This window comes from Kineococcus terrestris, from assembly GCF_041020755.1.
Classification (GTDB): domain Bacteria; phylum Actinomycetota; class Actinomycetes; order Actinomycetales; family Kineococcaceae; genus Kineococcus; species Kineococcus terrestris.
The window spans coordinates 1-57,289 of sequence record NZ_JBEUEI010000023.1 but is presented as its reverse complement, the minus strand read 5'-3'; the positions used below and the strand labels follow the sequence as shown (position 1 = coordinate 57,289).

The 57,289-nt window shown below is 76.5% G+C and carries 52 protein-coding genes and 1 tRNA gene (1 of these 53 cut by a window edge); 42 read left to right on the top strand and 11 right to left on the bottom strand.

The annotated features are described in order from the left end of the window. The 3 genes from hrpB to AB8M62_RS14230 all read left to right on the top strand — a co-directional run. Nucleotides 1-2,462 carry the 3' portion of an ATP-dependent helicase HrpB gene (hrpB, locus tag AB8M62_RS14240; protein ID WP_373694953.1) on the top strand. It extends 100 nt beyond the left edge of the window, so the window shows 2,462 of its 2,562 coding nt (coding positions 101-2,562); the start codon falls outside the window, past its left edge; the stop codon is at nucleotides 2,460-2,462. Next, entirely contained in the window at nucleotides 2,459-3,529 is a 1,071-nt protein-coding gene (locus tag AB8M62_RS14235; protein ID WP_369053740.1) for an NAD(P)-binding domain-containing protein, read from the top strand. Before hrpB ends, AB8M62_RS14235 begins: the two co-directional genes overlap by 4 nt. Before the next feature lie 72 nt (nucleotides 3,530-3,601). Continuing rightward, nucleotides 3,602-4,414, top strand: a complete 813-nt coding sequence (locus AB8M62_RS14230) for a methyltransferase domain-containing protein (RefSeq protein ID WP_369069980.1) — start codon at nucleotides 3,602-3,604, stop codon at nucleotides 4,412-4,414. Between the two features lie 30 nt (nucleotides 4,415-4,444). Here the strand turns inward: AB8M62_RS14230 and AB8M62_RS14225 are convergent, their stop codons facing one another. Next, nucleotides 4,445-4,894: a SprT-like domain-containing protein gene (locus tag AB8M62_RS14225; protein ID WP_369053743.1), complete on the bottom strand. Its 450-nt coding sequence runs from the start codon at nucleotides 4,892-4,894 to the stop codon at nucleotides 4,445-4,447. 123 nt (nucleotides 4,895-5,017) lie between these two features. Between AB8M62_RS14225 and AB8M62_RS14220 the strand changes: the two genes are divergently transcribed. Then, a complete protein-coding gene (locus AB8M62_RS14220) occupies nucleotides 5,018-6,466 on the top strand; it encodes a phytoene desaturase family protein (RefSeq protein ID WP_369069979.1) in 1,449 nt (482 codons plus the stop codon). A gap of 18 nt (nucleotides 6,467-6,484) precedes the next feature. Here the strand turns inward: AB8M62_RS14220 and AB8M62_RS14215 are convergent. Continuing rightward, a tRNA-Arg gene (locus tag AB8M62_RS14215) sits at nucleotides 6,485-6,556 on the bottom strand. A gap of 135 nt (nucleotides 6,557-6,691) precedes the next feature. Here AB8M62_RS14215 and argS point away from each other — a divergent pair. The 24 genes from argS to AB8M62_RS14095 all read left to right on the top strand — a co-directional run bounded on the left by argS (nucleotide 6,692) and on the right by AB8M62_RS14095 (nucleotide 31,153). After that, the gene (gene argS / locus AB8M62_RS14210; protein ID WP_369069977.1) at nucleotides 6,692-8,356 is read left to right on the top strand and encodes an arginine--tRNA ligase; all 1,665 of its coding nucleotides are present in this window, start codon (nucleotides 6,692-6,694) and stop codon (nucleotides 8,354-8,356) included. Further along, a complete protein-coding gene (gene lysA / locus AB8M62_RS14205) occupies nucleotides 8,356-9,789 on the top strand; it encodes a diaminopimelate decarboxylase (protein ID WP_369069976.1) in 1,434 nt (477 codons plus the stop codon). Before argS ends, lysA begins: the two co-directional genes overlap by 1 nt. Nucleotides 9,790-9,887: 98 nt before the next feature. After that, complete coding sequence (locus tag AB8M62_RS14200; protein ID WP_369053749.1) at nucleotides 9,888-11,207, top strand: homoserine dehydrogenase; 1,320 nt, start codon at nucleotides 9,888-9,890, stop codon at nucleotides 11,205-11,207. Beyond that, on the top strand, nucleotides 11,207-12,298 hold the full coding sequence (gene thrC / locus AB8M62_RS14195) for a threonine synthase (RefSeq protein WP_369053750.1): 1,092 nt from the start codon (nucleotides 11,207-11,209) through the stop codon (nucleotides 12,296-12,298). The genes AB8M62_RS14200 and thrC overlap by 1 nt, the downstream gene beginning before the upstream one ends. 17 nt (nucleotides 12,299-12,315) lie before the next feature. Further along, a complete protein-coding gene (gene thrB, locus AB8M62_RS14190; protein ID WP_369069975.1) occupies nucleotides 12,316-13,377 on the top strand; it encodes a homoserine kinase in 1,062 nt (353 codons plus the stop codon). Nucleotides 13,378-13,645: 268 nt separating this feature from the next. Further along, nucleotides 13,646-15,853 carry a transcription termination factor Rho gene (gene rho, locus AB8M62_RS14185; protein ID WP_369069974.1) on the top strand — a complete coding sequence of 736 codons (2,208 nt, stop codon included), beginning with the start codon at nucleotides 13,646-13,648 and terminating at the stop codon, nucleotides 15,851-15,853. Between the two features lie 150 nt (nucleotides 15,854-16,003). After that, on the top strand, nucleotides 16,004-16,219 hold the full coding sequence (gene rpmE, locus AB8M62_RS14180; protein WP_369053756.1) for a 50S ribosomal protein L31: 216 nt from the start codon (nucleotides 16,004-16,006) through the stop codon (nucleotides 16,217-16,219). A 117-nt stretch (nucleotides 16,220-16,336) separates the two neighbouring features. Continuing rightward, entirely contained in the window at nucleotides 16,337-17,422 is a 1,086-nt protein-coding gene (prfA, locus tag AB8M62_RS14175; RefSeq protein ID WP_369069973.1) for a peptide chain release factor 1, read from the top strand. A 66-nt stretch (nucleotides 17,423-17,488) separates the two neighbouring features. After that, nucleotides 17,489-17,995 (top strand): ArsR/SmtB family transcription factor, encoded by a 507-nt coding sequence (locus tag AB8M62_RS14170; RefSeq protein WP_369069972.1) that lies wholly within the window; start codon nucleotides 17,489-17,491, stop codon nucleotides 17,993-17,995. Beyond that, nucleotides 17,992-19,575 (top strand): serine hydrolase domain-containing protein, encoded by a 1,584-nt coding sequence (locus AB8M62_RS14165; protein ID WP_369069971.1) that lies wholly within the window; start codon nucleotides 17,992-17,994, stop codon nucleotides 19,573-19,575. The genes AB8M62_RS14170 and AB8M62_RS14165 overlap by 4 nt, the downstream gene beginning before the upstream one ends. 118 nt (nucleotides 19,576-19,693) lie before the next feature. Next, a complete protein-coding gene (prmC, locus tag AB8M62_RS14160) occupies nucleotides 19,694-20,593 on the top strand; it encodes a peptide chain release factor N(5)-glutamine methyltransferase (RefSeq protein WP_369069984.1) in 900 nt (299 codons plus the stop codon). Beyond that, a complete protein-coding gene (locus AB8M62_RS14155) occupies nucleotides 20,590-21,342 on the top strand; it encodes an L-threonylcarbamoyladenylate synthase (protein ID WP_369069970.1) in 753 nt (250 codons plus the stop codon). Before prmC ends, AB8M62_RS14155 begins: the two co-directional genes overlap by 4 nt. Nucleotides 21,343-21,351: 9 nt before the next feature. Further along, nucleotides 21,352-22,533: an MraY family glycosyltransferase gene (locus tag AB8M62_RS14150; RefSeq protein WP_369069969.1), complete on the top strand. Its 1,182-nt coding sequence runs from the start codon at nucleotides 21,352-21,354 to the stop codon at nucleotides 22,531-22,533. A gap of 157 nt (nucleotides 22,534-22,690) precedes the next feature. Then, nucleotides 22,691-23,113: a hypothetical protein gene (locus tag AB8M62_RS14145; RefSeq protein WP_369053765.1), complete on the top strand. Its 423-nt coding sequence runs from the start codon at nucleotides 22,691-22,693 to the stop codon at nucleotides 23,111-23,113. Between the two features lie 57 nt (nucleotides 23,114-23,170). Continuing rightward, complete coding sequence (locus AB8M62_RS14140) at nucleotides 23,171-23,425, top strand: AtpZ/AtpI family protein (protein WP_369053767.1); 255 nt, start codon at nucleotides 23,171-23,173, stop codon at nucleotides 23,423-23,425. A gap of 90 nt (nucleotides 23,426-23,515) precedes the next feature. Then, the gene (gene atpB, locus AB8M62_RS14135; protein WP_369053769.1) at nucleotides 23,516-24,301 is read left to right on the top strand and encodes a F0F1 ATP synthase subunit A; all 786 of its coding nucleotides are present in this window, start codon (nucleotides 23,516-23,518) and stop codon (nucleotides 24,299-24,301) included. A 64-nt stretch (nucleotides 24,302-24,365) separates the two neighbouring features. Continuing rightward, a complete protein-coding gene (locus AB8M62_RS14130; protein WP_369053771.1) occupies nucleotides 24,366-24,569 on the top strand; it encodes an ATP synthase subunit C-like protein in 204 nt (67 codons plus the stop codon). 59 nt (nucleotides 24,570-24,628) lie between these two features. Beyond that, on the top strand, nucleotides 24,629-25,186 hold the full coding sequence (locus AB8M62_RS14125) for a F0F1 ATP synthase subunit B (RefSeq protein ID WP_369053834.1): 558 nt from the start codon (nucleotides 24,629-24,631) through the stop codon (nucleotides 25,184-25,186). Continuing rightward, a complete protein-coding gene (locus tag AB8M62_RS14120) occupies nucleotides 25,183-26,007 on the top strand; it encodes a F0F1 ATP synthase subunit delta (protein ID WP_369069968.1) in 825 nt (274 codons plus the stop codon). Before AB8M62_RS14125 ends, AB8M62_RS14120 begins: the two co-directional genes overlap by 4 nt. 236 nt (nucleotides 26,008-26,243) lie before the next feature. Continuing rightward, nucleotides 26,244-27,896, top strand: coding sequence for a F0F1 ATP synthase subunit alpha (gene atpA / locus AB8M62_RS14115; protein WP_369053774.1), 1,653 nt, complete (start codon nucleotides 26,244-26,246; stop codon nucleotides 27,894-27,896). 46 nt (nucleotides 27,897-27,942) lie between these two features. After that, nucleotides 27,943-28,875 carry a F0F1 ATP synthase subunit gamma gene (locus AB8M62_RS14110; protein WP_369069967.1) on the top strand — a complete coding sequence of 311 codons (933 nt, stop codon included), beginning with the start codon at nucleotides 27,943-27,945 and terminating at the stop codon, nucleotides 28,873-28,875. 51 nt (nucleotides 28,876-28,926) lie between these two features. Beyond that, a complete protein-coding gene (gene atpD, locus AB8M62_RS14105; protein ID WP_369053776.1) occupies nucleotides 28,927-30,390 on the top strand; it encodes a F0F1 ATP synthase subunit beta in 1,464 nt (487 codons plus the stop codon). After that, complete coding sequence (locus AB8M62_RS14100; RefSeq protein WP_373694949.1) at nucleotides 30,390-30,662, top strand: F0F1 ATP synthase subunit epsilon; 273 nt, start codon at nucleotides 30,390-30,392, stop codon at nucleotides 30,660-30,662. Before atpD ends, AB8M62_RS14100 begins: the two co-directional genes overlap by 1 nt. A 38-nt stretch (nucleotides 30,663-30,700) precedes the next feature. After that, nucleotides 30,701-31,153 (top strand): DUF2550 domain-containing protein, encoded by a 453-nt coding sequence (locus AB8M62_RS14095; protein ID WP_369053777.1) that lies wholly within the window; start codon nucleotides 30,701-30,703, stop codon nucleotides 31,151-31,153. 39 nt (nucleotides 31,154-31,192) lie between these two features. Here the strand turns inward: AB8M62_RS14095 and AB8M62_RS14090 are convergent, their stop codons facing one another. Beyond that, nucleotides 31,193-31,561: a hypothetical protein gene (locus AB8M62_RS14090; RefSeq protein ID WP_369053779.1), complete on the bottom strand. Its 369-nt coding sequence runs from the start codon at nucleotides 31,559-31,561 to the stop codon at nucleotides 31,193-31,195. 439 nt (nucleotides 31,562-32,000) lie between these two features. Between AB8M62_RS14090 and AB8M62_RS14085 the strand changes: the two genes are divergently transcribed. Then, nucleotides 32,001-32,354 carry an STAS domain-containing protein gene (locus AB8M62_RS14085; RefSeq protein ID WP_369053836.1) on the top strand — a complete coding sequence of 118 codons (354 nt, stop codon included), beginning with the start codon at nucleotides 32,001-32,003 and terminating at the stop codon, nucleotides 32,352-32,354. Here the strand turns inward: AB8M62_RS14085 and nucS are convergent. Beyond that, complete coding sequence (gene nucS / locus AB8M62_RS14080) at nucleotides 32,306-32,986, bottom strand: endonuclease NucS (protein WP_369053780.1); 681 nt, start codon at nucleotides 32,984-32,986, stop codon at nucleotides 32,306-32,308. The two genes, AB8M62_RS14085 and nucS, sit on opposite strands and share 49 nt — an antisense overlap. Nucleotides 32,987-33,218: 232 nt before the next feature. Between nucS and AB8M62_RS14075 the strand changes: the two genes are divergently transcribed. From AB8M62_RS14075 to AB8M62_RS14065, 3 genes are read left to right on the top strand one after another with little or no spacing between them, the layout of a single operon-like run. Continuing rightward, on the top strand, nucleotides 33,219-33,503 hold the full coding sequence (locus AB8M62_RS14075) for an Rv1322 family protein (RefSeq protein ID WP_369053782.1): 285 nt from the start codon (nucleotides 33,219-33,221) through the stop codon (nucleotides 33,501-33,503). 42 nt (nucleotides 33,504-33,545) lie between these two features. Then, a complete protein-coding gene (locus AB8M62_RS14070) occupies nucleotides 33,546-34,655 on the top strand; it encodes a threonine aldolase family protein (RefSeq protein WP_369069966.1) in 1,110 nt (369 codons plus the stop codon). Beyond that, nucleotides 34,648-35,382 carry an alpha/beta hydrolase gene (locus tag AB8M62_RS14065; RefSeq protein WP_369053785.1) on the top strand — a complete coding sequence of 245 codons (735 nt, stop codon included), beginning with the start codon at nucleotides 34,648-34,650 and terminating at the stop codon, nucleotides 35,380-35,382. Before AB8M62_RS14070 ends, AB8M62_RS14065 begins: the two co-directional genes overlap by 8 nt. Nucleotides 35,383-35,415: 33 nt before the next feature. On the opposite strand, the gene AB8M62_RS14060 is transcribed toward AB8M62_RS14065, so the two are convergent. Beyond that, a complete protein-coding gene (locus AB8M62_RS14060) occupies nucleotides 35,416-36,576 on the bottom strand; it encodes a coiled-coil domain-containing protein (protein ID WP_369053786.1) in 1,161 nt (386 codons plus the stop codon). A gap of 153 nt (nucleotides 36,577-36,729) precedes the next feature. Between AB8M62_RS14060 and AB8M62_RS14055 the strand changes: the two genes are divergently transcribed. From AB8M62_RS14055 to AB8M62_RS14035, 5 genes are all read left to right on the top strand, one after another. Next, nucleotides 36,730-37,071, top strand: a complete 342-nt coding sequence (locus AB8M62_RS14055; protein ID WP_369053787.1) for a thiamine-binding protein — start codon at nucleotides 36,730-36,732, stop codon at nucleotides 37,069-37,071. 106 nt (nucleotides 37,072-37,177) lie between these two features. Next, nucleotides 37,178-37,900: a hypothetical protein gene (locus AB8M62_RS14050; protein ID WP_369069965.1), complete on the top strand. Its 723-nt coding sequence runs from the start codon at nucleotides 37,178-37,180 to the stop codon at nucleotides 37,898-37,900. Beyond that, nucleotides 37,897-38,919, top strand: coding sequence for a DUF8094 domain-containing protein (locus tag AB8M62_RS14045; protein WP_369069964.1), 1,023 nt, complete (start codon nucleotides 37,897-37,899; stop codon nucleotides 38,917-38,919). Before AB8M62_RS14050 ends, AB8M62_RS14045 begins: the two co-directional genes overlap by 4 nt. 103 nt (nucleotides 38,920-39,022) lie before the next feature. Next, nucleotides 39,023-39,985 (top strand): co-chaperone YbbN, encoded by a 963-nt coding sequence (locus AB8M62_RS14040; protein WP_369069963.1) that lies wholly within the window; start codon nucleotides 39,023-39,025, stop codon nucleotides 39,983-39,985. Between the two features lie 24 nt (nucleotides 39,986-40,009). Further along, nucleotides 40,010-41,527 carry a serine hydrolase domain-containing protein gene (locus AB8M62_RS14035; protein WP_369069962.1) on the top strand — a complete coding sequence of 506 codons (1,518 nt, stop codon included), beginning with the start codon at nucleotides 40,010-40,012 and terminating at the stop codon, nucleotides 41,525-41,527. A 17-nt stretch (nucleotides 41,528-41,544) separates the two neighbouring features. Here AB8M62_RS14035 and AB8M62_RS14030 read toward each other — a convergent pair whose 3' ends face one another. Further along, nucleotides 41,545-42,555, bottom strand: coding sequence for a LacI family DNA-binding transcriptional regulator (locus tag AB8M62_RS14030; RefSeq protein ID WP_369053794.1), 1,011 nt, complete (start codon nucleotides 42,553-42,555; stop codon nucleotides 41,545-41,547). A gap of 146 nt (nucleotides 42,556-42,701) precedes the next feature. Between AB8M62_RS14030 and AB8M62_RS14025 the strand changes: the two genes are divergently transcribed. From AB8M62_RS14025 to AB8M62_RS14010, 4 genes are read left to right on the top strand one after another with little or no spacing between them, the layout of a single operon-like run. After that, nucleotides 42,702-43,745: an ABC transporter ATP-binding protein gene (locus tag AB8M62_RS14025; RefSeq protein ID WP_369053795.1), complete on the top strand. Its 1,044-nt coding sequence runs from the start codon at nucleotides 42,702-42,704 to the stop codon at nucleotides 43,743-43,745. Continuing rightward, complete coding sequence (locus AB8M62_RS14020) at nucleotides 43,742-44,392, top strand: ABC transporter permease (protein WP_369053797.1); 651 nt, start codon at nucleotides 43,742-43,744, stop codon at nucleotides 44,390-44,392. Before AB8M62_RS14025 ends, AB8M62_RS14020 begins: the two co-directional genes overlap by 4 nt. 1 nt (nucleotide 44,393) lies before the next feature. After that, nucleotides 44,394-45,137 carry an ABC transporter permease gene (locus AB8M62_RS14015; protein WP_369053798.1) on the top strand — a complete coding sequence of 248 codons (744 nt, stop codon included), beginning with the start codon at nucleotides 44,394-44,396 and terminating at the stop codon, nucleotides 45,135-45,137. Nucleotides 45,138-45,181: 44 nt separating this feature from the next. After that, nucleotides 45,182-46,117, top strand: a complete 936-nt coding sequence (locus tag AB8M62_RS14010) for an ABC transporter substrate-binding protein (protein WP_369053799.1) — start codon at nucleotides 45,182-45,184, stop codon at nucleotides 46,115-46,117. 91 nt (nucleotides 46,118-46,208) lie between these two features. Here the strand turns inward: AB8M62_RS14010 and glgB are convergent, their stop codons facing one another. From glgB to AB8M62_RS13990, 4 genes are read right to left on the bottom strand one after another with little or no spacing between them, the layout of a single operon-like run. Further along, a complete protein-coding gene (glgB, locus tag AB8M62_RS14005) occupies nucleotides 46,209-48,398 on the bottom strand; it encodes a 1,4-alpha-glucan branching protein GlgB (protein ID WP_369053800.1) in 2,190 nt (729 codons plus the stop codon). A gap of 56 nt (nucleotides 48,399-48,454) precedes the next feature. Beyond that, nucleotides 48,455-49,900, bottom strand: coding sequence for a maltokinase N-terminal cap-like domain-containing protein (locus AB8M62_RS14000; protein ID WP_369069961.1), 1,446 nt, complete (start codon nucleotides 49,898-49,900; stop codon nucleotides 48,455-48,457). After that, nucleotides 49,897-51,651 (bottom strand): maltose alpha-D-glucosyltransferase, encoded by a 1,755-nt coding sequence (gene treS, locus AB8M62_RS13995; RefSeq protein ID WP_369069960.1) that lies wholly within the window; start codon nucleotides 51,649-51,651, stop codon nucleotides 49,897-49,899. The genes AB8M62_RS14000 and treS overlap by 4 nt, the downstream gene beginning before the upstream one ends. Before the next feature lie 3 nt (nucleotides 51,652-51,654). Then, the gene (locus AB8M62_RS13990) at nucleotides 51,655-53,685 is read right to left on the bottom strand and encodes an alpha-1,4-glucan--maltose-1-phosphate maltosyltransferase (RefSeq protein ID WP_369069959.1); all 2,031 of its coding nucleotides are present in this window, start codon (nucleotides 53,683-53,685) and stop codon (nucleotides 51,655-51,657) included. A 188-nt stretch (nucleotides 53,686-53,873) separates the two neighbouring features. Here AB8M62_RS13990 and glgP point away from each other — a divergent pair, with 188 nt between their 5' ends. Then, nucleotides 53,874-56,438 carry an alpha-glucan family phosphorylase gene (gene glgP / locus AB8M62_RS13985; protein ID WP_369053804.1) on the top strand — a complete coding sequence of 855 codons (2,565 nt, stop codon included), beginning with the start codon at nucleotides 53,874-53,876 and terminating at the stop codon, nucleotides 56,436-56,438. A 110-nt stretch (nucleotides 56,439-56,548) separates the two neighbouring features. On the opposite strand, the gene AB8M62_RS13980 is transcribed toward glgP, so the two are convergent. Then, complete coding sequence (locus AB8M62_RS13980; RefSeq protein ID WP_369053805.1) at nucleotides 56,549-57,151, bottom strand: nucleotidyltransferase family protein; 603 nt, start codon at nucleotides 57,149-57,151, stop codon at nucleotides 56,549-56,551. Nucleotides 57,152-57,289: the final 138 nt, after the last annotated feature.

The following is a 57,289-nucleotide window of genomic DNA, read 5'->3' as shown; positions in this document are numbered from 1 at the left end:
CCGGCACCGGCAAGACGACCCTCGTGCCGCTGGCGCTGGCCGGTGCGCTGCCGGGCGGCCGCGTGGTCGTCGCCGAGCCGCGCCGGGTGGCCGCCCGCGCCGCCGCCGCCCGCTCGGCGGCCCTGCTGGGCGAGGAGGTCGGCGGCCGCGTCGGCTTCGCCGTGCGCGGCGAGCGGCGCACGAGCGCGGCCACCCGCGTCGAGGTCGTCACCACGGGCCTGCTGCTGCGGCGCCTGCTGCGCGACCCCGAGCTGCCCGGCGTCGCCGCCCTCGTCCTCGACGAGGTCCACGAGCGGCACCTGGACACCGACCTGGCCCTGGCGCTGGCGCTGGAGTCGCGGGCCGTGCTGCGCCCGGACCTGCGGCTGCTGTGCGCGTCGGCGACGGTGGAGGCCGCTCGCGTGGCGGCCCTGCTCGGCGGGACCGGCGGGCCGGCCCCCGTCGTCACCGCGACGGCCGCCGTCCACCCCCTCGACGTGCGCTGGTGCCCGCCGCCGCGTCCGGTGCGCCCGCCCGAGGGCCTGCGGGTGGACCCGGCCCTGCTCGACCACGTCGCCGCGCTGACCGCGACCGCCCTGGCGGAGCTGGCCGGCGACGTCCTCGTCTTCGCCCCCGGCGCGGGGGAGGTGGCCGCGCTGGCCGCCCGGCTGCACCGGCTGCCGGCGGCCCGCGACGTCGACGTCGTCGCCCTGCACGGCCGGCTGGGCGCCCGCGAGCAGGACGCCGCGCTGCGCCCGGGAGCCCACCGGCGCGTCGTGCTGGCCACCGCCGTGGCCGAGTCGAGCCTGACCGTGCCGGGGGTCCGGGTCGTCGTCGACGCCGGCCTGGCCCGGGTGCCCCGCACCGACCACGCCCGCGGCCTGGCGGGGCTGGACACCGTGCGGGTCTCGCGCGCGGCCGCCGACCAGCGCGCCGGCCGCGCCGCCCGCGAGGCGCCCGGCACCGTGCTGCGGGCGTGGTCGCGCGCCGACCACGCCCTGCTGCCGGCCCACCCCGACCCCGAGATCGCCACCGCCGACCTGAGCGCCTTCGCGCTGACCAGCGCCGCCTGGGGCGCGGGGGAGGACCTGCCGCTGCTGGACCCGCCGCCGCCCGGCCCGCTGGCCGCCGCGCACCGGACGCTGCGCGTGCTGGGCGCCCTCGACGACGACGGGCGCGTCACACCGCTGGGACGGGTGCTGGCCGGGACCGGTCTGCACCCGCGGCTGGCCCGCGCCCTGCACGAGGGGGCGCCGCGGGTGGGGCGGCGCCGCTGCGCGGAGGTCGTGGCGCTGTTGTCCGAGGACGGTCTCGCGCGCGGCACCGACGACCTCGTCGCCGCCTGGCGGCGGCTGCGCGCGCAGCCCGGCACGCCCGAGGCGCGCCGCTGGGAGGCCGAGGTGCGGCGCCTGCTGCGCGAGCTGCCCGACGGGGCGGGCGGGGACGGGGCGGGCGGACCGCCCGACGACCTGGCGGCCGGCGAGGTCGTCGCCCTGGCCCACCCCGAGCGGATCGCCCGCCGCCGCGGCGCGGGCCTGCTCACGGTCGGCGGCGGCGGGCTGGAGACCGCGCCCGGCTCGGCGTGGGAGGGCGCCGGGTGGCTGGCCGTGGCCGAGGCCGACGCCGGGATCGGCACCGGCCGGGCCGCGGGCCGGGTCCGCCTGGCGGCGCCGCTGGACGAGGCGACCGCGCTGCGGGTGGCCGCGCGCGAGCGCGCGCGGGACGAGGTGGTCGCCTGGCGCGAGGAGCGGGTCGTCGCCGAGCGGGTGGACCGGCTCGGCGCCGTGGTGCTGTCCCGCTCGCCGCTGCCGCGGCCCGACCCGGCGGCGGTGAGCGCGGTGCTGCTGGACGTGCTGCGCCGCGACGGGCTGGAGCGGCTGGGCTGGTCGCCGGTGGCCCGGTCGCTGCGGGCGCGGCTGGCCGCCTGCCGGGCCGCGCTGGGCGAGCCGTGGCCGGACGTGGGCACCGCGGCGCTGCTGGAGCGGGCCGGCGAGTGGCTGCTGCCCGCGCTGGCCGGGGCGCGCACCGCGCGGGACCTGGCCGCCGTCGACGCGGGCGCCGCGCTGCGCGCCCTGCTGCCGTGGCCGGCGGCCGCGCGCCTGGACGAGCTGGCCCCCGAGGCCGTCGCCGTGCCCAGCGGCCGGCGCGCGCGGCTGACGTGGCCGGAGGACCCGCCCCGGGACGGGGAGGACCCCGCGCCCCCGGTCCTGGCGGTCAAGCTGCAGGAGGTCTTCGGCTGGACGACCTCCCCGCGCGTGCTGGACGGGCGGGTGGCCGTCGTCCTGCACCTGCTGTCGCCGGCCGGGCGCCCGCTGGCGGTCACCAGCGACCTGGCCTCCTTCTGGGCCGGGCCGTACGCGCAGGTGCGCGCCGAGAACCGCGGCCGCTACCCGAAGCACCCGTGGCCGCAGGACCCGCTGACCGCGACGGCGACCTCCCGCACGACGCGGGCCGCCGCCCGGACCTACGATCACGGATCGTGACCACCCGGCCCGCGCTGCGGACGCTCGACGTCGTGGTGGTCGGCGCCGGGCAGGGCGGGCTGTCGGCGGCCTGGTTCCTGGAGCGCGCGGGCCTGCGGCCAGGCCGGGACTTCACCGTCCTGGACGGCGGCGAGGCCCCCGGCGGCGCGTGGCGGCACCGCTGGCCGTCCCTGCGGATGGAGCGCGTGCACGGCGTGCACGACCTGCCGGGCCTGCCGATGGGGCACGTCGACCCGCGCGAGCGCGCCGCCGACGTCGTGCCGGACTACTTCGCCGCCTACGAGGAGCTGCTGGGTCACCCCGTCGAGCGGCCCGTGCACGTCCTGGAGGTCCGCCGCGGCGGCCCGCGCCTGCTGGTCGTCACGGACGCCGGGACGGTCGCGGCGCGCGCCGTCGTCAGCGCCACCGGCACCTGGAGCCGGCCGTTCTGCCCGTGGTACCCGGGGCGCGACGTCTTCGCCGGCCGGCAGCTGCACACCGCGCAGTACCGCGGCCCGGAGGAGTTCCGCGGGCAGCGCGTGGTGGTCGTCGGCGGCGGCGCCTCCGCGGTGGAGCACCTGCTGGAGCTGGACGGCGTGGCGGAGACCACCTGGGTCACCCGCGGCGAGCTGCGGGTGCGCGAGGACTTCGCCGACGAGGCCGTGCGCCGCGAGGCCGTGGCCGTGGTCGCCGACCGCGTGGCGGCGGGTCGCCCGCCGGGCAGCGTCGTCTCGGCCACCGGCCTCGTGCTGACCCCGCAGGTGGCGGCGCTGCGCGAGCGGGGGCTGCTGCACCGGCGCCCGCCGCCGCGCCGCCTGGTCGCCGACGGCCTGGAGTGGGACGACGGCACCCGCCTGCCGGTGGACGCCGTGCTGTGGGCGACGGGCTTCCGGCCCGCGCTGGACCACCTGCGCCCGCTGCGGCTGCGCGAGCGCGGCGGCGGGGTGCGGGTGGCGGGCACCCGCGCGGTGGCCGAGCCGCGGCTGCACCTGGTCGGCTACGGGCCCTCCGCCAGCACGGTCGGCGCCTCCCGCGCGGCGCGCGAGGCCGTGCGGGAGCTGGTGCGCGACGTCCTCGCCGGGCGCTGAGCCTCGTCTCGCCTGTCGAGACCGACGTACCAGATGCTGGACGCGACGCGGGCCGCCCGCCAGGGTCCGGCCATGACCACGACGCCCGGGTACGTCCACGGCCACGCGGCCGCGGTGCGCCGCTCGCACGCGCACCGCACGGCGGAGAACTCCGCCGCCCACCTGCTGCCCCACCTGGTGCCCGGGCTCGACCTGCTCGACGTCGGCTGCGGCGTCGGCACCCTGACCGCCGACCTCGCCGCCCGCGTCGCCCCCGGCCGGACCGTCGGCGTCGACGCGGCCGCCGGTGTGCTGGCCGACGCCGCCGCGGCCGCCCGCGAGCGCGGGGTCGCCGTCGAGCTGGCCGTCGCCGAGGCCGGCGCGCTGCCCTTCGCCGACGGCGTCTTCGACGTCGTGCACGCCCACCAGGTGCTGCAGCACCTGGCCGACCCCGTCGCGGCCCTGCGCGAGATGGCCCGGGTGTGCCGGCCCGGCGGCCTGCTGGCCGTGCGCGAGGCCGACTACGCCTCCGTGCACGCCCACCCCGACCCGCCCGGGCTGCGCACGTGGGGCGAGGCGTACGCCCGCGCGGCCCGCGCCGCCGGCGGCGACCCCGACGCCGGCGCCCACCTGCTCGCCCTGGCCCGCGCGGCCGGGCTCGCCGAGCGCGGCGAGCTCGTGCCCAGCGCCTCGGTGTGGCTGTTCGCCACGCCCGCCGACCGGGCCTGGTGGGGCGGCACGTGGGCCGAGCGCACGGAGGGCGAGCCGCTGGCCGGGCGCCTGCGGGCCGCCGGTGCGGGCGAGGACGACCTGCGGGCGGCGGGCGCCGCCTGGCGGGAGTGGGCCGCGCACCCCGACGGCTGGATGACGATGACCCACGGCGAGCTGCTCGTGCGCCTGCGCTGAGGAGGGCCGCTCACCGGGAGCCCGCGCGCCTCAGGAGCCGGTGCGCTCCCACGCGAAGGCGTGCCGCGGGTCCCAGGTGCGCGAGCAGCGCGTGCACGAGGACGCCCGCGCCGGGCGCCGGTGCCGGGTGACGGTGTGCCCGGCGGGGCACGTGCCCGTCCACGCGCCCGGCAGCCGCGGCGCCGAGGGCGGCAGGGTGCGCCGGTCGTCGCCGCCGATGCGGCGCACCCGCGCGCGCCAGACGGCGTCGTGCCCGTGCTCGGGGCCCACCAGCGCGTGCGCGACCTCGTGCAGGACGGTCAGCCGCACCTCCTCCTCGCCGTGCAGCGCGGTCAGCGGCCGGCTCAGCCCGATCTCGCGCCGGTGCGCTCGGCAGACGCCCGCGCGCGTGCGCGCCCGGTCCAGCACGACCGTCCAGTCCCGCAGCCCGTGCTCGTCCAGCACCCGCCGCGCCATCGCCACCGCCGCGACCACGTCCACCCGCGTCCGCTCCCGTCCCCCGCGCCGCGGGCCCGTCCCGCCGGCGCCGGGCAGTCCACCACGCGGCCCCGACGCGCCCGCGCCCGGCGCGCCGCCCCGCGCCGGCCGTGGCAGCCTCGCGGGGTGCCCGACGCCGTGGTGGTGGGGGCGGGGCCCAACGGGCTGGCCGCCGCGCTCGTGCTGGCCCGCGCCGGGCTGGAGGTGGAGGTGCGCGAGCGCTCCGGGACCGTCGGCGGTGCCGCGAGCACCCGGGAGCTGACGCTGCCCGGGCACTGGCACGACGTGGGCTCCGCCGTGCACCCGATGGCGCTGGCCTCGCCGTTCTTCCGCGCCGTGGACCTGCCCTCGCTGGGGGTGGAGCTGCTGCAGCCCGACGTCGCCTACGCCCACCCCCTGGACGGCGGCCGCGCCGCGCTGGCGCTGCGGGACCTGGACGCCACCGCCGAGGGCCTGGGCGCCGACGGCCCGGCGTGGCGGGGCCTGCTCGGCCCGCTGGTGCGCCGCTGGCGCGAGGTCGTCGACCTGGCCCTGGGGGACCTGCGCCACCCCGCGCCCCGGCCCGCCGCCGCGCTGCGGCTGGCGCTGGCGGTCGCCGAGCAGGGCGGCCCGGCGTGGGGGGCCCGCTTCGGCGGCGACCTGGCCCCGGCGCTGCTGACCGGGGTGGCCGCGCACGCCGTGGCCCCGCCGCGCGCGCCCGGCCCGGCGGGCGCGGGGCTGCTGCTGGCGACGCTGGCGCACGCCGTGGGCTGGCCGGTGCCGCGCGGCGGCTCGCAGAGCGTCAGCGACGCGCTGGCCGGCGAGGTGCGCCGGCTGGGCGGGCGCGTCGTGCTGGACGCGCCGGTGACGTCCCTGGCCGAGCTGCCGCCCGCGCGCGCGGTCCTGCTGGACGTCCTGCCGGGCGCGCTGGCCCGGATGGCACCGCAGCTGCCGTCCGGGTACGCGGCGCGGCTGCGCCGCTGGCGGCACCGCTCGGCGGCCTCGCCCGTGCACTTCGTCCTGGACGGCCCGGTCCCCTGGGCGGCCCCGGGCGTGGACCGCGCCGGGACGGTGCACGTGGGCGGCCCGCGCGGGGAGGTGGTCGCCGCCGAGCGCGACGTCGCGGCCGGCCGGCACGCCCGGCGCCCCTACGTGCTGCTGTCGCAGCCGTCGCTGCTCGACGGCGGGCGGGCCCCGGCGGGCCGCTCGACGCTGTGGACGTACGCGCACGTGCCGTTCGGCTCGACGCTGGACGTGGGGGAGGCGGTGCAGCGGCAGGTGGAGCGCTTCGCGCCGGGCTTCTCCGACCGGGTGCTGCACCGCACGGCCGTGCCCGCCGCCGAGCTGGAGCGGGGCAACCCGAACCTGCCCGGCGGGGACGTCACGGGCGGGGCGGTCACGCCGTGGCAGCTGCTCGCGCGGCCGGTGCCGCGCTGGGACCCGTACCGGACGCCGCTGGAGGGGGTGTACCTGTGCTCGGCGGCGACCCCGCCGGCCTCGGGAGTGCACGGCATGTGCGGCGTGCACGCGGCGCGGCGCGCGCTGCGGCAGCGGTTCGGGATCGTGGTGGGCCCCGACGGGCTGACGCCCGGCTGAGGCCGGTGGAGAGGTGGGTGCCCCCGGCAGGACTCGAACCTGCGCACACGGCTCCGGAGGCCGATGCTCTATCCGCTGAGCTACGGGGGCGCAGCGAGCGAGGTGGACACTACCAGCGCCGCGCCCGCGGACCGACCACGGACCCCTCGACCGGCCCCTCGACCGGCCCGGTCTGGCCCGCGGACGGCGGCGGGGAGGGTCCGGGCCCGCCGGTAGGCTCGGGGCGTGACCCCCGCCGAGCTCTCCTCCGCCCTGAGGGACGCCCTGACCGCGGCCGTCGCCGCCGGCGAGCTGTCCCTGGACCCCGCCGACGTCCCGGCGGACGTGCGGGTGGAGCGCCCCAAGAACCGCGACCACGGCGACTGGGCGACCAGCGTCGCCCTGCAGCTGGCCAAGCGCGCCGGCCGCCCGCCGCGCGAGGTCGCCGACGTCCTGCACGCGCGCCTGCTCCAGGTGCCCGGTGTGCGGGCCGTGGACGTCGCCGGTCCCGGGTTCCTCAACGTGACGCTCGAGGCCGCCGCCGCGGGCGAGCTGGCCCGCGCCGTCGTCGAGGCCGGCGAGCGCTTCGGCACCGCGGCCGCCCCGACCGGCGAGCGCGTGAACCTGGAGTTCGTCTCGGCCAACCCCACGGGCCCGATCCACCTGGGCGGCACCCGCTGGGCCGCGGTCGGCGACTCCCTGGCGCGCGTCCTCACCGCCACCGGCGCGCAGGTGACGCGCGAGTACTACTTCAACGACCACGGCGCGCAGATCGACCGGTTCGCCCGCTCGCTGCTTGCCCGGGCGCACGGCGAGCCCGCCCCCGAGGACGGCTACGGCGGCGACTACGTCGGCGAGATCGCCGACGCCGTCCTGGCCCGCGTGCCGGACCTGCTGCAGCGCCCGCGCGACGAGCAGCAGGAGGTGTTCCGCCGCGAGGGCGTGGACCTCATGTTCACCGAGATCAAGCAGAGCCTGGCCGAGTTCGGCGTGCGGTTCGACGTCTACTTCCACGAGGACTCCCTGCACGCCTCCGGCGCCGTGCAGCGCGCCGTGGACAAGCTGCGCGAGCTGGGCCGGGTCTACGACGCCGACGGCGCGGTGTGGTTGCGCACCAGCGACTTCGGCGACGACAAGGACCGCGTCGTCATCAAGAGCGACGGGAACCCGGCGTACATCTCCGGCGACCTGGCCTACTACCTCGACAAGCGCGAGCGGGGTTTCGACCGGGCGGTCATCATGCTCGGCGCGGACCACCACGGCTACATCGGCCGGATGATGGCGATGTGCGCCGCGTTCGGCGACGAGCCGGGGGTGAACCTGGAGATCCTCATCGGGCAGATGGTGAACCTCGTCAAGGACGGCGCCCCGGTCCGGATGAGCAAGCGCGCCGGGACGGTCGTCACCATGGAGGACCTCGTCGGCGCCGTCGGCGTGGACGCGGCCCGCTACTCGCTGGTGCGCTCCTCGGCGGACACCGCCATCGACGTCGACCTCGACCTGCTCGTCAAGCGCAGCAACGACAACCCCGTCTTCTACGTGCAGTACGCGCACGCGCGCACCTCGAACGTGGCGGTCAACGCCGCCGCCGCCGGGGTGCGCCGCGAGGACGCCTTCGACCCCTCGCTGCTCGTGGAGGAGACCGAGTCGCTGCTGCTGGCCGCGCTCGCGGAGTTCCCCGCGGTCGTGGCGCGGGCGGGCGAGCTGCGCGAACCGCACCGCGTCGCGCGCTACCTGGAGGAGCTGGCGGGGCGCTACCACAAGTTCTACGACGCGTGCCGGATCACCCCGCGCGCCGAGGAGGAGGTCCAGGACGTGCACCGCACCCGCCTGTGGCTGAACGACGCGACGCGGCAGGTCCTGGCCAACGGCCTCGGTCTGCTCGGCGTCTCGGCCCCGGAGCGCATGTAGTGGCCCCCTCGCACGAGGCCGGGACGCTGCACGCCCCCGGCAGCGGCCAGACCGCGATCGTCCCCTCCTGGCTGCGCGCGCCCGACGACGTCAACGAGCTGCTGCCCGCGCTGTGGGCGCGCACGGTCGAGCGCGGCGCGGACGGCGCGCTGCGGGTGGGCGGGGCCAGCGTCACCGACCTGGCCGCCACGCACGGCACGCCGCTGTTCGTCCTGGACGAGGTGGACTTCCGCGCCCGCGCCACGGCCTTCCGCGACGCGTTCGCCGACGCGTTCGCCGGCCTGTGCGGCGGCGCGGACGTGTACTACGCGGCGAAGTCGTTCATGGCCACCGGCGTGGGCCGCTGGCTGGCCGAGGACGGGCTGTCCCTGGACGCCGCGAGCGCCGGCGAGATGGAGCTGGGGCTGCGGGGCGGGGTGCCCGGTCCGCGGATCGCCTTCCACGGCAACAACAAGTCGCGCGCGGAGCTGCGCGGCGCCCTGGAGCGCGGGGTCGGGCGGGTCGTCGTCGACAACCTCACCGAGGTCGAGGTGCTGGCCGGCGTGGCCCGCGAGCTCGGCGTCGTGGCGCCGGTGATGATCCGCGTGACGGTCGGCGTGGAGGCGCACACGCACTCCTACATCGCCACCGCCCACGAGGACCAGAAGTTCGGGCTGTCGCTGGCCGGCGGCGGCGCGGAGGCCGCCGTGGCCGCCGTGCTGGCGCGCCCGGAGCTGCGGCTGCTGGGCCTGCACAGCCACATCGGCTCGCAGATCTTCGACATGTCCGGTTTCGAGGTCTCCGCGCGGCGCCTGCTGGGGCTGCACGCGCGCGTCGAGCGCGAGCACGGCGTCGCGATGCCGGAGGTGGACCTCGGCGGCGGGTACGGGATGGCGTACACCTCCGAGCACGAGCCGCTGGCGCCCGCGGAGATCGCGGGCCGGCTGGCGCAGATCGTGGAGCGCGAGTGCCGCGCCGAGGGCGTGGCGGTGCCGCGGGTGTCGGTCGAGCCGGGCCGCTCGATCTCGGGGCCGAGCACCTTCACCCTCTACGAGGTCGGCAACGTCAAGGACGTCGAGCTCGGCGGCGGTGCCAGCCGCCGCTACGTGGCCGTCGACGGCGGCATGAGCGACAACATCCGCACCGCCCTGTACGACGCGGACTACTCCGCGACGCTGGCCTCGCGCCGCTCGGACGCCCCGGCCGTCCTGAGCCGGGTCGTCGGCAAGCACTGCGAGAGCGGCGACGTCGTCGTCAAGGACGAGTTCCTGCCCGGGGACACCGGCCGCGGGGACCTCGTCGCCGTGCCCGGCACGGGCGCCTACTGCCGCAGCATGGCGAGCAACTACAACCAGCTGCCGCGCCCGGGCGTGGTCGCGGTGCGCGACGGCGCCGCGCGGGTCCTGGTGCGCCGCGAGACGCCGGAGGACCTCCTGGCGCTCGACGCGGGCTGAGCGGCCCGAGGGCTGGTCGGACCCCGCGGGGGGTCCGTGGGAGGGTTGTCGGCGGTCCGGGCGGGGTGCCCGGCGAACGGAGCGGGGGGACGTCTGCGGTGGAGCCGGTGAAGGTCGCGTTGCTCGGGTGCGGGGTCGTCGGCACCGAGGTGGCGCGTCTGCTGACGAGCCAGGCCGACGAGCTGGCCGCCCGCGTGGGCGCCCCCCTGGAGCTGGTGGGCATCGCCGTGCGCCGCCTGGGCCGCGCGCGCGACCTGGACGTGCCGGCGGAGCTGTTCACCACCGACGCCGAGGAGCTGGTGACCCGCGCCGACGTCGTCGTGGAGGTCATCGGCGGCATCGAGCCCGCGCGCGGCCTGCTGCTGCGCGCGATGGAGCACGGCGCCGGCGTCGTCACCGCGAACAAGGCGCTGCTGGCCGCCGACGGCCCGGCCCTGTACGAGGCGGCCGCCGCGAACGGCGTGGACCTGTACTTCGAGGCGTCGGTGGCCGGGGCCATCCCGCTGCTGCGCCCGCTGCGCGAGTCGCTGGCCGGGGACCGGGTGACCCGCGTCCTGGGCATCGTCAACGGCACGACGAACTACGTGCTGGACCAGATGGACACCACGGGCATGGGCTTCGGCGAGGCCGTGGAGCAGGCGCAGGCGCTCGGCTACGCCGAGGCCGACCCGACCGCCGACGTCGAGGGCTTCGACGCGGCCGCCAAGGCCGCCATCCTCGCCTCGCTGGCCTTCCACACCCGCGTGGACCTGGACCGCGTGCACCGCGAGGGCATCACCGAGGTCAGCGCCGCCGACGTGCGCGCGGCCCAGCAGCAGGGCTGCGTGGTCAAGCTGCTGGCGATCTGCGAGCGCGCCCGCACCGCCGACGGCGCCGAGGCCGTCTCGGTGCGCGTGCACCCGGCGATGCTGCCGCGCGAGCACCAGCTGGCGGGCGTGCGCGGCGCCTTCAACGCCGTGTACGTGGAGGCCGAGGCGGCCGGGCAGCTGATGTTCTACGGCCCGGGCGCGGGCGGGCAGCCGACCGCGAGCGCCGTGCTGGGCGACGCCGTCGCCGTGGCCCGCCACCGCGTGCTGGGCGGGCGCGGGCCGGGGGAGTCGGCGTACGCGGACCTGCCGGTGCAGCCGATGGGCGAGACGGTCACCCGCTACCACGTGCGCCTGGACGTGGCCGACCGCCCGGGCGTGCTCGCCCAGGTGGCGGGGGTCTTCGCCACGCACGGCGTGTCGATCGAGGCGGTGCGCCAGCGCCAGGACGACGCCGGGCGCGCCGTCCTGGTCGTCGTCACGCACGCGGCGCCCGACGCCGCGCTGGCCGCGACCGTCGACGAGCTGGAGCAGCTGGACATCGTGGAGTCCGTGGCCGGTGTGCTGCGGGTCGAGGGCGCCGACGGCGCCGGCAGGGGAGGGGACGCCTGATGGCGCACGTGTGGCGCGGCCTGGTCGAGGAGTACCGGGACCGCCTGCCGGTCACCGCGGACACGCCGGTGGTGACGCTGCACGAGGGCGGTACCCCGCTCGTGCCCGCGCGCAAGCTGTCGGAGCTGACCGGCTGCGACGTGCGGCTGAAGGTCGAGGGCTGCAACCCCACGGGCTCCTTCAAGGACCGCGGGATGACGATGGCGATGTCCAAGGCCAAGGAGGCCGGCGCGGAGGTCGTCATCTGCGCCTCCACGGGCAACACGTCGGCCTCGGCGGCCGCGTACGCGACGGCGGCCGGCATCCGCTGCGCCGTCCTCGTGCCCGACGGCAAGATCGCGATGGGCAAGCTGTCGCAAGCCGTGGCGCACGGGGCGACGCTGCTGCAGGTCGACGGCAACTTCGACGACTGCCTGACCCAGGCGCGCAAGCTGGCCGAGGCGTACCCGGTCGAGCTGGTCAACTCGGTGAACCCGTACCGCATCGAGGGCCAGAAGACGGGCGCGTTCGAGGTCGTCGACGTCCTGGGCGACGCCCCGGACATCCACGCGCTGCCCGTCGGCAACGCCGGCAACATCACCGCGTACTGGAAGGGCTACGTCGAGTACGCCGCGGACGGGGTGGCCTCGCGCCGTCCCCGCATGTGGGGCTTCCAGGCCGCCGGCGCCGCGCCCATCGTGGCCGGGCACCCCGTCGACCAGCCGGAGACCATCGCCACCGCCATCCGGATCGGCAACCCCGCCTCCTGGACGGGCGCCACGACGGCCCGCGACGACTCCGGCGGGCGCATCGACGCCGTCGACGACGAGCAGATCCTCGAGGCGCACCGCTGGCTGAGCGCCGAGGAGGGCGTCTTCGTCGAGCCGGCCTCGGCTGCGGGCGCGGCGGGGGTCCTCGCCGCCCACCGCGCGGGCGAGCTGGAGCGCGGCCTGCGGATCGTCATCACGGTCACCGGGCACGGGCTGAAGGACCCGCAGTGGGCGCTGGAGCTGGCCGGGGAGCGCGAGGGCGGCCTGCGCCGGCCCGTGCAGCCCGTGCGCGTGCAGCCGGACGCGGTGACCATCGCCCGCGCCCTGTCGCTGGACGTCTGAGCGGGCCCGGGGCAGCCGTGGAGCTGACGGGGGTGCCGGTCCCGCCGCGCGGCCGCGTCGCGCCCGCGGAGCCGCTGCGGCGGCTGCCGCAGGGGGCGGCCGCGCGGGTGTCGGTGCCGGCCACGAGCGCCAACCTCGGGCCGGGCTTCGACGCCTTCGGCCTGGCGCTGGAGGTGCGCGACACCGTCGAGGCGCGCGCGCTCGCCCCGGGCGAGGGCCTCGTGGTGCGGGTGGAGGGCGAGGGCGCCGGGCGGGTGCCCACCGACGGCCGGCACCTGGTGGTGCGGGTGCTGCGCGACGAGCTGGCCGCCCACGGCGTCGAGGCCCCCGACCTGCACCTGCTGTGCCGCAACGCGGTCCCGCACGGGCGCGGGCTGGGCTCCTCCGCCTCGGCGATCGTGGCGGGCCTGGCCGCCGCGCACGGCCTGCTGGCCGCCGCGGGGGAGGCGCGGGGCGGCGCGGCGGAGGACGCCGCGGTGCGCGAGCGCCTGCTGAGCGAGGCCACCCGGCTGGAGGGGCACCCCGACAACGCCGCGCCCGCCGTGGTGGGCGGGTTCACCATCGCCTGGACGCGCGGGGACGACCCGGCGCACCCGCAGGCCGTGCGCACCGTGCGCCTGGACGTGCACGAGGACGTGCGCGCGCTGGTGTGCGTGCCCGACGAGGAGCTGGCCACCTCGCGCGCCCGCGCTCTGCTGCCGGCGACGGTCCCGCACGCGGACGCCGCCCTGACGGCCGGGCGCGCGGGACTGCTCGTGCACGCCCTGACCCGCGACCCGTCGCTGCTGCTGGACGCCACCGAGGAGCGGCTGCACCAGGCGCAGCGGGCGCCGGCGATGCCGGCCACCGCCGACCTGCTGGCCCGGCTGCGCGGGGCCGGACTGCCCGCGGTGGTCTCCGGCGCCGGGCCGAGCGCCCTCGTGCTCGCGCCCGCGGACCGCGCGGCCGAGGTCAGCGCCCTGGCCGGTGCGTCCGGCGGCTGGCGCGTGCGCGAGTGCGCCGTCGCGGCCGGTGGCGTGACGTGGGAGGTCCTGCGGGACGTGGGCGACCTGCGGGACCCGGGCACCGCGGTGCGCTGAGCGCACCCGCGCGCACCCGTCCGGGTGGCCGGGGGTGTCGGGAACGATCCGCCGGGGCCCGGGTGTTACAGTCGTCAGCAGCACCTCCGGCGAGACCGCGACGCGTCGTCGACGTCCCTCGCAGGCACCTCTCGCCTCACGGTGCGCCTCCACGACTTCCTCGCGCTTCCCCGCGCGTCCGTGGAGATCTGACAGCTGCCCCACGGGCAGGCATCGCGACCGTGCCTCATCTCTCCTGGCCGTCGCTGGACGAGGGGGAAGGACCTTCGTGACAGACACCACCGACATCGCTGCCACCGCCGCGACCGACGGCACCGCCGGCGCGGACGCCGGCGCGCCGCGCCGCACCGGCAGCCTGTCCGCCCTGCGCCTGCCCCAGCTGCAGGCCCTCGCCGCCGAGCTGGGCATCTCCGGCACCGGCCGCATGCGCAAGGTGGACCTGCTCGCCGCCATCCGCGAGCACCAGTCCGGCGTCCCGCGGGCCGCGGCCCGGGCCGACGTCCCCGCCGACGCCCCCGCCACCGAGGTTCCCGCCGCGCGCGACGGCGCCGGCGAGGCGCCCGCCGAGCAGCCCCGCAGCCGCTCCCGCCGCGCCTCCGCGCCGGCCGGTGCGCCGTCCGCCCGCCAGGACGCCCTGGCCGCCGACGCCGGGCAGGACGAGCGCGCCGCCCAGCTGCCCGCCCGCCCGGCCGACGGTGCGGACGTGCCCACCCGGGCGACGACCGACACCGCCACGGGCGCGCTGACCCCGGGCACCGCCCCGGTGGAGTCGCCCGCCGGCAGCGAGAACGGCCCCAGCCGCACCGGCGAGCTGTCCACCCCGTCCGTGCCGAGCCTGGACGACTTCGCGGCCCGCTCGCGCCCGGAGCAGCGCGAGCGCCTCGAGGCCCGCGCCGAGGGCGAGCGCTCCGAGCGCCTCTCGCGCCGCGAGCGCGCCCGCCGCGACCGCGTGCGCGAGCCCGACCAGCAGGTCGAGCTGCCGAGCATGCCGGTGCGCGAGCGCCCCGAGCAGGCCGAGCGCCCGGAGCAGGCCGACCGGGCCGACCGGGCCGACCGCGCCGAGGACGTCCGCGCGGACGACCGGGGCGAGCGCGGCGAGCGCCGTCCCGAGGACCGCGCCGACCGCGGTGACCGCGCCGCGCGCGCCGACCGGGCTGACCGCACCGACCGTCCCGAGCGCGCCGACCGGGCCGCCACCGCGGGCCCGGCCGACGACGACGACGAGCGCGGCGGCCGCCGCGGCCGGGGCCGCAACCGCTACCGCGACCGCAAGGGCCGTCGCGGCGGGCGCGGCGAGGCCCCCGAGGTCGACACCGACATCAGCGAGGACGACGTCCTCCTGCCGGTGGCCGGCATCCTCGACGTGCTGGACAACTACGCGTTCATCCGCACCTCCGGCTACCTGGCCGGCGCGAACGACGTGTACGTCTCGCTGGGCCAGGTGAAGAAGAACAACCTGCGCCCCGGCGACGCCGTCACCGGCGCGGTGCGCCAGCCCCGCGAGGGCGAGCAGCAGAACCAGCGCCAGAAGTTCAACGCCCTGGTGCGGGTGGACACCGTCAACGGCGCCCCGCCGGAGCAGGCGCGCCAGCGCCCGGAGTTCACCAAGCTGACGCCGCTGTACCCGCAGGAGCGGCTGCGCCTGGAGACCGAGCCCAACGTCCTGACCACGCGGATCATCGACCTGATGTCCCCGCTGGGCAAGGGCCAGCGCGGTCTGATCGTCGCCCCGCCGAAGGCCGGCAAGACGATGGTCATGCAGGCCATCGCCAACGCGATCACGACGAACAACCCCGAGTGCCACCTCATGGTCGTCCTCGTCGACGAGCGGCCCGAAGAGGTCACCGACATGCAGCGGACGATCAAGGGCGAGGTCATCGCCTCGACCTTCGACCGTCCCGCCTCCGACCACACCGCGGTCGCCGAGCTCGCCATCGAGCGCGCCAAGCGGCTGGTGGAGCTGGGCAACGACGTCGTCGTGCTGCTGGACTCGCTGACCCGCCTGTCGCGCGCCTACAACATCTCGGCGCCGGCCAGCGGCCGGATCCTGTCCGGTGGTGTGGACGCCTCGGCGCTGTACCCGCCGAAGCGCTTCTTCGGCGCGGCCCGCAACGTGGAGAACGGCGGGTCCCTGACGATCCTCGCCTCGGCCCTGGTCGAGACCGGCTCCAAGGCCGACGAGGTGATCTTCGAGGAGTTCAAGGGCACCGGGAACATGGAGGTGCGGCTGTCGCGCCAGCTGGCCGACAAGCGCATCTTCCCGGCCGTCGACGTCCCGGCCTCGGGCACGCGGCGCGAGGAGATCCTCATGTCCCGCGAGGAGCTGCAGACCGTCTGGAAGCTGCGCCGGGTCGTCACGGCGCTCGACGCGCAGGCCTCGATCGAGCTGCTGCTGGACCGCCTGAAGAAGACCCGCAGCAACCTGGAGTTCCTGCACCAGGTGCAGAGCTCCACCCCCCTGGCCCAGAAGGACTGAGGGAACACCCGCGGGGGGCGCGCGGTTGCAGACCGTGGCGCCTCCCGCGGGACACCCCGCGGGCGACCCTGTGGGAGACTGCGCCGACCGCAGGCACCGGCTCACGCCCGACGGGCGACCCGGTGCCGACCACGCGACGAGGAGATGACCATGAAGGCCGGTATCCACCCGGAGTACGTCGAGACCCAGGTGACCTGCACCTGCGGGGCGACGTTCACCACCCGCAGCACGTCCACCTCGGGCGAGCTCCGCGCCGACGTCTGCAGCGCCTGCCACCCGTTCTACACGGGCAAGCAGAAGATCCTGGACACCGGCGGCCGCGTCGCCCGCTTCCAGCAGCGCTACGGCAAGAAGACCGCCAAGTAGCCGGCCCGCAGCGCCGGTCCCACCGCCTCCCCGGAGGCCGGAGGGGCCGGCGCTGTCGCACGTCCACCCCCTTCCCACCCCCGCCGTGATCACGGACGGTGGACGGCTCACCCATCCATGATCACGGTTGAGGAGCCCGTCGTGTTCGAGTCCGTCCAGCCGCTGCTCGCCGAGCACGAGGAGCTGGAGCGCCGCCTGGCCGACCCGGCGGTGCACGCGGACCCGGGGCTGGCGCGCTCGCTGGGGCGGCGCTACGCCGAGCTCGGCGCGGTCGTCGACGCCCACACCACCTGGCGCGCCGCCGTGGACGACGCGGGCGCCGCGCGCGAACTGGCCGCCGAGGACGCCTCCTTCGCCGCCGAGCTGCCGGCCCTGGAGGCCGCGGCCGAGGACGCCGCCGAGCGGCTGCGCCGGCTGCTGCTGCCCCGCGACCCCGACGACGGCCGCGACGTCATCCTGGAGATCAAGGCGGGGGAGGGCGGGGAGGAGTCCGCCCTCTTCGCCGGGGACCTGCTGCGCATGTACCTGCGCTACGCCGAGCGCCGGGGCTGGGCGACGGAGGTCCTGGACGCCACGGAGTCGGACCTGGGCGGGTACAAGGACGTCTCGGTGGCGGTCAAGGCCCGCGCGGCGGCGGCCGACGGGGTGTGGCACTGGCTGAAGTACGAGGGCGGGGTGCACCGCGTGCAGCGCGTGCCGGTCACCGAGTCCGCGGGCCGGATCCACACCTCCGCGGTGGGCGTCCTCGTCGTGCCGGAGGCCGAGGAGGTGGAGGTGAGCATCGACCCGGGCGACCTGCGGATCGACGTCTTCCGCTCCTCCGGTCCCGGCGGGCAGAGCGTCAACACGACCGACTCGGCGGTGCGGATCACCCACCTGCCCACGGGGATCGTCGTCAGCTGCCAGAACGAGAAGTCGCAGCTGCAGAACCGCGAGCAGGCGATGCGCATCCTGCGCGCCCGGCTGCACGCGGCGGCCCAGGAGGCCGCCGACGCGGAGGCGTCGCAGGCGCGCCGCTCGCAGGTGCGCACGGTGGACCGCTCCGAGCGCATCCGCACGTACAACTTCGGCGAGAACCGCATCGCCGACCACCGCACGGGCTTCAAGGCGTACAACCTCGACGCCGTCCTGGACGGCGACCTGGACCCGGTCGTCCGCTCGGCCGTCGAGGCGGACGAGGCGGCCCAGCTCGCCGCGGGCTGACGCGACCACCCGGCCCGGTCGTACGGAAATCTTGAACTCTCTACGCTTCGGCGTAGAGTCGTCGTCGTGGACGACGAGCGCTGGGAGCTGCTGGAGAAGCGGGTGGCCGCGCTGGAGGCGCGCGCGGCCGACGCGACCCGCCCCGGGGACCGGGGTGAGTTCTGGGCCCTGGAGGGCCTGCGCGAGCGGGCGCAGGGCCGCTCGCAGGTCGTGTTCACCGGCTCCGTGGTCCTGCCCACCGGCGAGGAGGCCGCCTGGCAGGAGGGTGCCGACACCACCGCGCTGCTCGACGGCCTCGCCCAGGCCCTGGACACCGACGCCGAGGCGGCCGTCGCGCCGCTGAGCGCCCTGGCCCACCCCGTCCGGTTGCGCCTGGTGCTGGCCGTCCTGTCCGGCCGGCGCACCGTCGCCGAGCTGGGGGAGGGGCTGGGCACGACCGGGCAGCTGTACCACCACCTGCGCCAGCTCACCGCCGCCGGCTGGCTGACCGCCAGCGGCCGCGGCAGCTGGACGGTCCCGGCCCAGCGGGTCGTCCCGCTCCTGACCCTGCTCGCCGCGGCGGGCTCCCGGTGAGCGCCCTGCGCGCCCGCCCGGCGCGCACCCGCGCCCGGGCCACCGCCCCGCCCGTCGTCGAGCTGCCGCGCCCGACCCGCCGCCAGCGGCTCACGGGCCTGCTCGCGGCCCTCGCGCTGACCGCGCTGGCCCTCGCCCTCCTGCCCCGGCCGCCCGCCCTCAGCGCCGACGCGACCGGCGACCCCGCGCTCGCCGAGCGCCTGCGCACGGCCACCGCCGACCTCGACGTGCAGGGCGTGGCCGCGGCCACCGGCACCCGGGCGGACGGCGGGACGGCCGCCGCCGTCGGCCGCGCCGACGCCCGCCCCGGCCGCGAGCGGGCGATGACGGCGGGCACCCCGCAGGAGATCGGCTCGGTCACCAAGTCCCTCACGGGCCTGCTGCTCGCCGACGCCGTCGCGCGCGGGGAGGTGGAGCCCACGACGACGCTCGGCGAGGTCCACCCCCGCGCCGGGCTGCCGGCCGACGTGGCCGGCCTGACGCTGGCCGAGCTGGTCACGCACTCCTCCGGCCTGCCGTCCCTGGGCGACGGCCGCACCCTGCGCGCCCTGCTCGCGAACCTGGCCGCGGGCAACCCCTACGCCGGCCAGAGCGCCGCCGACCTCCTCGACGAGGCCTCCTCGACGCGCCGCGACGGCGGCCGCGGCGACTACGCCTACTCCAACCTGGGGTTCGGCCTGCTGGGCCACGCGCTGGCCGAGCGCGCCGGCACGCCCTACCCGCAGCTGCTCGACGAGCGCGTCCTGCGGCCCCTGGGCATGGCGGACACCGCCGTCACGCCCGACCCGCTGCCCGCCGGGCGCGCCCACGAGGTCGCGGCCAACGGCCGCGCGGTCGAGCCGTGGACGTCGGTGGGCAGCGGCCCGGCCGGTGCGGGCGCGTGGTCGACGGCCGCCGACCTGGGCCGCCTGGCCGCGGCGGTCGCGGCCGGCACCGCCCCCGGCCAGGACGCCGTCGACCCGCGCGCGCCCACCGACCAGGAGCGGACGCGCACCGGCTGGGGGTTCTTCACCGCCGAGGTGGACACCGGCGACGGGACGCGCCGCACCCTGCTGCTGAACAACGGCGCCACCGCCGGCGGGGCGTCCTCCCTCGTCGTCGACCCGGCGACGGGGGAGTGGGTGACGGTGACGACCCCGTCGGCCGCGCCGACGCAGACGATCGCCCTCCGCCTGCTGGGCGTGGAGGTCCCGCCCGCGGGCCCGCGCGAGCGCTGGCTGTCCCTGCCCGTCCTGCTGACGCTGTTCCTGCTGGTCCTCGGCGTGGGCGCCGTGCTGCCGGCCGCCCTGGCCCGCCGCGCCCGGACCGCCGCGCAGGTGCCCGACCGGCTGCGCGTGCTCGACGCCGTCGTCACCGCCGCGACGTTCCTCGTGGTGGTCCGCCTCACCGGCGCCTGGCAGACGGTCCCGCCGGCGCTGTGGGTCGTGGCCGTCGCCCTCGCCGGTCTCGGCGCCGGGCTCCAGGTCTCCCGCTGGCGCGCGCTGGGGTGGCCGCGCGAGCACCGGGCGCGGCGCTGGGCCGGCGCCGGGCTGGGGTTCGCGGTCGTGGCCGGGCTGGCGGGAGCGGCCGTCCTCCTCTGAGCGGCCGCCGGGCCGCCGGTGGGGGAGCCGCTGGTGAGAGGGTCGCCCGGTGCCCGCCCCCACCGGACCCACCGACCCCACCGACCCGGCCCCGACCGGAGGTCCCCTCGCGCCCGTCCTGGCCGCCGCGGCCCGCCGGCTGGCCGACGCGGGCATCCCGAGCCCGCGCGCCGACGCGGAGGCGCTGCTCGCCCACGCCCTCGGCGTGGACCGCTCGCGCCTGGCCGTCCTCGTGGCCCTCGGGTCGCCGGTGGCGGTGCCCGGGGCCCTCGAGCGGCTGGTGGCCGAGCGCGCCGACCGCGTCCCCCTGCAGCACCTGACGGGCCGGGCCCCGTTCCGGCAGCTGGAGCTGTCCGTCGGCCCGGGCGTGTTCGTCCCGCGGCCGGAGACGGAGGTCGTGGCCGGGCTGGCCGTCGAGGAGGCCGCCGCGCGCGCGGCCGCCGGCGGCGCGCCCGTCGTCGTCGACCTGTGCACCGGCTCGGGCGCGATCGCGCTGGCCGTGGCCACCGAGGTGCCGGCGGCGCGCGTGCACGCCGTCGAGCTGGACCCGGTGGCGCACGCCTGGGCGCGCCGCAACGTCGAGGAGACCGCCGCGCGCACGGGCGCGGCGGTGGACCTGCGGCTCGGCGACGCGGCCACGGCCTTCGCCGACCTCGACGGCGGCGTCGACGTCGTGGTGTCCAACCCCCCGTACGTGCCGCCCGGCGCGGTGCCCCAGGAGCGCGAGGTCGCCGAGCACGACCCGGAGCTGGCCCTGTACGGCGGGGGGGAGGACGGGCTGGCGGTGCCGCGCGCCGTCGTCGCCGCCGCCGCGCGCCTGCTGCGGCCCGGCGGCCTGCTGGTCTTCGAGCACGCCGAGGTGCAGGAGGCGTCCGCGCGCCGGCTGGTCGCCGGGTCCGCGTGGGAGGCCGCGGCCGGGCACCGCGACCTCACCGGGCGCCCGCGCGCGACGTCGGCGCGGCGCGCCGCGGGGCCCGCCGGGCGACCAGCGCCGGCGGTGGGACACTCGCTGCCGTGAGACCCCCCTACGTGTGCGCCGAACCGGCCTCGCGCGAACGCGGCCTGGCGGCCGCGCACAGCGCGGTGCAGCGCGGTGAGGTCGTGGTCCTGCCGACCGACACCGTCTACGGCATCGGCGCCGACGCCTTCTCCCCGTCGGCGGTGCAGAAGCTCCTGGACGCCAAGGGCCGCGGGCGCTCCATGCCGCCGCCCGTGCTCGTGCCGGAGGTCCGCACGATCGACGGGCTGGCCACGGGCGTGCCGTTCGCGGTGCGCGAGCTGGTGGACGCCTTCTGGCCCGGCGCCCTGACGGTAGTGTGCCGGGCGCAGCCGTCCCTGACGTGGGACCTCGGCGACACCGGGGGCACGGTGGCGCTGCGGATGCCGCTGCACCCGGTGGCCCTGGAGCTGCTGCGGCGCACCGGCCCGATGGCCGTCTCCAGCGCCAACCTGTCCGGGCAGCCGGCCGCCACCACCGTCGAGGAGGCCGTGGAGCAGCTGGGCAGCAGCGTGCGCGTCTACCTCGACGGCGGCCCGAGCCCGAAGGGCTCGCCGTCCACCATCGTCGACGCCTCCGACGGCACGCTGCGCGTGCTGCGCCTGGGCGCGCTGTCGGAGGAGGAGCTGCGCCGCGCCGTGCCGAAGGGCTGGGCGGACGACCCCGCCGAGCCGGAGGGCGGGGCGGAGCCGGGGGAGCCGGAGGACGTGGCCCAGCCGGCGGACGAGCCCGCGGAACCGGTGGACGGCGCCGCCGAGCGCAGCGGCTGAGGCGCCGGCGTGAGGGCCTACCTGCTCGTCATCGTCGTCGCGGCCGCCGTGACGTACCTGACGACGCCGCTGGTGCGGCTGCTGGCGCAGCGCGTGGGGGCCGTCACCCCGATCCGCGACCGCGACGTGCACGCGGTGCCCGTGCCCCGGATGGGCGGGGTCGCGATGCTCCTGGGGGTCGGGGCCGCCCTGCTGGTGGCCTCGCAGATCCCCTTCCTGGGCCGGGTGTTCGAGACCCGGCCGGGACCGCTGTGGGTGCTGGTGGGCGCGCTCGTCGTGTGCGCGGTCGGCGTGGCCGACGACGTCGTGCAGCTGGACGCGGTCACCAAGCTCGCCGGGCAGGTGCTGGCCGCGGGCGTGATGGGCTGGCAGGGCGTCAGCCTGCTGCAGCTGCCCATCGGCGGGGTGACGCTGCTGAGCAGCCAGGCGCTCATGGCCATCACGGTGCTCGTGGTGCTCGTGTCGGTGAACGCCGTGAACTTCGTCGACGGCCTCGACGGGCTGGCGGCCGGCATCGTGGGCATCGGGGCCACCGCGTTCTTCGTCTACTCCTACGCCCTGCAGCGCGGCGCCTCTGACGACTACGCCTCGCTGGCCACGCTGGTCGCGGCCGTCACCGTGGGCTGCTGCGTGGGCTTCCTGCCGCACAACGCCCACCCGGCGCGCGTCTTCATGGGTGACTCCGGCTCGATGCTGCTGGGCCTGCTGCTGGCCAGCTCGACGATCGCCGCGACGAGCACGGTGGACCCCGAGGTCGTCTCCAGCGAGCAGATCGCCCCGGCGTTCTTCCCGCTGCTGCTGCCCATCGCGGTCCTGCTGGTGCCGTTCTGCGACATGCTCCTGGCCGTCGTGCGCCGCACCCGCGAGGGCCGGGCGTTCTGGCACCCGGACAAGAAGCACCTGCACCACCGGCTGCTGCAGATGGGCCACTCGCACGGGGTGGCCGTGCTCGTCATGTACTCCTGGGCGGCGTTCCTCAGCTTCGGCGCCGCCTCCTACGCCTTCCTGCCGCTGTCGCAGGCCCTGGCCGTCGCGCTGGGCGCGGGGCTGGCGGTGCTGGCGTTCACGTTCGGCCCGCTGTACTGGCGCCGCCGGCGCGCGCCGCGCCCGCCCGCCGGGGGCGCCCCGCGCGGCGGCCCGGGGGACGGGTCGCCGCGTCCCGCCGCCCCCTCGAGCGCCGCTCGCCCGTGAGCCGCCCGCGCGCCGCCGGGGCGTCTGCGACGGTGCGTAGGAGGTGGGAGAGCTCGTGATAGCTTTCACGAAGTCTCCCCGGCGCCCCCGCGGCCCGAGGAGCAGCGCCGACGAGCCGGACCCCCCGACGACCCGCCGACGACGGAGAGCAGCCACCGTGAGCAGCAGGACCGACGACGTGTTCAGCGTCGTCCCCCGGCGCTCGCTGCCCGTCGTGGCGGGAGCCGCGCTCCTGGTCACCGGCGCCGCCGCGCTCAGCGCCGGTGCGGCCGCCGCGGTGAGCGCCCTGGTCGGCGGCGCCCTGGCCACGGCCTTCCTGGCCTCCACCTACCTGCTGCTGCGCGTCCTCAAGCACGTCGACGTGACGATGCACCTCGCGGTCGCGCTGTCCGTCTACCTGCTGAAGGTCAGCGTGCTGGCCGGCGGCGTCCTGGCGCTGAGCTCGCGCAGCGACCTGCTCGGCGGCTGGGTCGCCGGCACCGCCGCGGTCTGCGCGGTGGCGTGGGTCGTGGCCGAGGTGCGGGCGTTCACCCGCCTGCGGCTGCCGGTCTTCACCCTCCACGGCGGTGACGCCCGGTGAACCCGGCGGACCCGGCGCGGTCGGCGGCCGCGCGCCCCTGTTACCGTTCCGCGCACCATGCCTGCGCAGGACGACCCCACCCCTCCCGCACCGCGGCCGTCGTCGCCGGAGCCGGTCGAGCAGGACGCGCGCCGCGACAGCGACACGGCGTGGAACTCGGTCTCCTACCTGATGACCGGCATCTTCGGCGGGGCGCTGGCCGGGTGGGCGCTCGACCGCTGGCTGGGCACCGCGTTCCTGACGCCGGTGCTGCTGCTGGCCGGAGCGGCGTCCACCGTCTACTACGTCTGGTTCCGGTACGGTTCGCGCTGAGCCTGAGGAGCCCGGGGTGCTGACGACGTCGCCCGCCCCGCAGCACCACCACACCCGTTCCCACACCGGCGTTCGTACGGAGGAGAGGCAGTGACCCTGCAGGCGTTGGCCGCGACAGGCGGTTTCGAGGCGCCCGGCGTCAAGGACTTCTGGCAGCCGCTGGTCGGCGACGGCAACTGGGCGCTGACCCGGTCCTCCTTCGTCTTCGCCATCCTCGCGGTCCTGCTGGGCGTCGTCCTGGTCGCTGCCACGCGCAAGCTCTCCGTGGTGCCCAGCAAGGGCCAGTTCATCACCGAGAGCTTCTACGGCTTCGTCCGCAACGGCGTCGCGCGCGACATCATCGGGTCGAAGGAGTTCCTGCGCTTCGTCCCGCTGCTGTTCACGATGTTCGTGCTGATCCTGGCCAACAACCTGGTCGGCGTCATCCCGCCGGTGATGTTCCCGACGAACAGCCGCATCGCCTTCCCCCTCGCGCTGACGATCGTCGTGTACCTGACGTACCACATCGTCGCGGTGCAGCGGAAGGGCGGCATCGGCTACCTCAAGAGCCTCATGCCGCCGGGCGTGCCCGGCTACATCGCGCCGCTGGTGTACGTCCTGGAGCTGCTGACGTACTTCGTCACGCGGCCCTTCACCCTGGCCCTGCGACTGTTCGCGAACATGTTCGCGGGCCACATGCTCATCCTCGTCCTCGTCCTGGGCGGGGAGTACCTGCTGCTGCACACGAGCGGGTTCCTCCCGGTGACCGGCGTCGTCGCCTTCGTCTTCAGCATCGTCATGCTCTTCTTCGAGCTGCTGATCCAGGTGCTGCAGGCGTACGTCTTCACGCTGCTCACCGCCACCTACATCGCCGGCGCCATCGCCGACGAGCACTGACCCACCGCCCGACCCCGACCCGCGGCGCACCTGCGCCGCGGACCGAGAAGAGAGAAAGAGGACCATGGAAGGCAGCCTGAACGCCATCGGTTACGGCCTCGCGGCCATCGGCCCCGCGATCGCCGTCGGCCTCATCTTCGCCGCGTACATCAACGGCGTGGCCCGTCAGCCCGAGTCGCGCGGCATGCTGCAGCCGATCGCCATCCTGGGCTTCGCGCTCGCGGAGGCCCTCGCGCTGCTGGGCTTCGTGCTCGCGTTCATCCTCTGACGTCCGCCTGACCACCCACCCGTGAGCCTCATCGAGGAGCTGCCGTGCCAGCCTTGATCATGGAAGCGGCCACCGAGGAAGGCGGCTTCTGGGAGAACGCGTACCCGATCATCCCGCACCCCGCGGAGCTGATCGTCGGTCTGGTCTTCCTCGCCATCCTGTACTTCCTGGTGTCGAAGCTCGTCGTGCCGCGCCTCGAGACGGCCTTCGAGGAGCGTCGCGCGGCCATCGAGGGCGGCGTGGAGAAGGCCGAGCGCGCTCAGGCCGAGGCCAACGCCGCGCTGGAGGAGTACAAGGCCCAGCTCGCCGACGCGCGCGGCGAGGCCAACCGCATCCGCGAGGACGCGCGCCGCCAGGGCGCGCAGATCGTGGCGGAGATGCGCGAGCAGGCGCAGGCCGAGGCCGAGCGCATCACCACCTCGGCCCGCGCGACCATCGAGGCGGAGCGCCAGCAGGCGGCCGCGTCGCTGCGCGCGGAGGTCGGCCGCCTGGCGACCGACCTGGCCTCGCGCATCGTCGGCGAGTCCCTGCAGGAGCCGGCCCGCCAGTCCGGCGTGGTCGACCGCTTCCTCGCCGAGGTCGAGCGCGGCGAGACCACGGGGGCGACGCGTCGATGAGCCTCGACTCCGGTTCGGCGAGGGCGAGCCTCGCCGCCGCCCGCGAGGTCCTCGAGCGCCAGCTGGCGCTCGAGGGGGCCGACCCCGGCCGGGCCGGGGACGACCTCTTCGCGCTGACCTCCCTGCTCGACGAGTCCATCGGGCTGCGCCGGTCCCTGTCGGACCCGGCGCGCCCGGCGGAGGGCAAGGCCGACTTCGTGCGGCGCACCTTCACCGGCCGCGTCTCGGCGCCGGCCGTGGAGGCGCTGGCCGCGCTGGCGGCCGGCCGCTGGACGTCCGCCCGGGACCTGGCCGACGCCACCGAGCGCCTCGCGGTGCTCGCCGTCGTCGCCCAGGCCGAGCGGGCCGGGCGCGGCGAGGCCCTCGAGGACGAGCTGTTCCGCTTCTCGCGGATCATCGCCGGCAACCCGGCGCTGCGCGACGCCCTGGCCGACCGCACCGCTCCCGCGGCCAACCGCGCCTCCCTGGCGGCGCGGCTGCTCGTGGGCAGGGCCTCCCCGGAGGCCGTGCAGCTGGCCCGCCGCGTCGCCGCGTCCTCGCGCGGCGTGCGGGCCGAGCGGCTGCTGGAGGAGTACGTCGAGGTGGTGGCCGAGAGCCGCCGCCAGCTCGTCGCGCACGTCGTGACGGCCCAGCCGCTGAGCGACGTCCAGCGCGAGCGCCTCGCCGCCGCGCTGGGCCGCCAGTACGGCCGTCCCGTGCGCCTGAACGTGGACGTGGACGCCTCCCTGGTGGGCGGGCTGCGCGTGAGCGTCGGCGACGACGTGATCGACGGCGCCGTCTCCACCCGCCTGGAGGAGGCCCGCCGCCGCCTGGCGGGCTGAGCGCACGACCTGCGCACGCAGCAGCGCGGCGGGCGGGGGAGAATGAGCGGGAGACCACCGGCGAGGCCGGCACCGGGCACCGCCGCCGACCCCGCCCGCCGGACGCGCAGCAGGACGGCAGCACCTCCGCGAGGCTCCGCAGCGCAGCAGGACCGAGCACGACCGGCAGGACCCGCACGACCCGCACCACCCCGCACGACCCAGCAGCAGGACCGAGAAGGAGAGCAGGGCACCCCATGGCCGAGCTGACCATCCGCCCGGAGGAGATCCGGGACGCTCTCGACGCCTTCGTGGCGTCGTACGACCCCGGGACCGCCGCGCGCGAGGAGGTCGGTCGCGTCGTCGACGCCGGTGACGGCATCGCCCACGTCGAGGGCCTGCCCTCGGTCATGGCGAACGAGCTGCTGCGCTTCCAGGACGGCACCCTCGGCCTGGCGCAGAACCTCGACGTGCGCGACATCGGTGTCATCGTGCTGGGCGAGTACGCCGGCATCGAGGAGGGCCAGGAGGTCCACCGCACCGGCGAGGTCCTGTCCGTGCCCGTCGGCGACGCCTTCCTGGGCCGCGTCGTGGACCCGCTGGGCCAGCCCATCGACGGCCTGGGCGCCGTCGAGGCCGAGACCCGCCGCGCCCTGGAGCTGCAGGCCCCCTCGGTCGTGCAGCGCCAGGAGGTCCGCGAGCCCCTGCAGACCGGCATCAAGGCCATCGACGCCATGACGCCGATCGGCCGCGGCCAGCGCCAGCTGATCATCGGTGACCGCCAGACCGGCAAGACGGCCATCGCGATCGACACGATCCTGAACCAGAAGGCCAACTGGGAGTCCGGCGACCCCAAGAAGCAGGTCCGCTGCATCTACGTCGCGATCGGCCAGAAGGGCTCCACGATCGCCTCGGTGCGCCGCTCGCTGGAGGAGGCGGGCGCGATGGAGTACACGACCATCGTCGCCGCCCCGGCCTCCGACCCGGCCGGCTTCAAGTACCTGGCCCCCTACACCGGCTCGGCCATCGGCCAGCACTGGATGTACGACGGCAAGCACGTCCTCATCGTCTTCGACGACCTGTCCAAGCAGGCCGAGGCCTATCGCGCGGTGTCGCTGCTGCTGCGCCGCCCGCCGGGCCGCGAGGCGTACCCCGGTGACGTCTTCTACCTGCACTCCCGCCTGCTGGAGCGCTGCGCGAAGCTGTCCGACGAGCTCGGCGCCGGGTCGATGACGGGTCTGCCCTTCATCGAGACCAAGGGCAACGACGTCTCGGCGTACATCCCGACCAACGTCATCTCGATCACGGACGGGCAGATCTTCCTGCAGTCCGACCTCTTCAACGCCAACCAGCGCCCCGCCATCGACGTCGGCATCTCGGTGTCCCGCGTCGGCGGCGCCGCGCAGACCAAGGCGATGAAGGGCGTGTCCGGCACGCTGAAGCTCGACCTGGCCCAGTACCGCTCGATGGAGGCGTTCGCGATGTTCGCCTCCGACCTGGACCAGGCCTCGCGCAACCAGCTCGCCCGCGGCAGCCGCCTCGTCGAGCTGCTCAAGCAGCCGCAGTACTCCCCGTTCCCGGTCGAGGAGCAGGTCGTGTCCATCTGGGCCGGCACCAACGGCCACCTGGACTCCATCGCGGTCAGCGACATCGGCCGCTTCGAGCGCGAGTTCCTGGACCACCTGCGCCGCGAGCACGGCGACGTCCTGGCGGGCATCCGCGAGTCGGGCAAGTTCGAGGACGGCGCCAAGGAGTCCCTGGCCCGGGCGATCTCCGACTTCAAGCAGCAGTTCTCCTCCAGCGAGGAGGCCGCCCCCGTGGAGTCCGACGAGCCGGCCGCCGACGCCGACGACGTGTCCCAGGAGCAGATCACCACCCGCCGGGGCGCCACGGCCGCCCGCCGCGGCTGAGCACGCTGCACCGGGACCGGGCGGACGCGAGGAAGAGGAGAACGACGTGGCAGGCGAGCTGAGGGCCTACCGGCAGCAGATCCGCTCGGTCCAGGCGACCAAGAAGATCACCCGGGCGATGGAGCTCATCGCCGCCTCGCGCATCGTCAAGGCGCAGGCGGCGGTGCGGGCCTCCACCCCGTACGCGCGGGCGCTGACGCGGGCGGTGTCGGCGGCGGCGTCCAACTCGAACGACCTCGAGCACCCGCTCATCACGGAGAAGGAGCAGGTGCGCCGCGCCGCGGTGCTCCTGTGCTCCTCCGACCGCGGTCTGGCGGGCGCCTACTCGGCGAACGTGCTGCGCGAGGGCGAGCGCCTGACCTCGCTGCTGCGCGAGGAGGGCAAGGAGGTCGCGCCCTACCTCGTCGGCCGCAAGGCCAGCGGCTACTACCGCTTCCGCCGCCGCACGGTGACCGAGGAGTGGATCGGCTTCTCCGAGAGCCCGCAGTTCTCCGACGCCAAGGCCATCGGCGACCGCCTCGTCGAGGACTTCGGCAAGGAGCACGAGGAGGGCGGCGTCGACGAGATCCACGTCGTCTACACGCACTTCGTCAGCATGGTCACCCAGGAGGTCCGGGTGGTCCGCCTGCTGCCGCTGGAGGTCGTCGAGGGCGTCGAGACGTCCTCCGCGGCCGGCGACGGCAGCGGTGGCGGCGAGCTGGAGCCGCTGTACGACTTCGAGCCGGGCCCCGACGAGGTGCTCGACGCGCTGCTGCCCAAGTACGTGAACAGCCGCATCTACAACTGCCTCCTGCAGGCGTCGGCCTCGGAGCTCGCGGCCCGCCAGCGGGCCATGAAGTCCGCCACCGACAACGCGGACGAGCTGGTCAAGAAGCTGACCCGGCTCGCCAACAACGCGCGCCAGGCGGAGATCACCCAGGAGATCACCGAGATCGTCGGCGGCGCGGACGCGCTGGCGGCCTCGGGCGCCGACCGCTGAGCCCGCCCGCCCCGACACGCCCCAGATGCTGAAGGAACCGAGGAGCCGTTCATGACCGCCACCGTCACCGACGCGCCGGGCACCACCGACCGTGGCGCCACCGGCCGCATCGCCCGCGTCATCGGGCCCGTCGTCGACGTCGAGTTCTCCGTCGACACGATGCCCGACATCAACAACGCCCTGACCATCGACGTCACCCTCGGCGGCGAGACCTCGACCGTGACGCTCGAGGTCGCCTCGCACCTGGGCGACAACATGGTCCGGGCCATCTCGCTGAAGCCGACCGACGGCATGGTGCGCGGCGCCCCCGTGGTCGACACCGGCGCCCCCATCTCGGTGCCCGTCGGCAACGTGACCCTGGGCCACGTGTTCAACGCCATCGGCGACTGCCTCAACCTGGAGGAGGGCGAGCGCCTCGAGGTCACCGAGCGCTGGCCCATCCACCGCAAGGCGCCCAACTTCGACCAGCTCGAGTCGCGGACCACGATGTTCGAGACCGGCATCAAGGTCATCGACCTGCTGACCCCCTACGTGCAGGGCGGCAAGATCGGCCTGTTCGGCGGTGCGGGCGTCGGCAAGACGGTCCTCATCCAGGAGATGATCCAGCGCGTCGCCCAGAACCACGGCGGTGTGTCGGTCTTCGCCGGCGTCGGGGAGCGCACCCGCGAGGGCAACGACCTCATCGGCGAGATGGCCGAGGCCGGCGTCTTCGACAAGACGGCCCTCGTCTTCGGCCAGATGGACGAGCCGCCGGGCACCCGCCTGCGCGTGGCCCTGTCCGCGCTGACGATGGCGGAGTACTTCCGCGACGTGCAGGAGCAGGACGTCCTGCTCTTCATCGACAACATCTTCCGCTTCACCCAGGCCGGCTCCGAGGTCTCCACGCTGCTGGGCCGCATGCCCTCCGCGGTGGGCTACCAGCCGACGCTGGCCGACGAGATGGGCGTGCTGCAGGAGCGCATCACCTCCACCCGCGGCCACTCGATCACCTCGATGCAGGCGATCTACGTGCCGGCCGACGACTACACCGACCCGGCCCCGGCGACGACGTTCGCGCACCTGGACGCCACGACGGAGCTGTCCCGCGAGATCGCTTCGCGCGGTCTGTACCCGGCCGTGGACCCGCTGGCCTCGACCAGCCGGATCCTGGACCCGCTGTACATCGCGCAGGACCACTACGACACCGCGGTGCGCGTCAAGCAGATCCTCCAGCGCAACAAGGAGCTGCAGGACATCATCGCCATCCTCGGCGTCGACGAGCTCAGCGAGGAGGACAAGCTGACGGTGAGCCGCGCGCGGCGCATCCAGCAGTTCCTCTCGCAGAACACGTACATGGCGGAGAAGTTCACCAGCGTGCCCGGCTCGACCGTGCCGCTGCGCGACACCATCGAGGGCTTCAAGGCGATCGCCGACGGCGAGATGGACCACATCGCCGAGCAGGCCTTCTTCAACGTCGGCGGCCTCGAGGACGTCGAGCGCAACTGGTCGCGCATCCAGAAGGAGACCGGAGCCTGATGCCCCTGCAGGTCGAGCTCGTCGCCGCCGACCGCTCGGTGTGGTCGGGGGAGGCCTCGCTGGTGCGCGCCCGCACCACCGAAGGCGACATCGGGATCATGGCCGGTCACGAGCCGCTGCTGGCGGTGCTGGGCGCCGGTGAGGTCCACATCTCCGGCGCCGGCTCGGACGGCCTGACGGCCACCGTGGACGGCGGGTTCTTCTCCGTCGACCACGACCGGGTCACCATCGTCGCCGAGTCGGTCGACGTCGGCTCCGGACCGGGTCGCTGAGCCCCGGTCGCTGACGGACGAGCTGCCGGAGGAGCCGCGTGCGGGAACTGCTGATCTCCCTGGAGATCGCCGGCGCCTGCGCGCTGCTCCTGCTGCTCACGCTCGTCCTCGTCGTGCTGCGCCGCCGCCGCCTGGAGCGGCGGCTCGGCACGTTCGACTGCTCGGTGCGCCGCCCGGCCGCCGGGCACGGCCGCTGGGCCCTCGGGGTGGCCGCCTACCGCTCCGACCGCCTCGACTGGTACCGCACCTTCTCGCTGTCCCCGCGCCCCTCGTGCTCCTACGCACGGGGGGCGCTCGACGTGGTGGGCCGGCGCGACCCCGACGAGCAGGAGGCGGTGGCGGTGCAGCCGGGCGCGATCGTCGTCGAGTGCCGCCTGCGCGAGGGGCTCCTGGCCACCGACCTGGAGCTGGCGATGGGCGAGGACGCCTACACCGGCTTCGCCTCGTGGCTGGAGTCCGCCCCGCCGGGGCAGAACGTCAACGTGGCCTGAGCCCCCGCGGACGGGGCCCCGGGGACGGGTGCGGGTGCGTCAGCCGCGCGGCGCGGGCGGGCGGCCTTCACCGGCCAGCACCGCGCGGGCGATGCTCGCCTCCGAGGGGAAGACCATGACGCGCGGGCCCTCCGTCGTGGGGGCCAGGGTGGCGCGGATGCCGGCGTCCAGGAGGGTGCGGCGCTGCACCTCGGCCTCGATGAACGTCTCGGGCGCGGAGACGGCCTCCAGCAGCCCGTACTCGTCGCTGCCGCCCCGCTCGGGCCGGCGCTCGACGAGGGAGTGCCCGCGCGAGAACGTCCAGCGCAGCAGCACGACGAGGACCCCCACGGCGAGGAAGGCGATGGTGGGCCCGACCGCGTAGGAGTAGGAGCCGAAGGCCGAGGACCACGAGGCGAAGGCCGACACGGCTCCAGTGTCCACCCGTGCGCCGCGCCCGCCAGCCCCTCCGCCGGCACTCTCGCCGACCTCCCGCCCACGCTGCGGGCGGCCCGGCGGCCGCGGCGTCTCGGCCAGGTCACCGTTGGGCAACGCTGGCGGTGATGTCACCCGTCCAGCCGTCATCGGTGGCACTGTGTGATCACGGTGGATACCGAACGTCACGGTGTTCGCGGACCACGACGAGCGGCGCGCGACGCCGCGTGGTGCTCGTCGGCGACCGCGTGCAACCGGACGGCGCTCCGCCGCGTCTGAGCCGGAGACCACGACCGGCGTCCTCGGGGGAGGAAGAATGGCGATCCAGGTCGCTGAGCGATCGGTGGGGCGCGTCGCGCTCGAGGCCGCCGACGAGATCGCGGCCCGCCGCGCCGCCCGGGCCGGTGCCCGGGGGGCCGTGCGCGGCGCCGCGGTGGTCGAGGCCGTGCCCGGTCAGGTCGTCCACGTGTCGGGGCACCTCGACGTCGCCTCGGTGCCCGACGTGCGCGTGCGGCTGCACGCCGCGCTCGACGCCGGCACCGGGGACCTGCTGGCCCACCTGGACGAGGCCGTCGTGGCCGACGCCACCGGGCTGGGCGTCCTGGTGGGCGCCCACCGCCGGGCCCAGCGCGTGGGCCGCCGCCTCGTGCTGGCCGGGGTGCCGCTGACCACGTGGCGCCTGCTGCGGGTGACCAAGCTGCACCGCGTGCTCGTGCTCGCCGACGACGAGCGGGCCGCTCAGAACAGGCGGGCGCTGCCGTCGTCGATGCCGCGCAAGGCGTCGTAGTCCAGCGTCACGCAGCGGATGCCCCGGTCCACGGCCAGGGTGCGCGCCTGCGGCTTGATCTCCTGGGCGGCGAAGACGCCGACCACCGGACTCAGCAGCGGGTCGCGGTTGAGCAGCTCCAGGTAGCGGGTCAGCTGCTCGACCCCGTCGATCTCGCCGCGCCGCTTGATCTCCACGGCCACCGTCGCGCCGCCCGCGTCGCGGGCCAGGATGTCGACCGGTCCGATGGCGGTCATGTACTCGCGCCGCACCAGCTGGTAGCCCTCGCCGAGGGTGCCGATGTGCTCGGCCAGCAGCTCCTGCAGGTGGGCCTCGACGCCGTCCTTGACCAGGCCCGGGTCCACGCCCAGCTCGTGCACGCTGTCGTGCAGCACCTCGTGCACGTGCACGACCAGCCGGTCGTCGGTCTTCTGGTGCTGCACCGTCCAGGTCTGCTGGACGTCCCCCTCCCCGGGGGCCACCGTCAGCTTCGCGGGCGGGCTCATCCAGTTCAGCGGCTTGTAGGAGCCGCCGTCGGAGTGCACCAGGACGCTGCCGTCGGCCTTGACCAGCAGCAGGCGCGTGGCCAGCGGCAGGTGGGCCGACAGGCGGCCGGCGTAGTCGACGGAGCAGCGGGCGATGACCAGGCGCACGGGCGCCGAGCTTACGTGCCCGTGGCCTCCGGCCCGCCCCGGAGGGAGCCGCCGCGCCGCCCCGGGGACCGTCCCGAGGACGTCCCGGGCACCTCGTCCCGCCGGTGTGTAACGCCCGGGGCGGGTGCAGCGATCAGAGGGTCGAACCGGGCGCGCCACGGTGGTGTGGAGGGGACACCGCCGCGGCGGCGCCCGGTCGGTGCGTCCGGGGCCGCGCTGGGACGATGGCGCCGTGCCCCGCGCCAACCGCCGACGCTCCGACCCGCCGCCCCGCGCGCCGCTCGGCCGCGGCGTCGACCGCACGGTGGCCGGGCCCGACGGCGAGTGGGTCGTGCGCGAGCTGCGCGGCAGCGGCTCGGGCAAGACCTACCGCTGCCCCGGCTGCGCGCAGGAGCTGCCCGCCTCGACCCCCCACGTCCTGGTGTGGCCGGCGCGCGGCACCTTCAGCCCGGCCGGCGGCCTCGACGAGCGCCGGCACTGGCACCGCGCCTGCTTCCAGGCCCGGCACCGCCGCTGACGCCCCGGCCGGGCCACCCGCACGGGCGGGTACGGTCGCCGGGTGAGCAGCGCGGTCAGCACCCCCGCCCCGGCGGTCCTGCACGACCCGGGCGCGCGGGGCTTCGCCAGCGACAACGCCTCCGGGGCGCACCCCGACGTGCTCGCGGCCCTCGTGGCCGCCAACGGCGGCCACGTCGCCAGCTACGGCGGCGACCCGTGGACCGCGGCCCTGGAGGAGCGGCTGCGCGAGCAGTTCGGCACCGAGGTGGCCGCCCTGCCGTGCCTGACCGGCACGGGCGCCAACGTCGTCGCGCTGCAGGCGCTGACCCAGCGCTGGGAGTCGGTCCTGTGCTCGGACCAGGCGCACGTCCTGCACGACGAGGGCGGCGCCCTGGAGCACGTGGGCGGCACCAAGCTGATCGGCCTGGCCGCGCCCGACGGGCTGGTGGACCCCGGCAGCCTGCAGCCGGCCGTCGAGGCCTCCCACCACCCCATGCGCGCCCCCGTCGGCGCGCTGACGCTCACCCAGAGCACCGAGCTGGGCACCACCTACTCCCGCGAGCACCTGGCCGACCTCGTGCGCGTCGCGCACGGGCTGGGGCTGCGCGTGCACGTGGACGGCGCCCGCCTGGCCAACGCCGCGGTCGCGCTGGGGGAGGACCTCGGCGGGGCGAGCACCCGGCTGGGCGTGGACGCGGTCTCCTTCGGCGGCACGAAGAACGGCGCGGCGCTGGCCGAGGTCGTCGTGCTGCGCGACCCGGCCGCCGCCCCGGGCGCCGCGCGGCTGCGCAAGCAGTCCCTGCAGCTGGTGAGCAAGGCGAGGTTCGTGTCCGCGCAGCTGCTCGCGCTGCTCACCGACGACCTGTGGCGCCGCCTGGCCGCGCGCGCCAACGGGGTGGCCGCCGACCTGGCCGCCGGCGTCGAGGCGCTCGCGCGGGCCGGGCACCCGGTGGCGCTGACGCGGCCGGTGCAGGCCAACGCCGTCTTCGCGCAGCTGCCCGCCGACGTCGCCGCGCGCCTGCAGCGGCGCGTGCCCTTCCACGTGTGGGACCCCGCCCGCGCCGCCGGCGCCGTGGAGGTGCGGTGGGTGGCCAGCTGGGACACCGCCGACGTCGACGTCGAGCACCTGCTGGCCGCGCTGGGCGAGGAGCTGGGGGCCGGTCGTGGCTGAGGACGGGCCCGAGGAGATCCGCTCCGGCACGGTCCTGCCGGCCCGCCGCCGCGAGGTCGAGCTGCACACGGCCGACGGCGTGACGCTGGTGGGGGAGCTGGCGCTGCCCGCCGACCGCGACCCCGTCGCCACGCTCGTCACCCTGCACCCGCTGCCCACCGCGGGCGGGTTCATGGACAGCCACGTGCTGAAGAAGGCGGCCAACCGGCTGCCGGCCCTGGCGGACCTGGCGGTGCTGCGCTTCAACACGCGCGGCACGTCCAGCGAGCGCGGCACCAGCGGCGGCACCTTCGACGCCGGCGGCGCCGAGCGCTTCGACGTGGCGGCCGCGCTGGAGTTCGCGGAGTTCTCCGAGCTGCCGCGCGTGTGGCTGCTGGGCTGGTCCTTCGGCACGGACCTGGCCCTCGTCCACGGGCGCGACCCGCTCGTGGAGGGGCTCCTCCTGCTGTCGCCGCCGCTGCGCTGGTCCACCGACGACGACCTGCGCGCCTGGGCGGAGCTCGGCAGGCCCGTGACGGCCCTGGTGCCCGAGCACGACGACTTCCTGCGCCCGGCCGAGGCGCGCGAGCGCTTCGCGCTCCTGCCGCAGGCGGAGGTGGTCGCCGTCGAGGGCGCCAAGCACCTGTGGGTGGGCGAGAACGCCGTGCGGCGGGTCCTGGACGAGGTCGTCGCGCGCGTCAACCCCGCCCGCTCGCCGCTGCCCACCACCTGGCCGCCGGCCGGCTGACCGGCGGCCCGGGCGCGCGGGCGGTCCCGCGGGTCAGGCCGGGGCGTTCGCCCGGTCCGCCGCGGCGCTCGCGGCGGTGCTGCCGGCGCCCGCGGCGTCGACGTCGACCTCGTCGCCGGTGACGTCCACGACGGGCCGGCGCGGGCCGGTCGCACCGCCGTCGCCCTGCTCGCCCGGCAGGCCCAGCAGGCCGCGCAGGTCGTCGAGCTGCTGGGTGATCTCGTCGCGCTGCGACATCAGCTCGTCCACCTCGGCCTGGGCGCCGGTGCGGCTGCGCTCGGCCTCCTCGCGGGCGCTGGTGAGCATCTGCTGCGCGCGGGCCCGGGCGTCGGCGAGGAGCTCGTCGGCCTCCCGGCGGGCGGTCTCGGCGCGCAGCGCCGACTGGGCGGCGGCCTCCTGGCGGATGGACTCGGCCGACTCCAGGGCCTCGGCGGCGCGCTCCTCGGCCTCGCCGGCGCGCTGCTCGGCCTCGGCGATGCGCGCGGCGGTGCGGGCCGCGGCGACCTCCAGGCGCTGGCGGTCCTCCTCGGCGGCCTGCTCGCGGGCCGCGGCCAGCGCCAGCTCCTGCTCGCGCACGGCGGCCTCGGTGCGCGAGCGCAGCTCCAGGGCCTCGCGCTCGGCCTGCGCGCGCAGGGCCGTGGCCCACCGCTCGGCCGCGGCGAGCGTCTCGGCCCGCTCGTGCTCGGTGCCGGCCTCCAGCTGCTCGGCGCGCCGCTGCGCGGCGGCGGTCGTCTCGGCGGCGCTGCGCTGGGCGGCCTCCAGCAGGGCGCGGGACTCCTCCTGGGCGCGGGAGACGATCTCCTCGGCGTCGCGCGAGGCCTCCCCGGTGCGGCGGCGGGCGTCCTCGTCGGCCTGGCTGCGCGTGCGGGAGGCCTCGGCGCGGGCCTCCTCGCGCATCCGGTCCGCGTCGCGGCGCGCCGAGCGCAGGATCTCCCCGGACTGGTCCTCGGCCAGGCGCAGGAGCTTCTCCATGCGCGCGCCGAGCCCGGCGTAGGTGGGGCGCTCGTGCTCGCGCAGCTCGCGCTGGGCCTGGCTCAGCTCGCCGGCCAGGCGCAGGGCGCGCGCGTCGGTCTCCTCCACCCGGGCGCGGGCCTCGGCGAGGGCGTCCTCGAGGTGCTGCAGGCGCGCCTCGACCTGCCCGCGGTCGTAACCGCGGACGACGATGCTGAAGGCGTCGTGGGACTCGCTGGGCACCGGGACCTCCGGGCGGGGACGGCGGGTAGGAACGGCACGCAGCGTACTTCCGCCCGGGGGCCCGCGGGCGCGACGCGCGAGGCCGCCACGTGACAGACCTGTCACGTCAGGTGGTCGACAGGTCACCGAGCGTCTCTGGCCTACGGTGGCCGGGTGCTCGTCGCCTTCTCCGTCGCCCCCTCCGGTGGACCCGCGCCCGCGGACGGCGCCCCGGACTCCGTCAGCGCGGCCGTCGCCGACGCCGTCCTCGTGGTCCGCTCCTCGGGTCTGCCGCACCGCACCGACGCCATGTTCACCACGGTGGAGGGCACCTGGGAGGAGTGCATGGACGTCGTGCGCCGCGCTTGCGAGGCCGTCGGCCGGCACGGACCGCGCGTGTCCCTCGTGCTCAAGGCGGACATCAGGCCGGGCCACGAGGGCGAGCTGACCGGCAAGCTGGAGCGCCTCGAGGCCGCCGTCGAGCGCGCGCAGGGCGAGGCCGGCCGCGGCCAGTGACGGCCTCCCCGGGCTCCCCGCGGGGTCCGGGGCACCCGCCGGCGGCTCGTAGGGTGTCCCCGGCCCGGGCGCGCCGGGCCGGTCGAGCGGAGCGGGAGGCAGCGGGGTGCGGAGGGTCCTGGCGTGGCTGCTGCTCGCCGCCGGTGCCGCGGCCGCCGTCACCGGTGCCCTGCTGCTCACCGTCCTGGCCCCGCCGCAGCGGCTGACGGCCGCCACCGCTCCCGCGGGCCCCACCGGGACCACCGCGCCCGCGACCGTCACCGACCGGGGCGTGCTCGACCTCACCGGCTCCCCGGTCGAGGTGCGCGCCACCGGCCCGGGGGACGTCTTCCTCGGCGTCGCCCGCGCGGCCGACGCCGAGGCCTGGCTCGACGGCGCCGCGCGCACCCGCGTGACCGGGGTCGCCGGCGACCTCGACGACGCCCGGCTGACCACGGCCGACGAGCCGGGCGCCGGGTCCGGGGACGCCGCGCCCGACCCGCGCGCGGCCGACGTGTGGGCGCTCGCGGCCGACGGCGAGGGCTCCGCCGAGCTCGTCTGGGACCCCGCCACCACCGGCGCCCCCGACGCCGACCGCACCGGCGCCTGGGTCCTGCTGGCGACCGGCACCGCGGGCGGCGCCGGGGACGGGACCGCCGCCCTGGACTCCCTGCGCCTGACCTGGTCCCTGAGCGGCGAGGACGCCCGCCACCCCGCGGGCACGCCGCTGCTCGCGGCCGGCGCCGCGGTCCTCGCCCTCGGCGCCGTCGGCGTCCTCGTCGAGGAGCGCCGGGTCCGCCGGACCCGCCGGGCGCGCGGTGCCCGGCGCGCCGCGGGAGCGGGCGCGTGAGCCCCCGCCGCGCCGCTCCCCGCCGCGCCGCCGCCCGCACCGCGGCGGCCGTCCTCGCCGTGCCCGCGCTGCTGGCCGGCTGCGCGCAGCTGCCGCCGGTGCCCGCCGTCCCCGCCGACCCGGCCCCCGCGGCGCCCGTGGTCGCGCCCGTCCAGGCCGAGCGGGTCGTCGGCGACGTCGTGCGGGCCGTGCGCGAGGCCGGAGACGACCCCGAGGCGCTCGCCGGCCGCGTCACCGGTCCCGAGCTGGCGCTGCGCCGGGCCGCCGCCCGCGTGCGCGGGGCCGGGGCCGAGCCCCCGCCGACGGGCTCGGCCGACGAGCTGACCCCGCTGTCGTCCTCCCTGCCCCGCCAGGAGGACTGGCCGCGCTGGTTCCTCGTCGTCACCGAGCCCGGCGCCGACAGCGCCCCGTCGGTGGTCGTGCTGCGCTCGGAGTCGCCGCGCGAGCCGTACCGGGTGTGGGCGACACCGTCCCTGCTGCCCGGCACGAGCCTGCCCACCACCGAGGCGCCCGCCCTCGGCGTCGCCGTCGTCGGCCCCGACGAGGACGCCAACCTGCTCGCCTCCCCCCGCGAGGTGGCCCAGCGCTACGCCGACGTCCTCACCGACGGCGACGCCGCCCCGGCCGCCGCCGACTTCGCCGAGGACGCCTACCGCGAGCAGGTGACGCGCAGCGTCGCCGAGCAGACCGAGGCGCTGCGCGCCGGCGGCGGGACGTTCAGCCAGAGCCGGGAGCTGCTCGACGGGGTGGACGACCGGCCGCTGGTCGCCCTGCGCACCCGCGACGGCGGCGCCCTCGTCGTGGCCGGCTACCGCTGGGAGACGACGGCCACCGGCCCCGAGGGCGGCCTGCTCGGCGACCTGGACCCCGTCACCGCGGCGCTCGCGGGCCGCGAGCAGGCGCGCAGCGCGCGGCTGGTGCGCGAGGAGGTCGTCGTCCTCGACGTGCCGCCCACCGACGGCGGGGTCGTCTCGGTGCTGGCCGTCCAGAGCGGCCTGACCGAGGTCGAGGCGGGCTGAGGGCGGCGCCCCCGAGGAGGTCCGCCGGCCCGCGGCGAGCACCCCGCCGGCACCCCGCCACCGCCCCCCGGGAGCTCCACGAGCGCGTGAGAAGCTACCGGCCATGACGTCGCAGCCCTCTGCTCCGGGACCGGGTCTCAACCTGCGCGGAGCGGTCGACCTGGGCGCCCTGGCCGCCCGCAACTCCCGCCGCGAGGAGGTCGCCCGCCGCGCCGCGGCCGACCCGCGGGCCGCGGCCGCCGGCTCCCCGTTCGTCGTCGACGTGCGCGAGGAGTCCTTCGCCGAGGTCGTGCAGCGCTCCGCCGAGGTGCCCGTCCTGCTGGAGCTGTGGGCCGAGGGCTACGACACCGGCGCGGAGGTGCTGCAGCAGCTGACCGCCGAGGCGGGCGGGCGCGTCCTGCTCGCGCGCGTGGACGCGCAGGCCAACCCCCAGCTGGCGCAGACGCTCGCCCAGACGCTGCAGGCGCGGGCGCTGCCGGTGGTGGCCGCGGTCGTCAAGCAGCAGCCCGTCCCGCTGTTCACCGGCTCCTACCCGGCGCTGGAGGACGCGCGCGCCCTGCTGGAGGAGGTCCTCAAGCTCGCCGAGGCCAACGGCGTCACCGGCCGCCTCGTCGCCGGGGACGAGCAGGACGCGGAGCCGGCCGAGCCGCAGCTGCCGCCCCTGCACGCCGAGGCGCAGGCGGCCCTGGCGGCCGGCGACCTGGACGGCGCCGCGGCCGCCTACCAGCGGGCGCTGGCGCAGGACCCGCGCGACGCCGACGCCGCCGAGGGGCTGGCCCGCACCGGCGTGCTGCGCCGCGTGCAGGGGGTCGACCTCGACGCCGCCCGCGCGGCCGCGGCCGCCGACCCGGACGACGTCGCGAAGCAGCTCGTGGTCGCCGACCTGGACCTGGTCGGCGGGCACGTCGAGGACGCCTTCGCCCGCCTGCTGGCCGTCGTCGCGCGCACGACCGGGGAGGAGCGCGACGCCGCGCGCGTGCACCTGCTGGAGCTGTTCACCGTCGTGGGCGCCGCGGACCCGCGCGTGGTCAAGGCCCGCCAGGCGCTGTCCCGCGCCCTGTTCTGAGCCGGGCCCGCTAGCGTCGGCGGCGTGACCAGCGCCGCTCCCACGCCCTCCGCGACCCCCTCCGCGACCCCCTCCGCCGGTGCGCCCGCGCACCGGCTGCCGCGCGCCGCGCCCGCCGAGCGGGACGTCGACGCCGCCGGCGTCCTGGCCCTGCTGGACGCCCTGGAGTCCACGCCCGGCGTGGAGCCGCACAGCCTGCTCGTCGTGCGCGGCGGCGCCGTGGTCGCCGAGGGCTGGTGGGCGCCGTACGCGGCCGAGCGCGTGCACCTGCTGTACTCCCTCAGCAAGAGCTTCACCTCCGTCGCGCTGGGGATGCTCGTGGACGCCGGCCGCGTGGACCTGGACGACACCCTCGTAGCCCGCTTCCCCGAGCTGGACGCCGACGTCACCGACCCGCGCAGCCGGGCCGTGCGGGTGCGGCACGTGGCGGCGATGGCCAGCGGGCACCGGGAGGAGACGCTGGAGCGCGCGCAGGCCCTGGACCCGGCCGACCTGGTGCGCGGGTTCCTGCTGCTGCGCCCGGACGCCGAGCCGGGGACGGTGTTCGCCTACAACCAGCCGTGCACGTACTCCCTGGCGGCGCTGGTGCAGCGCGAGAGCGGGCAGACGCTGACGGAGTTCCTGCGCCCGCGCCTGTTCGACCCGCTGGGGATCGGCGAGGTCGGCTGGACCGCGGACGGCTCCGGGCGCCAGATCGGCTGGAGCGGCCTGCACGCGCGCACCGAGGACGTCGCGGCGCTCGGCGAGCTGCACCTGCGCGGCGGCGCCTGGGGCGGGCGGCAGCTGCTGTCGCCGCAGTGGGTCGAGACGGCCACCCGCTCGCACGTGGACAGCGCGGACGGCATGCCGAACCCGGACTGGCAGCGCGGCTACGGCTTCCAGTTCTGGCGGGCCCGGCACGGCTACCGCGGCGACGGCGCGTACGGGCAGTTCTGCCTCGTGCTGCCCGAGCAGGACGCCGTCGTGGCGATCACCTCGCAGTCGCCGGACATGCAGGCCGTCCTGGACGCGGTGTGGGAGCACCTGCTGCCGGCGCTGGGCGTGCCGGCCTCCGGCGAGCGCGACGCAGAGCTGGCGCAGCGCCTGGCGGGGCTGGCGCTGCCGCCGCTGACAGGCGGTCCGGCCCCGGAGGGCCTGGCGCAGCGGGTGGGCGCGGCCGGGGTGGAGCTGGTGCGCGCCCCCGGTGACGCGGAGGGCAGCGGCGACCAGCCGCGGCTGACCTCGGCGCTCCTGCGGCCGGCCGCGGGGACCGCGGGGGCCGGGGAGGGGGCCGGCGGGCCGGGCGCGTGGGAGCTGCAGCTGCGCGAACCGGGGTCGGTGCTGACGGTGCCCGTCGCCGTGGACGGGTGGGCCGAGGGCGACGCGGTGGCGGCCACGGCGGCCTGGCGCGGCGGCGTCCTGGCCGTGGACGTCGTCCTCGTGGAGACCCCGCACCGCCTGCACGTGCTGGCCGACCCGACCGCCGGCACCTTCACCGCCCGCTGGGAGACCCGCCCGCTGCACGGCTCGCCGCTGGGCGAGCTGCGCTGCCCGCGTCCCTGACGCCGCCGGGGGAGGGGTCAGCGCGCCGGGCCGGTGGAGGAGCGCACCACCAGCTCGGGGCGGAACTCCACCCGCCCGGGGGGCCCGGGCCGCCGCTCGCCGGCCCCGAGCAGCCGCAGGAGCTGCTCGAGGGCGGCGGCGACGATGGCGTCCTCGTCCCAGGCCGTGGTGGTCAGGGGCGGCGCGACGAGCGGCGCCAGCTCCTGGTCGTCGTAGCCGAGGACGGACACGTCGCCGGGCACGTCGAGCCCGGCGTCGCGGGCGGCGCGGTAGGCGCCGTAGGCCAGGGAGTCGCTGAGGCAGAACAGCGCGGTGGGCCGCTCGGGCGCGGCGAGCGCGGCGCGCGCCACGGCGACCGCCCCGGCCGTGGAGGCGGGGGAGGGCGCCACGGTCAGCTCCAGGCCCAGCTCGCGCGCCACCTCCTGCGCCAGCAGCTGGGAGGGCCGGCCGGGCGTGGTGGGCAGGGCGGGGGTGAGCAGGGCGACGCGGCGGTGCCCCAGCCCGTGCAGGTGCCGCAGGGACGTGCTGACGCCGTGCCGGTTGTCGAAGAGGACCGCGGAGGCGTCCGGGCGGGCGCTCAGGGCGTCGCCGATGGTGACCAGGGCGGTGCCCGGGTCGAGCAGCGTCCAGTAGTCCGCGGACGGGTCGGCGGGCACGGCGACCACGCCGTCCACGCGCTGGGCGGCGAACTGCTCCAGGACGCGCCGCTCCTGGGCGGGGTCGGCGTCGCTGTCGGCGATGGCGGCCATCAGGTCGTGCTCGCGCAGCGCGTGGTTGAGCTCGACGGCCAGGTCCTGCTGCCACAGGTCCCGCAGGGCCGCGGCGACGCCGACGGTGCCGGTGCGCCCGCTGGCCAGGGCGCGGGCGATGGGGTCGACGCGGTAGCCGAGCTCGGCGGCCACGGCGCGCACGCGCTCGATGGTGGCCGGGGCGCCGCGGGTGCCGCGCAGCGCGTAGCTGGTGGCGGCCAGCGACAGGCCCGCCGCGTCGGCGACGTCCTGCAGCGTGCGGCGCGGGGCGGGGGGCACGCCGGGCAGGGTACGTCGCCCACCTGGGGAGCGACGGGAGCGTCGGGTGTGCTGTCAAGCGCTTCACCGTGGTGGGATCCCCCGAGCGTCCCGCCCGGGCGCGCCGGTGCAGCCCGTGCCGTCCCTCCGAAGCAGCCGGAGCAGCCGTGATCACCTTCGAGGCCGTGCGCAAGGAGTTCGGCGACGGCACCGTCGCCGTGGAGCACCTGGACCTGCAGCTGCCCGCCGGGCAGATCACCGTCTTCGTGGGGCCCTCGGGCTGCGGCAAGACGACCAGCCTGCGGATGATCAACCGGATGGTCGAGCCGACCTCGGGCCGGGTGCTGCTCGACGGGCGCGACGTGGCCGCGCAGGACCCGGCGGAGCTGCGCCGGGGCATCGGCTACGTCATCCAGCACGCCGGGCTGTTCCCGCACCGCACGGTGGCCGACAACATCGCCACCGTCCCGCGCCTGTCGGGGCGCTCGCGCCGCGAGGCGCGCGCCGCGGCCGGTGCGCTGCTGGAGCGGGTCGGCCTGGACGCCGCCCTGGCCGACCGCTACCCCGCGCAGCTGTCCGGGGGGCAGCAGCAGCGGGTGGGGGTGGCCCGCGCGCTGGCCGCCGACCCGCCCGTGATGCTCATGGACGAGCCGTTCAGCGCCGTGGACCCGGTGGTGCGCGAGCAGCTGCAGCGGGAGTTCCTGCGCCTGCAGGCCGAGCTGGGCAAGACCATCGCCCTGGTCACCCACGACATCGACGAGGCCGTCGTCCTCGGCGACCGCATCGCCGTCTTCCGCCAGGGCGGGCACCTGGCGCAGTTCGGCACGCCGCAGGAGCTGCTGGAGCGGCCCGCCGACGACTTCGTGCGCGGGTTCGTCGGCCGCGACCGCGGCTTCCGCGGCCTGTCCTTCACCGGCGCGGGCGACCTGCCCGTGCGCCCGGTGGCCGAGCGGGTGCGCGGCGCCGCGCTGGTGCTCGACGCGGCCGGGCGGCCCACCGGCTGGGAGACCGCCGACGGGACGGCGCCCACGGCGGGCACCTTCACCGCCGCCGACTCGCTGCGCACCGTGGCCGACCTGGCGCTGCTGTCGCCCGTGGGCGTGGCCGTGCGGGTGGACGCGGCCGGCCGCGCGGACGGGCTGGTCGCCCACCACGACCTCGTCGACCACCTCGACGCGCGCCGGGCGCGCGCCGCCGGGGAGCGCGTGTGATCCAGTACCTGTCGCAGAACGGCGACGCGGTCCTGGCGGCGCTGCGCCAGCACGTCGTCCTGGCGGTGCTGCCGCTGCTGCTGGGCGCGCTGCTGGCGCTGCCCGTCGGCTACCTCGCGGTGCGCTTCCGGTGGCTGTACCACCCGCTGCTCAACGTCTCCGGCGTCGTCTACGCGATCCCGTCGCTGGCGCTGTTCGTCACGCTGCCGTTCGTGCTGGGCACCCGGATCCTGGATCCGCTGAACATCGTCGTCGCCCTGGGCCTGTACACGCTGGCGCTGATGGCCCGCACGGTCGCCGACGGGCTGCGCTCGGTCGACCCGCAGGTCGTCGCGGCCGCCACGGCGATGGGCTACACGCCGCTGCGCCGGCTGGTGGCCGTGGAGCTGCCGCTGGCCCTGCCGGTGGTGCTGGCCGGGCTGCGGGTGGCGGCCGTGTCGAACATCAGCCTCGTCAGCGTCGGCGCGCTCATCGGCGTCGGCGGGCTGGGGGCGCTGTTCACCCGCGGGTTCCAGCTGTTCTGGACCGCCCCGATCCTCGTCGGCGTCGTGCTGTCGGTGCTGCTGGCCGCGGCCGCCGACCTCGTCATCGTGCTGGTGCAGCGGGCGCTGACGCCGTGGACGCGCGCGAGCGCGGGGAGGGCCTGACGTGGACGAGAGCCCGTACCTGTTCCGCGCGGCCAACTGGGACCCGTCCCGGCCCGGGAGCATCCCCGACCTGCTGCTGGCCCACCTGGGCTACACCGGCCTGGCGGTCCTCGTCGGCCTGGCGATCGCCCTGCCGGTGGGCTTCTGGATCGGGCACACCGGCCGCGGCTCGTTCCTGGCGATCAACGCCGGCAACGCCGGCCGGGCCCTGCCGACCCTGGGCCTGCTGTCGCTGGTGGTGACGCTGATGGGCCTGGGGCTGACCCCCGTCGTCGTCGCGCTCGTCGTGCTCGTCGTCCCGCCGATCCTCACCTCCTCCTACGCGGGCATCCGCAGCGTCGACCCGGCCGCGGTGGACGCCGCGCGCGGCATGGGCATGACGGAGCTGCAGGTGCTGTTCCGCGTCGAGCTGCCGATGGCGCTGCCGGTGCTGCTGGGCGGGCTGCGCAGCGCCGTCCTGCAGGTGGTCTCCACCGCGACCGTGGCCGCCTACGCGGGCCTGTCGGGGCTGGGCCGGCTGCTCATCGACGGCCTGGCGCTCAACGACTACGGCCGCGTCGTGGCCGGCGCCGTCGTGGTGGCCGCGCTCGCCGTCGCCCTCGACCTGCTCATCGCGCTCGTCCAGCGCCGCGTCGTCTCGCCCGGCATCACCGGGCGCGGTCTGGCGCGTTCCCGCGAGACCGCCGGCACGCGCGCCGCCGTCGCCGGCGACAGCGCCGACCGCCGCGCCCCCGCGGCCCCCTGAACCCCCGGGCAGAGCGCCCGGACCGTCCCGACCAGGAGAACCCCATGAGACGCAGGACCCTCACCGGCGCCGTGCTCGCCGGAGCGATCGCCCCGCTGCTCGCCCTGACCGCCTGCGGTGGCGGCGGCGACCCCCTGGCCGAGGAGACCACCGACGCCACCGGCGCCCCCGGCGCGGTGACGGTCGGCTCGGCGAACTTCCCCGAGAGCGAGCTGCTCGCCGAGATGTACGCGCAGGTGCTGGAGGGGGAGGGCGTGCAGGTCGAGCGCTCCTTCAACATCGGCGCCCGCGAGGTGTACCTGCGCGCCCTGCAGGACGGCTCCATCGACCTGCTGCCGGAGTACAACGGCGCGCTGCTCGCGGCGCTGAGCCCGGACGGCGTGCCGGAGGACGTCAGCAGCCCCGAGGACGTCTACGACGCGCTGCAGGACGTCCTGCCCGACGGCACGGAGACCCTGGAGCAGGCGGCCGCGGAGGACAAGGACACCCTCACGGTCACGCGCGAGACCGCCGAGCAGTACTCGCTGACCTCGATCGCGGACCTCGCGCCCGTGGCCGGGGACCTGACCGCCGGCGGCGGCCCGGAGTTCCAGGAGCGCTACCAGGGCCTCGTCGGCCTGGAGCAGGTCTACGGGGTCACCTTCGGGGAGTACCGCCCGCTGGACGCCGGCGGCCCGCTGACGGTGCAGGCCCTGTCCGACGGCACGATCCAGGTCGCCAACCTGTTCTCCACCGACTCGGCCATCGAGACGAACGACTTCGTCCCGCTGGAGGACCCGGAGAACCTGTTCCTGGCGCAGAACATCGTCCCGCTGATCCGCTCCGAGGTGAACGACGAGTCGATCACCGAGGCGCTCAACGCGTTCTCGGCGACGCTGACCACGGAGAACCTCACGGAGTACCTGGCCCGCGTCCAGGTCGACCGCGAGACCCCCGGCGCCGTGGCGACGGCCTACCTGACCGACAACGGCCTGGCCTGACGCCCGCGGCGCCCAGCGCGCGACGCGGCCCCGGTCCCCGCGAGGGGGCCGGGGCCGCGTCACGTCCGGGGCGCCCGCCCCGGCCCGGGCGTCAGTCGTCCGCCGGCACCAGCCACGTGACGCCCAGCGGCGGCACGCGCAGCGCGAGCGAGTGCTCGCGGCCGTTCCACTCCCGCTCCTCGGCGACGAGGGGACCGGTGTTGACCACGCCGGAGCCGGCGAAGCGCTCGTCGTCGGTGTTGAGCAGCTCGCGCCAGGTGCCGCCGTGCGGCAGGCCGACGCGGAAGTCCTCGTACGGGCTGCCGGCGAAGTTGCAGACCGCGACCAGCGGCTTCCCGTCGGTGGACCAGCGCACGTAGGAGATGAGGTTGCGGGCGTTGTCGCCGCCGTCGATCCAGTCGAAGCCCTCGGACGTGAAGTCCTGCGACCACAGCTCCGGGCGCGCCTTGTACGTCGTGTTCAGCTCGCGCACCAGGTCGTGCAGGCCCTTGTGCCACGGGGTGTCCAGCAGCCACCAGTCCAGCGAGCGCGCCTCCGACCACTCGGCCTCCTGGCCCAGCTCGGCGCCCATGAACAGCAGCTGCTTGCCGGGGTGGCTCCACATGTAGGCCAGGTAGGCGCGCACGTTGGCCAGCTGCTGCCAGCGGTCGCCCGGCATCTTGCGCAGCAGCGAGCCCTTGCCGTGCACGACCTCGTCGTGCGAGATGGGCAGGCAGAACTTCTCGCTGAAGGCGTACACGAGGCTGAACGTCAGCTCGCCGTGGTGGTACTGCCGGTGCACCGGGTCCTCGGAGACGTAGGCCAGCGAGTCGTGCATCCAGCCCATGTTCCACTTCAGCCCGAAGCCGAGGCCGCCGCCGCTGGTGGGGGCGGTGACGCCGGGGAACGCGGTGGACTCCTCGGCGATCATCATGATGCCGGGGGTGCGCTTGTAGGCGGTGGCGTTGGCCTCCTGCAGGAAGCTGATCGCCTCCAGGTTCTCCCGGCCGCCGAACTGGTTGGGCAGCCACTGGCCCTCGGCGCGCGAGTAGTCCAGGTAGAGCATCGAGGCGACCGCGTCCACGCGCAGGCCGTCGGCGTGGAACTCCTCCAGCCAGTACAGCCCCGAGGCGACGAGGAAGTTGCGCACCTCGCTGCGGCCGAAGTCGAAGACGTACGTGCCCCAGTCCATCTGCTCGCCGCGGCGCGGGTCGGGGTGCTCGTACAGGGGGGCGCCGTCGAAGCGCGCGAGGGCGAACTCGTCCTTGGGGAAGTGCCCGGGGACCCAGTCGATGATGACGCCGATGCCCGCCTGGTGCAGGCGGTCGATGAGGTGCCGCAGCTCGTCGGGCGAGCCCCAGCGCGACGTGGGCGCGAAGTAGGAGGTGACCTGGTAGCCCCACGAGCCGCCGAAGGGGTGCTCCATGACGGGCAGGAACTCCACGTGGGTGAACCCGGCGTCGCTGACGTACTCGACCAGCTCGTCGGCCAGCTCCCGGTAGCCCAGGCCCTGCCGCCAGGAGCCCAGGTGCACCTCGTAGACGGAGATCGGCCCGGCGTGCGGGTCGGTGGCCCCGCGGCGCTCCAGCCACTCCGCGTCGCCCCAGGTGTAGGAGGTCTCGGCCACGACGGAGGCGGTGGCGGGCGGCACCTCGGTGGCCTGCGCCATCGGGTCGGCCTTCTGCCGCCAGTGCCCGTCCGCGCCGAGGATCTCGAACTTGTACCGGCTGCCGGCGCCCACACCGGGCACGAACAGCTCCCAGACGCCGGAGGAGCCCAGCGAGCGCATCGCGTGCTCGCGGCCGTTCCAGTGGTTGTGGTCCCCGACGACGCGCACGGCGCGCGCGTTGGGCGCCCACACGGCGAACGCGGTGCCCTCGACGGGCCCGATGGCGCCCGGCCAGCGCTTCACGTGCGCGCCGAGGACGTCCCACAGCTGCTCGTGGCGGCCCTCGCCGACCAGGTGCAGGTCGACCTCGCCGAGGGTCGGCAGGAAGCGGTACGGGTCGTCGGCGGTGACCGGCTCCCCGCCCGGGTAGGACGTCTCGACGCGGTAGTCGCCGACCTCGGCGCCGGGCAGCACGCCGACCCACACGCCGTCGTACTCGTGCACGAGACCGACGCGCGAGCCGTCCTGCGTGACGACGGTGACGGTGGAGGCGAAGGGGCGCAGGACGCGCCAGGTGACGGCGCCGTCGTGCGGGTGCGCGCCGAGCACCGAGTGCGGCGACCAGTGCGCGCCCGCGGCGACCCTGGCCAGGTCGTCGGCGTCGACGGGGGCGGGGATGGGCGCAGAGCTCATGTCGGTCAGTCTCCCGGGGGGAACGGTGGGTCGCCTCTCGGCGCGGTCGCGGAGCCTCAGCTCAGCAGGCGGCGGACGGCGCCCAGGGGCACCTCCAGCCAGGTGGGGCGGTTGCGGGCCTCGTAGACCACCTCGTACAGGGCCTTGTCCAGCTCCAGGGCACCCAGCAGGACCTGGGCGGGGGAGCCCTCGACGCGGGCGTCGGTGGCCGGGCCGGTGCCCGCCACCTCCGCGTAGCCGGCCAGGAACGCCTCGCGGCAGGCCAGCGTCCAGGCCCGCGCCGCCTCCGGGTCGACCCCGGCGGCCGGGCCCGCGGAGCTGCCGGCGTAGTCGAAGGAGCGCAGCATCCCGGCCACGTCGCGCAGCGCCAGGTCCGGCAGGCTGCGCTCGGCCAGCGGGCGCAGCGGCTCGCCCTCGAAGTCCAGCAGCACCCAGCCGCGCGCGGCCGAGTGCAGGACCTGCCCGAGGTGGTAGTCGCCGTGCACGCGCTGCAGGTCGGGTGCGCCGGTGACCGAGCGCACGGCCTCCACGCGCTCGCGGGCCGCGCCGGCCAGCTCGCGCAGCGCGGGCACCTCGGCGGCGGCCCACGCCACCCGCGCGGCCAGGGCGTCGGCCACGGCGGCCAGCCGCTCGGGGGTGGCCGGCTCGGTGGGCAGGGTACCGGCCAGCACGGCGTGCACCTCGGCGGTGGCCCGGCCGAGGGCGGCGGCCTCGGTCCCGAAGGCGCGCCCGCCGGCCACCGCGGCGGTGGCCACGCGCCAGGCGTCCTCGGAACCGGCGAGGAACTCGGTCAGGTGCGCCAGGTGCCCGCGCGCGCGGGTGCCGTCGGGCGCGGTCCACGTGCCGTCGACCCACCCGGCGGGACGGGGCACGCGCTCGCAGCCGGCGCCGGCCAGCACGGTCTGCACGACCACGTCGGGGTTGTCGCCGGCGTTCAGGACGCGGAAGACCTTGGCGATGAGGGCGGGTCCGCCGTCGTCGGGGGTGATGACGAGGGAGGTGTTCGACTGCTCGCCCGACAGCACCTTCGTCCGGGCCTCCACCGGCACGGCGAGCCCGCCGTCGGCGCTGGTGCCCTGCGCGCCGAACGCGCGGTCCCCGGCGCCCTCCTCGGAGGCCACCAGGACGCGCAGCGCGCGGGTGAACGTGGGGTCGTGGGGGCCGTCGTAGACCCACACGGGGAACCCGTCGACGTCGGGCAGGTGCCCGACCAGGGCGTGCGCGAGGGCGTCGTCGGGGGCGTGCCGCACGGTCACCGGCACCTGGTAGACGGTGGACACCGGTGCCGCGCCCTCCTCGGCGCCGGTGGTCGAGACGGTGAGGGCGACGAGGTGGGCCACGCCGGTCTCGTCGAGGGTGGTGCGCTCCAGGCGCTCCACGCGCACGGCGGAGCCCTTGTGCGCGAACCAGCGCTGGCGGGGCGCCCAGTCGGCCAGCAGGTCGGCGAGCGGGTCGGTGACGCCGGCCGCGGTGGTGGCGGGACCGGTGGCGCCGGCGCTCACGCGGCGGCCCCCAGCCCCAGCCAGTAGAAGCCGCGCGAGCCGAGGGTGACGGTCAGGCAGCCGTCGGCGTCGACCGCCGGGAACGCGGCACCGCCGAACAGGTCCCGCACGGCGGCCCCGGCGTGGTCGGGCAGGCGCAGCCGCGCGGCCTGCGGGTGGTCGGAGAGGTTGTTGACGCACAAGACGGTCTCTGCCTCCTGCTCGGGGGTCGGGGCCAGGACGCGCAGGAACGCCAGCACGGCGTCGTTGTCGCAGCTCCCGCCGGGCCGGTCGTCGGGCTCGGGCGCGTCCGCGCCGGCGGAGCGCCGGCCGGTCAGGGGCCGGTACTCGCCCAGGCCGAACGCCGGGTGGCGCCGGCGCACCGCGAGGACGCTGCGCACCCAGTGCAGCAGCGAGCTGGACGTCGCCAGCTGCGCCTCCACGTTGACCGACTGGTAGTGGTACACCAGCGACTGCACCGTCGGCAGGTACAGCTTGCCGGGGTCGGCGGAGGAGAAGCCCGCGTTGCGGTCCGGCGTCCACTGCATGGGGGTGCGCACCGCGTCGCGGTCGTCCAGCCAGATGTTGTCGCCCATGCCGATCTCGTCGCCGTAGTACAGGCAGGGGCTGCCCGGCAGCGACAGGACCATCGCGTGGATGAGCTCGATCTCCGGGCGGGAGTTGTCCAGCAGCGGCGCCAGGCGCCGGCGGATGCCGACGTTGGCGCGCATGCGCGGGTCGGGCGCGTACCAGCCGTACATGGCGGCGCGCTCCTCGGTGGTGACCATCTCCAGCGTCAGCTCGTCGTGGTTGCGCAGGAACGTGCCCCACTGGCCGCTGGCGACGGGGATGTCGGGCGTCGCGGACAGGATGTCGGTGATCGGCGTGGCCCGGCCCTCGCGCAGCGCGTAGTACAGGCGCGGCATGACGGGGAAGTGGAAGCACATGTGGCACTCCGGCTCCTCCTCGGTGCCGAAGTACTCCACGACGTCGAAGGGCCACTGGTTGGCCTCGGCCAGCAGGACCCGGCCGGGGTACTCCTCGTCGACCATGCGCCGCAGCCGCCGCAGGAAGGCGTGCGTGGCCGGCAGGTTCTCCCCGTCGGTGCCCTCCTCCTCGTACAGGTAGGGCACGGCGTCCAGGCGGAACCCGTCGATGCCCATGTCCATCCAGAAGCGGACGGTGTCGAACATCGCCTCCTCCACGGCCGGGTTCTCGTAGTTGAGGTCCGGCTGGTGGGAGAAGAAGCGGTGCCAGAAGAACTGCCGGCGCACCGGGTCGAACGTCCAGTTCGACGTCTCGGTGTCGACGAAGATGATCCGCGCCTCGGTGTACTTCTCGTCGGTGTCGCTCCAGACGTAGAAGTCCCCGTACGGGCCGTCGGGGTCGGAGCGGCTGGCCTGGAACCACGGGTGCTGGTCGCTGGTGTGGTTCATCACCAGGTCGATGATGATCCGGATGCCGCGCTGGTGCGCCTCCTGCACGAGCCGCTGGAACTCCGGCAGGGTGCCGAACTCGGGCAGCACGGCGTTGTAGTCGGAGATGTCGTACCCGCCGTCGCGCAGCGGGGAGGCGAAGAACGGCGGCAGCCAGAGGCAGTCCACGCCCAGCCACTGCAGGTAGTCCAGCCGGCTGACCAGACCGGCGAAGTCGCCGCTGCCGGAGCCGTTGGAGTCCGAGAACGCGCGGACGAGCGCCTCGTAGAAGACGGCCGTCTTGTACCACTGCGGGTCGTGCCGCAGTCCCGGTGAGGTGGCGGGGAGGGCGTCCACGGCTCAGGCGCCGCGGACGTGGAAGACGTGCGCCGGCTCGGTGTACGGGTCCAGGCGCACGTAGTCGTGCTCGCCCCACTCGTAGGTGGCGCCGGTGAGCAGGTCGGTCACGGTGAAGCGGTCCGACCACGTCCGGCCGAGGGCGGCCATGTCCAGGTGCACCGTCGTCTCGCGCACGGCGTGCGGGTCGAGGTTCACCACGACGATGATCAGGTCCTCGCCCTCGGCGGTCACCTTGCGGCGGGAGAACGCCAGGACGTTCTCGTCGTCGGTGGCGTGGAAGGCGGTGCCCCGCAGCTGCTGCAGCGCCGGGTGGTCGCGGCGGACCCGGTTCAGCTTCGCCAGGTAGGGCGCCAGGCTCCAGCCCTCGCGCTCGGCGCGCGCGAAGTCGCGCGGGCGGTACTGGTACTTCTCGTTGTCCAGCTGCTCCTCGGCGCCCGGGCGGGCGGCGTGCTCGACGAGCTCGTAGCCGGTGTAGATCCCCCACGAGGGGCTCAGCAGCGCGGCCAGCACGGCGCGCAGCTTGAACACCGGCGGCCCGCCGTACTGCATCGTCGGGGTGAGGATGTCGTGCGTCGTGGGCCAGAAGCTGGGGCGCATGTAGTGCGCCGACTCGGTGGTCAGCTGCGTCAGGTACTCGCGCAGCTCCCAGGCGGCGTTGCGCCAGGCGAAGTAGGAGTAGGACTGCTGGAAGCCCACCTTGGCCAGCGTGTGCATCATCGCCGGCTTGGTGAAGGCCTCCGACAGCCACACCACCTCCGGGTGCTCGCGGTTCACCTCGGCGATGAGCCACTCCCAGAACTCCACCGGCTTGGTGTGCGGGTTGTCGACGCGGAAGAGGGTGACGCCGTGCTCGACCCACACGTCCACGACCCGCTTGACCTCGGCGTAGATGCCCTCGGGGTCGTTGTCGAAGTTCAGCGGGTAGATGTCCTGGTACTTCTTCGGCGGGTTCTCCGCGTAGGCGATGGTGCCGTCGGCGCGGGTGGTGAACCACTCCGGGTGCTCGGTGACCCACGGGTGGTCCGGGGAGCACTGCAGCGCCAGGTCCAGCGCCACCTCCAGGCCCAGCTCGCGCGCGCGGGCGACGAAGTGGTCGAAGTCCTCGAAGGTGCCCAGGTCCGGGTGCAGCGCGTCGTGCCCGCCCTCGGCCGCGCCGATCGCGTACGGCGAGCCGGGGTCCAGCGGGCCGGCAACGAGGCTGTTGTTCGGGCCCTTGCGGTTGGTGCGGCCGATGGGGTGCACGGGCGTGAGGTAGGCGACGTCGAAGCCCATCTCGGCGATCGCGGGCAGCCGCTCGGCGGCGGTGCGGAACGTGCCGGAGACCCAGCGCCCGGCCTCCTCGTCCCAGCGGGCCCCCTCCGAGCGGGGGAAGAACTCGTACCAGCTCGTGAAGGCCGCCAGCTGCCGCTCCACCCGCAGCGGGAAGGTGGGGGAGGGGCTGACCATCTCGCGCAGCGGCAGCCGCTCCAGCGCGGCGTGCACGTCGCCCGCCAGACCGGCCCGCAGCCGGGTCTCGTCGTCCAGGGAGGTGTCGCGCAGCCGGGCGGCGGCGTGCCGCAGCGCCCCGGCGCCCTCCTCGTCGCGGCCCGGCAGCGCCGCGGCGCGCTCCAGCAGGCGCGCGCCCTCCTCCAGCATGAGGGCGCTGTCCACCCCGGCGCGCACCTTGATGGTGGCGTCGTGCTCCCAGGTGCCGTACGGGTCGGACCAGCCCTCCACGCGCAGGCCCCACTCGCCGGGGGCGTCGGGCGTCAGGACGGCGTGGTGGTCGTCCAGGCCGGGCGTGCCGAGCGTCATCCGCGCGGTCAGCTCGCTGCCGTCCGGGCGCACCAGGACGGCCGTGGCCGCCACGGCGTCGTGGCCCTCGCGGAAGACCGTCGCCGAGACCGGCACCTGCTCGCCCGGCACGGCCTTGGCGGGCCAGCGGCCGTCGTCGACGACCGGGCTCACGCCCAGCACGGGGATGCGCCCGACCTTCGTCCCGCGCGCGGCCGTGCTCGCGCGCGCCGCCGTGGAGTGCTCCGTCGTCGTCACGTGCGGCAACCTACCGAGGACCGTGCCCGGCGTCGCGTCGTCGCGCCCGCCCGGACCGCGCCCGGCTCCGGCGCGGTCCCGGCGGGCCCGGGGGTCCGCGCGGGTCCGCGCGGGTCCGCGGTGGACGGGGTGCGCCGGAGCGCCCGGAGGACTGCGCGCGGGCCCCCCGCGCGGCTACGTTGCTGACCGTGAGAGCCATCCGCCGCTTCACCGTCCGCACCGTCCTGCCCGCGCCGCTGGCGCCGCTGGGGGACCTGGCGAGCAATCTGCGCTGGTCGTGGCACAAGCCCACCCGCGACCTGTTCGAGTCGATGGACCCGGCCGCCTGGCAGGCGGTCCACCGCGAGCCCGGCGCGCTGCTGGGTGCCCTGAGCACCGAACGCCTCGAGGCCCTGGCCGCGGACTCCGCGTTCGTCGCCCGCGTGGACGCGGCGGCGGCCGACCTGCGCACCTACCTGGAGCGGCCCGGCTGGTACGCGGGCCTGGGCGCGGACGCCCCCGCGGCGGTCGCCTACTTCTCGATGGAGTTCGGCATCACGGGCGCCCTGCCGCAGTACTCCGGCGGCCTGGGCATCCTCGCGGGCGACCACCTGAAGTCCGCCAGCGACCTGGCCGTGCCGGTCGTGGGCGTCGGCCTGTTCTACGCCACCGGCTACTTCAAGCAGTCGCTCTCGCGCGACGGCTGGCAGCAGGAGACCTACCCGGTCCTCGACCCCGACGGCCTGCCGCTGTCGCTGCTGCGCGAGGACGACGGCACGCCCGCGAAGGTGTCCCTGGACCTGCCCGGCGGCCGGCGGCTCGTGGCGCACGTGTGGCGCGCGCAGGTCGGGCGGGTGCCGCTGCTGCTGCTGGACTCCGACGTGGAGGAGAACGACGAGGCGGCCCGCGGCATCACCGACCGCCTGTACGGCGGGGGCGGGGAGCACCGCCTGCAGCAGGAGCTGCTGTGCGGCGTGGGCGGCGTGCGCGCCCTGCGCCTGTGGTCGCGCCTGACCGGCGCTCCCGAGCCGGAGGCGTACCACACCAACGAGGGGCACGCCGGGTTCCAGGGCGTGGAGCGCATCGCCGAGCACGTGGCCCGCGGCCTGAGCTTCGAGGAGGCCCTGGAGGCGGTGCGCGCGGCCACCGTCTTCACCACGCACACCCCCGTGCCGGCCGGCATCGACCGCTTCGGCCGCGACCAGATCGAGCTGTACCTGGGCGCGCAGAACCCGCTGCCGGGCGTGCCCGTCGAGCGCGTCCTGGCCCTGGGGGCCGAGGACTACCCCGGCGGCGACCCGGGCGTGTTCAACATGGCCGTCATGGGCCTGCGGCTGGCGCAGCGCGCCAACGGCGTCTCCCAGCTGCACGGCGCCGTCTCCCGCGGCATGTTCGGCGGCCTGTGGCCGGGTTTCGACGCCCCCGAGGTCCCGATCTCCTCCATCACCAACGGCGTGCACGCCCCCACCTGGGTGGCGCCGGAGGTCATCGAGATGGGCAAGCAGTACATCGGCCGCGAGCTGGTCGCCACCGGCGACGGCTTCGAGAAGGTCGACCAGGTGCCCGACGAGGAGGTGTGGCGCACCCGCCGCGTGCTGCGCGCCCGCCTCGTGGAGGACGCCCGCCGCCGCCTGCGCCTGTCGTGGCTGCAGCGCGGCGCCAGCGAGGCCGAGCTGGCGTGGACGCGGGAGGTCCTGGACCCCGACGTCCTCACCATCGGGTTCGCGCGCCGGGTGCCCACCTACAAGCGCCTCACGCTCATGCTGCGCGACCCCGAGCGGCTCAAGCGCCTGCTGCTGCACCCGCAGCGGCCCGTGCAGCTGGTCATCGCCGGCAAGTCGCACCCGGCCGACGAGACCGGCAAGCGCCTCATCCAGCAGATGGTGCGCTTCGCCGACGACCCCGAGGTGCGCCACCGCATCGTGTTCCTGCCCAACTACGACATCACGATGGCGCAGACCCTCTACCCGGGCTGCGACGTGTGGCTGAACAACCCGCTGCGCCCCTTCGAGGCGTGCGGGACCTCCGGCATGAAGTCGGCCCTCAACGGCGGGCTGAACCTGTCGATCCTCGACGGCTGGTGGGACGAGTGGTACGACGGCGGCAACGGCTGGGCCATCCCCACCGCCGACGGCGTCGACGACCCCGACCACCGCGACGACCTCGAGGCCGCGGCCCTGTACGACCTGGTGGAGAACTCCGTCGCCGCGCGCTTCTACGACCGCGACGAGCGCGGACTGCCCCCGCGCTGGCTGGAGATGGTCCGGCACACCCTGGCCTCGCTGGGCCCGAAGGTCCTGGCCAGCCGCATGGTGCAGGACTACGTGCAGCAGCTGTACGTGCCCGCGGCCGCCGCCGGCCGCGCCGCCGCCGCGGGCTCGGCCGCCGGCGCCCGCGAGGTGGCGCGCTGGAAGGCCGGGGTGCGCGAGCAGTGGCCGCTGGTGCGCGTGGACCACGTGGAGTCCTCCGGCGTGGGCGACTCCGCCGAGGTGGGCGACGTGCTGCACGTGCGCAGCTTCGTCACCCTCGGCGCGCTGGAGCCGGGTGACGTGCAGGTGCAGGTCGTGCACGGGCGGGTCTCCGAGTCCGACGTGCTGACCCCCTCGGGCGTCGTCACGCTGCGGCACGCGGAGGCGTTCGGCGACGGCCGGCACCGCTTCGAGGGCGAGCTGTCCCTGCGCCAGACCGGGCCCTTCGGGTACACGGTGCGCGTGCTGCCGCAGCACCCCGGACTGGCCAACCCCGCGGAGCTCGGGCTGGTCGCCAACGCCTGACGGGCCGGGCCTCCTCCGCCGGCCCCCTCGGCCGGTACCGGCGGAGGGGGCCGGCGCGGGTCCGGCGCGGGTCCGGCGCGGGTCCGGCGCGGGTCCGGGAGGCCGCGGGCTCAGTCCCCCCGGGGGTGCCCGGGCGGGTAGCGGGTGCCGGCCGGCAGGGCGTCCGGGGTGTCCGCGTCCCGCAGCGCGCCGGCGACCTCCACCTGCCGGCACCCCCGGCGCAGCAGCTCGCGCAGCCCCGCCCCGGACGCGGCGCACTGCGCCGCGCGGTCCCAGTGCCGGTGCCCCAGGAGCACCGGGTGCCCGCCGCGGCCCCGCCACCCGGCGCGCACGAGCGCGTCCGAGGGGTCCGGCGCGGCGGCCTCCAGCACCCGGCCCACGTCGGCCGCGGTGACGTCCGGCAGGTCCACCAGCGTCAGCAGCAGCGCCCGCGCGCCCACGGCCCGCCCGTGGCGCAGCGCCGCCAGGACGCCCTCTCCCAGGCCGCGGCGCCAGCCCGGCACCTCGAGCACGTCCACCCCGTCCGGCAGGCCGGCGCGGACCTCGTCCGCGGCGGCGCCGACGGTGACGGCGACCGGCGCGCAGCCGCCGGCGCGCAGCACCCCCGCCGCGCGGGCCGCCCAGCCGGTGCCGTCCTCCGTGCGCAGCAGCGCCTTGGGCGCCCCCGCGCGCGTGCCGGCACCCGCTGCGAGCACCACGCCCAGGACCGCCACGCGCCCATCCCACCACCCCGGGGGGGGGGGGGGGGGGCCCCGCCGGGCCGGGCCCGCCCCGGGGACCGGGGGTGGTACGACGTGGCGAGCAACGCGGTCGTGCGCCGCGCCGACCTCGACCTCGCCGACCTCGACCTC

What these genes read in the sequence shown, in the direction of transcription:
- AB8M62_RS14125 (WP_369053834.1), top strand. Translation starts at nt 24,629, where the DNA reads ATGGAAGCGGCCACCGAGGAAGGCGGCTTCTGGGAGAACGCGTACCCG.
- AB8M62_RS14130 (WP_369053771.1), top strand. Translation starts at nt 24,366, where the DNA reads ATGGAAGGCAGCCTGAACGCCATCGGTTACGGCCTCGCGGCCATCGGC.
- AB8M62_RS14010 (WP_369053799.1), top strand. Translation starts at nt 45,182, where the DNA reads ATGAGACGCAGGACCCTCACCGGCGCCGTGCTCGCCGGAGCGATCGCC.
- rpmE (WP_369053756.1), top strand. Translation starts at nt 16,004, where the DNA reads ATGAAGGCCGGTATCCACCCGGAGTACGTCGAGACCCAGGTGACCTGC.
- atpA (WP_369053774.1), top strand. Translation starts at nt 26,244, where the DNA reads ATGGCCGAGCTGACCATCCGCCCGGAGGAGATCCGGGACGCTCTCGAC.
- prfA (WP_369069973.1), top strand. Translation starts at nt 16,337, where the DNA reads ATGATCACGGTTGAGGAGCCCGTCGTGTTCGAGTCCGTCCAGCCGCTG.
- AB8M62_RS14040 (WP_369069963.1), top strand. Translation starts at nt 39,023, where the DNA reads ATGACGTCGCAGCCCTCTGCTCCGGGACCGGGTCTCAACCTGCGCGGA.
- atpD (WP_369053776.1), top strand. Translation starts at nt 28,927, where the DNA reads ATGACCGCCACCGTCACCGACGCGCCGGGCACCACCGACCGTGGCGCC.
- AB8M62_RS14100 (WP_373694949.1), top strand. Translation starts at nt 30,390, where the DNA reads ATGCCCCTGCAGGTCGAGCTCGTCGCCGCCGACCGCTCGGTGTGGTCG.
- AB8M62_RS14140 (WP_369053767.1), top strand. Translation starts at nt 23,171, where the DNA reads ATGCCTGCGCAGGACGACCCCACCCCTCCCGCACCGCGGCCGTCGTCG.
- AB8M62_RS14230 (WP_369069980.1), top strand. Translation starts at nt 3,602, where the DNA reads ATGACCACGACGCCCGGGTACGTCCACGGCCACGCGGCCGCGGTGCGC.
- thrC (WP_369053750.1), top strand. Translation starts at nt 11,207, where the DNA reads ATGGCGCACGTGTGGCGCGGCCTGGTCGAGGAGTACCGGGACCGCCTG.
- glgB (WP_369053800.1), bottom strand. Translation starts at nt 48,398, where the DNA reads ATGAGCTCTGCGCCCATCCCCGCCCCCGTCGACGCCGACGACCTGGCC.
- AB8M62_RS14120 (WP_369069968.1), top strand. Translation starts at nt 25,183, where the DNA reads ATGAGCCTCGACTCCGGTTCGGCGAGGGCGAGCCTCGCCGCCGCCCGC.